The 56181-nt window shown below is 39.8% G+C and carries 61 protein-coding genes, 1 tRNA gene, 1 pseudogene and 1 other annotated feature (2 of these 64 only partly in view); of the genes and pseudogenes, 54 read left to right on the top strand and 9 right to left on the bottom strand.

The genetic code is table 11. The features are described from left to right. The 3 genes in view from AC1Z3S_RS14390 to AC1Z3S_RS14380 are tightly spaced (at most 56 nt apart) and all read left to right on the top strand, a layout consistent with a single transcriptional unit that may run on beyond the window. Positions 1 to 150 carry the 3' portion of an effector binding domain-containing protein gene (locus tag AC1Z3S_RS14390; protein WP_461740928.1) on the top strand. It extends 342 nt beyond the left edge of the window, so only the last 150 of its 492 coding nucleotides appear in the window; its start codon lies off the left edge, out of view; its stop codon occupies positions 148 to 150. Positions 151 to 206: 56 nt separating this feature from the next. Next, positions 207 to 821, top strand: a complete 615-nt coding sequence (locus tag AC1Z3S_RS14385; protein WP_461740927.1) for a DUF6273 domain-containing protein — start codon at positions 207 to 209, stop codon at positions 819 to 821. Between the two features lie 16 nt (positions 822 to 837). Then, positions 838 to 1329, top strand: a complete 492-nt coding sequence (locus AC1Z3S_RS14380) for a pyridoxamine 5'-phosphate oxidase family protein (RefSeq protein ID WP_461740926.1) — start codon at positions 838 to 840, stop codon at positions 1327 to 1329. A 213-nt stretch (positions 1330 to 1542) separates the two neighbouring features. Here the strand turns inward: AC1Z3S_RS14380 and AC1Z3S_RS14375 are convergent, their stop codons facing one another. Beyond that, positions 1543 to 1986 (bottom strand): NUDIX hydrolase, encoded by a 444-nt coding sequence (locus AC1Z3S_RS14375; protein ID WP_461740925.1) that lies wholly within the window; start codon positions 1984 to 1986, stop codon positions 1543 to 1545. A gap of 801 nt (positions 1987 to 2787) precedes the next feature. Between AC1Z3S_RS14375 and AC1Z3S_RS14370 the strand changes: the two genes are divergently transcribed. From AC1Z3S_RS14370 to AC1Z3S_RS14360, 3 genes are all read left to right on the top strand, one after another. Next, positions 2788 to 3567, top strand: a complete 780-nt coding sequence (locus AC1Z3S_RS14370; protein WP_461740924.1) for an HAD family hydrolase — start codon at positions 2788 to 2790, stop codon at positions 3565 to 3567. A 37-nt stretch (positions 3568 to 3604) separates the two neighbouring features. Continuing rightward, the gene (locus AC1Z3S_RS14365) at positions 3605 to 3997 is read left to right on the top strand and encodes a PTS sugar transporter subunit IIB (protein WP_461740923.1); all 393 of its coding nucleotides are present in this window, start codon (positions 3605 to 3607) and stop codon (positions 3995 to 3997) included. A 172-nt stretch (positions 3998 to 4169) separates the two neighbouring features. Next, positions 4170 to 4412 (top strand): hypothetical protein, encoded by a 243-nt coding sequence (locus AC1Z3S_RS14360; protein WP_461740922.1) that lies wholly within the window; start codon positions 4170 to 4172, stop codon positions 4410 to 4412. Between the two features lie 69 nt (positions 4413 to 4481). Here the strand turns inward: AC1Z3S_RS14360 and AC1Z3S_RS14355 are convergent, their stop codons facing one another. Beyond that, on the bottom strand, positions 4482 to 5051 hold the full coding sequence (locus AC1Z3S_RS14355) for a phosphoribosyltransferase family protein (protein ID WP_461735564.1): 570 nt from the start codon (positions 5049 to 5051) through the stop codon (positions 4482 to 4484). Positions 5052 to 5053: 2 nt separating this feature from the next. Further along, the gene (locus tag AC1Z3S_RS14350; protein ID WP_461740921.1) at positions 5054 to 6130 is read right to left on the bottom strand and encodes an NCS2 family permease; all 1077 of its coding nucleotides are present in this window, start codon (positions 6128 to 6130) and stop codon (positions 5054 to 5056) included. Positions 6131 to 6509: 379 nt separating this feature from the next. Here AC1Z3S_RS14350 and AC1Z3S_RS14345 point away from each other — a divergent pair, with 379 nt between their 5' ends. Beyond that, positions 6510 to 7238, top strand: a complete 729-nt coding sequence (locus AC1Z3S_RS14345) for an ABC transporter ATP-binding protein (protein ID WP_461740920.1) — start codon at positions 6510 to 6512, stop codon at positions 7236 to 7238. After that, complete coding sequence (locus tag AC1Z3S_RS14340; protein ID WP_461740919.1) at positions 7235 to 8329, top strand: ABC transporter permease; 1095 nt, start codon at positions 7235 to 7237, stop codon at positions 8327 to 8329. Before AC1Z3S_RS14345 ends, AC1Z3S_RS14340 begins: the two co-directional genes overlap by 4 nt. A 184-nt stretch (positions 8330 to 8513) precedes the next feature. Here AC1Z3S_RS14340 and AC1Z3S_RS14335 read toward each other — a convergent pair whose 3' ends face one another. Next, entirely contained in the window at positions 8514 to 9704 is a 1191-nt protein-coding gene (locus AC1Z3S_RS14335) for an amidohydrolase (RefSeq protein WP_461740918.1), read from the bottom strand. An 834-nt stretch (positions 9705 to 10538) separates the two neighbouring features. Between AC1Z3S_RS14335 and AC1Z3S_RS14330 the strand changes: the two genes are divergently transcribed. The 3 genes from AC1Z3S_RS14330 to AC1Z3S_RS14320 all read left to right on the top strand — a co-directional run bounded on the left by AC1Z3S_RS14330 (position 10539) and on the right by AC1Z3S_RS14320 (position 12511). Further along, positions 10539 to 10826: a hypothetical protein gene (locus AC1Z3S_RS14330; protein ID WP_461740917.1), complete on the top strand. Its 288-nt coding sequence runs from the start codon at positions 10539 to 10541 to the stop codon at positions 10824 to 10826. A 156-nt stretch (positions 10827 to 10982) separates the two neighbouring features. Continuing rightward, the gene (locus AC1Z3S_RS14325; protein ID WP_461740916.1) at positions 10983 to 11534 is read left to right on the top strand and encodes a DUF3267 domain-containing protein; all 552 of its coding nucleotides are present in this window, start codon (positions 10983 to 10985) and stop codon (positions 11532 to 11534) included. Positions 11535 to 11893: 359 nt separating this feature from the next. Then, the gene (locus AC1Z3S_RS14320; RefSeq protein ID WP_461740915.1) at positions 11894 to 12511 is read left to right on the top strand and encodes a hydrolase; all 618 of its coding nucleotides are present in this window, start codon (positions 11894 to 11896) and stop codon (positions 12509 to 12511) included. Positions 12512 to 12719: 208 nt separating this feature from the next. On the opposite strand, the gene AC1Z3S_RS14315 is transcribed toward AC1Z3S_RS14320, so the two are convergent. Then, positions 12720 to 13655, bottom strand: a complete 936-nt coding sequence (locus tag AC1Z3S_RS14315) for a GIY-YIG nuclease family protein (protein ID WP_461740914.1) — start codon at positions 13653 to 13655, stop codon at positions 12720 to 12722. 242 nt (positions 13656 to 13897) lie between these two features. Here AC1Z3S_RS14315 and AC1Z3S_RS14310 point away from each other — a divergent pair, with 242 nt between their 5' ends. From AC1Z3S_RS14310 to AC1Z3S_RS14290, 5 genes are all read left to right on the top strand, one after another. Further along, positions 13898 to 14269 (top strand): BlaI/MecI/CopY family transcriptional regulator, encoded by a 372-nt coding sequence (locus AC1Z3S_RS14310; RefSeq protein ID WP_461735573.1) that lies wholly within the window; start codon positions 13898 to 13900, stop codon positions 14267 to 14269. Between the two features lies 1 nt (position 14270). Next, on the top strand, positions 14271 to 15410 hold the full coding sequence (locus AC1Z3S_RS14305) for a M56 family metallopeptidase (protein WP_461740913.1): 1140 nt from the start codon (positions 14271 to 14273) through the stop codon (positions 15408 to 15410). Between the two features lie 5 nt (positions 15411 to 15415). Further along, positions 15416 to 15637, top strand: coding sequence for a hypothetical protein (locus AC1Z3S_RS14300; RefSeq protein WP_461735575.1), 222 nt, complete (start codon positions 15416 to 15418; stop codon positions 15635 to 15637). 233 nt (positions 15638 to 15870) lie between these two features. After that, a complete protein-coding gene (locus AC1Z3S_RS14295) occupies positions 15871 to 16476 on the top strand; it encodes a C40 family peptidase (RefSeq protein WP_461740912.1) in 606 nt (201 codons plus the stop codon). Positions 16477 to 17234: 758 nt separating this feature from the next. Further along, a complete protein-coding gene (locus AC1Z3S_RS14290) occupies positions 17235 to 18758 on the top strand; it encodes an AcpB/EbpR/MafR family transcriptional regulator (RefSeq protein WP_461740911.1) in 1524 nt (507 codons plus the stop codon). Positions 18759 to 18996: 238 nt separating this feature from the next. On the opposite strand, the gene AC1Z3S_RS14285 is transcribed toward AC1Z3S_RS14290, so the two are convergent. After that, a complete protein-coding gene (locus AC1Z3S_RS14285; protein WP_461735578.1) occupies positions 18997 to 19377 on the bottom strand; it encodes a PH domain-containing protein in 381 nt (126 codons plus the stop codon). A 367-nt stretch (positions 19378 to 19744) separates the two neighbouring features. Then, a tRNA-Arg gene (locus AC1Z3S_RS14280) sits at positions 19745 to 19818 on the bottom strand. 263 nt (positions 19819 to 20081) lie between these two features. On the opposite strand from AC1Z3S_RS14280, the gene AC1Z3S_RS14275 reads away from it, so the two are divergent. From AC1Z3S_RS14275 to AC1Z3S_RS14195, 17 genes and pseudogenes are all read left to right on the top strand, one after another. Then, positions 20082 to 20630: a GNAT family N-acetyltransferase gene (locus tag AC1Z3S_RS14275; protein WP_461740910.1), complete on the top strand. Its 549-nt coding sequence runs from the start codon at positions 20082 to 20084 to the stop codon at positions 20628 to 20630. Then, positions 20614 to 21627 (top strand): GNAT family N-acetyltransferase, encoded by a 1014-nt coding sequence (locus AC1Z3S_RS14270; RefSeq protein ID WP_461740909.1) that lies wholly within the window; start codon positions 20614 to 20616, stop codon positions 21625 to 21627. Before AC1Z3S_RS14275 ends, AC1Z3S_RS14270 begins: the two co-directional genes overlap by 17 nt. 46 nt (positions 21628 to 21673) lie before the next feature. After that, complete coding sequence (locus AC1Z3S_RS14265; protein WP_461740908.1) at positions 21674 to 21988, top strand: hypothetical protein; 315 nt, start codon at positions 21674 to 21676, stop codon at positions 21986 to 21988. Positions 21989 to 22083: 95 nt separating this feature from the next. Next, positions 22084 to 22158: a sequence feature (ribosomal protein L21 leader region), on the top strand. 19 nt (positions 22159 to 22177) lie between these two features. Next, positions 22178 to 22486 (top strand): 50S ribosomal protein L21, encoded by a 309-nt coding sequence (gene rplU / locus AC1Z3S_RS14260; protein ID WP_265455437.1) that lies wholly within the window; start codon positions 22178 to 22180, stop codon positions 22484 to 22486. 24 nt (positions 22487 to 22510) lie between these two features. Next, on the top strand, positions 22511 to 22852 hold the full coding sequence (locus tag AC1Z3S_RS14255) for a ribosomal-processing cysteine protease Prp (RefSeq protein WP_265455435.1): 342 nt from the start codon (positions 22511 to 22513) through the stop codon (positions 22850 to 22852). A gap of 12 nt (positions 22853 to 22864) precedes the next feature. Then, on the top strand, positions 22865 to 23152 hold the full coding sequence (gene rpmA / locus AC1Z3S_RS14250; protein ID WP_265456646.1) for a 50S ribosomal protein L27: 288 nt from the start codon (positions 22865 to 22867) through the stop codon (positions 23150 to 23152). A 429-nt stretch (positions 23153 to 23581) separates the two neighbouring features. Further along, the gene (locus tag AC1Z3S_RS14245) at positions 23582 to 23944 is read left to right on the top strand and encodes a DUF805 domain-containing protein (protein WP_461740907.1); all 363 of its coding nucleotides are present in this window, start codon (positions 23582 to 23584) and stop codon (positions 23942 to 23944) included. Positions 23945 to 24350: 406 nt separating this feature from the next. Continuing rightward, a pseudogene (locus tag AC1Z3S_RS14240) lies at positions 24351 to 25141 on the top strand (nucleotidyltransferase domain-containing protein). A 122-nt stretch (positions 25142 to 25263) separates the two neighbouring features. Further along, on the top strand, positions 25264 to 26829 hold the full coding sequence (locus AC1Z3S_RS14235) for a DUF1538 domain-containing protein (protein ID WP_461740906.1): 1566 nt from the start codon (positions 25264 to 25266) through the stop codon (positions 26827 to 26829). 21 nt (positions 26830 to 26850) lie between these two features. Further along, on the top strand, positions 26851 to 27162 hold the full coding sequence (locus AC1Z3S_RS14230; RefSeq protein WP_461735587.1) for a hypothetical protein: 312 nt from the start codon (positions 26851 to 26853) through the stop codon (positions 27160 to 27162). Positions 27163 to 27210: 48 nt separating this feature from the next. Further along, complete coding sequence (locus AC1Z3S_RS14225) at positions 27211 to 27531, top strand: P-II family nitrogen regulator (RefSeq protein ID WP_265455426.1); 321 nt, start codon at positions 27211 to 27213, stop codon at positions 27529 to 27531. A gap of 330 nt (positions 27532 to 27861) precedes the next feature. Next, complete coding sequence (locus AC1Z3S_RS14220; protein WP_461740905.1) at positions 27862 to 30690, top strand: sigma-54-dependent transcriptional regulator; 2829 nt, start codon at positions 27862 to 27864, stop codon at positions 30688 to 30690. Between the two features lie 200 nt (positions 30691 to 30890). Continuing rightward, positions 30891 to 31388, top strand: coding sequence for a PTS sugar transporter subunit IIB (locus AC1Z3S_RS14215; protein WP_461740904.1), 498 nt, complete (start codon positions 30891 to 30893; stop codon positions 31386 to 31388). Between the two features lie 75 nt (positions 31389 to 31463). Then, positions 31464 to 32450 carry a mannose/fructose/sorbose PTS transporter subunit IIA gene (locus AC1Z3S_RS14210; protein WP_461740903.1) on the top strand — a complete coding sequence of 329 codons (987 nt, stop codon included), beginning with the start codon at positions 31464 to 31466 and terminating at the stop codon, positions 32448 to 32450. 27 nt (positions 32451 to 32477) lie between these two features. Then, on the top strand, positions 32478 to 33290 hold the full coding sequence (locus tag AC1Z3S_RS14205) for a PTS mannose/fructose/sorbose transporter subunit IIC (protein WP_461740902.1): 813 nt from the start codon (positions 32478 to 32480) through the stop codon (positions 33288 to 33290). A gap of 18 nt (positions 33291 to 33308) precedes the next feature. Next, positions 33309 to 34220: a PTS system mannose/fructose/sorbose family transporter subunit IID gene (locus AC1Z3S_RS14200; RefSeq protein ID WP_461740901.1), complete on the top strand. Its 912-nt coding sequence runs from the start codon at positions 33309 to 33311 to the stop codon at positions 34218 to 34220. Positions 34221 to 34399: 179 nt separating this feature from the next. Further along, positions 34400 to 34783 carry a DUF956 family protein gene (locus tag AC1Z3S_RS14195; RefSeq protein ID WP_461740900.1) on the top strand — a complete coding sequence of 128 codons (384 nt, stop codon included), beginning with the start codon at positions 34400 to 34402 and terminating at the stop codon, positions 34781 to 34783. A 134-nt stretch (positions 34784 to 34917) separates the two neighbouring features. Here AC1Z3S_RS14195 and AC1Z3S_RS14190 read toward each other — a convergent pair whose 3' ends face one another. After that, positions 34918 to 35172: a hypothetical protein gene (locus AC1Z3S_RS14190; RefSeq protein WP_265455414.1), complete on the bottom strand. Its 255-nt coding sequence runs from the start codon at positions 35170 to 35172 to the stop codon at positions 34918 to 34920. A gap of 197 nt (positions 35173 to 35369) precedes the next feature. On the opposite strand from AC1Z3S_RS14190, the gene AC1Z3S_RS14185 reads away from it, so the two are divergent. The 10 genes from AC1Z3S_RS14185 to recN all read left to right on the top strand — a co-directional run bounded on the left by AC1Z3S_RS14185 (position 35370) and on the right by recN (position 44468). After that, positions 35370 to 36434, top strand: coding sequence for a M24 family metallopeptidase (locus AC1Z3S_RS14185; protein ID WP_461740899.1), 1065 nt, complete (start codon positions 35370 to 35372; stop codon positions 36432 to 36434). Between the two features lie 161 nt (positions 36435 to 36595). Beyond that, positions 36596 to 37027: an Asp23/Gls24 family envelope stress response protein gene (locus AC1Z3S_RS14180; RefSeq protein WP_461735596.1), complete on the top strand. Its 432-nt coding sequence runs from the start codon at positions 36596 to 36598 to the stop codon at positions 37025 to 37027. Continuing rightward, a complete protein-coding gene (nusB, locus tag AC1Z3S_RS14175) occupies positions 37020 to 37457 on the top strand; it encodes a transcription antitermination factor NusB (RefSeq protein ID WP_461740898.1) in 438 nt (145 codons plus the stop codon). The genes AC1Z3S_RS14180 and nusB overlap by 8 nt, the downstream gene beginning before the upstream one ends. 332 nt (positions 37458 to 37789) lie before the next feature. Then, a complete protein-coding gene (locus tag AC1Z3S_RS14170) occupies positions 37790 to 38638 on the top strand; it encodes a bifunctional methylenetetrahydrofolate dehydrogenase/methenyltetrahydrofolate cyclohydrolase (RefSeq protein WP_461740897.1) in 849 nt (282 codons plus the stop codon). A gap of 8 nt (positions 38639 to 38646) precedes the next feature. Continuing rightward, positions 38647 to 40002, top strand: coding sequence for an exodeoxyribonuclease VII large subunit (xseA, locus tag AC1Z3S_RS14165; protein WP_461740896.1), 1356 nt, complete (start codon positions 38647 to 38649; stop codon positions 40000 to 40002). Then, positions 39983 to 40207 carry an exodeoxyribonuclease VII small subunit gene (locus AC1Z3S_RS14160; protein ID WP_461735600.1) on the top strand — a complete coding sequence of 75 codons (225 nt, stop codon included), beginning with the start codon at positions 39983 to 39985 and terminating at the stop codon, positions 40205 to 40207. Before xseA ends, AC1Z3S_RS14160 begins: the two co-directional genes overlap by 20 nt. Then, the gene (locus tag AC1Z3S_RS14155; protein WP_461740895.1) at positions 40200 to 41087 is read left to right on the top strand and encodes a polyprenyl synthetase family protein; all 888 of its coding nucleotides are present in this window, start codon (positions 40200 to 40202) and stop codon (positions 41085 to 41087) included. The genes AC1Z3S_RS14160 and AC1Z3S_RS14155 overlap by 8 nt, the downstream gene beginning before the upstream one ends. 12 nt (positions 41088 to 41099) lie before the next feature. Beyond that, positions 41100 to 41915 (top strand): TlyA family RNA methyltransferase, encoded by an 816-nt coding sequence (locus AC1Z3S_RS14150; protein WP_461740894.1) that lies wholly within the window; start codon positions 41100 to 41102, stop codon positions 41913 to 41915. Between the two features lie 396 nt (positions 41916 to 42311). After that, positions 42312 to 42761 carry an arginine repressor gene (locus AC1Z3S_RS14145; protein ID WP_461735603.1) on the top strand — a complete coding sequence of 150 codons (450 nt, stop codon included), beginning with the start codon at positions 42312 to 42314 and terminating at the stop codon, positions 42759 to 42761. A 27-nt stretch (positions 42762 to 42788) separates the two neighbouring features. Next, on the top strand, positions 42789 to 44468 hold the full coding sequence (gene recN, locus AC1Z3S_RS14140; protein ID WP_461740893.1) for a DNA repair protein RecN: 1680 nt from the start codon (positions 42789 to 42791) through the stop codon (positions 44466 to 44468). Positions 44469 to 44536: 68 nt separating this feature from the next. On the opposite strand, the gene AC1Z3S_RS14135 is transcribed toward recN, so the two are convergent. Then, positions 44537 to 44653, bottom strand: coding sequence for a DUF4044 domain-containing protein (locus AC1Z3S_RS14135; RefSeq protein WP_265455392.1), 117 nt, complete (start codon positions 44651 to 44653; stop codon positions 44537 to 44539). Between the two features lie 350 nt (positions 44654 to 45003). Between AC1Z3S_RS14135 and AC1Z3S_RS14130 the strand changes: the two genes are divergently transcribed. The 11 genes from AC1Z3S_RS14130 to ftsZ all read left to right on the top strand — a co-directional run. Beyond that, positions 45004 to 45372 (top strand): DUF3397 domain-containing protein, encoded by a 369-nt coding sequence (locus AC1Z3S_RS14130; RefSeq protein WP_461735605.1) that lies wholly within the window; start codon positions 45004 to 45006, stop codon positions 45370 to 45372. 145 nt (positions 45373 to 45517) lie between these two features. Further along, positions 45518 to 45949, top strand: coding sequence for a division/cell wall cluster transcriptional repressor MraZ (mraZ, locus tag AC1Z3S_RS14125; RefSeq protein ID WP_461740892.1), 432 nt, complete (start codon positions 45518 to 45520; stop codon positions 45947 to 45949). Positions 45950 to 45966: 17 nt separating this feature from the next. Beyond that, the gene (gene rsmH, locus AC1Z3S_RS14120) at positions 45967 to 46929 is read left to right on the top strand and encodes a 16S rRNA (cytosine(1402)-N(4))-methyltransferase RsmH (protein ID WP_461740891.1); all 963 of its coding nucleotides are present in this window, start codon (positions 45967 to 45969) and stop codon (positions 46927 to 46929) included. Position 46930: 1 nt separating this feature from the next. Further along, the gene (gene ftsL, locus AC1Z3S_RS14115; RefSeq protein ID WP_461735608.1) at positions 46931 to 47359 is read left to right on the top strand and encodes a cell division protein FtsL; all 429 of its coding nucleotides are present in this window, start codon (positions 46931 to 46933) and stop codon (positions 47357 to 47359) included. Between the two features lie 5 nt (positions 47360 to 47364). Then, entirely contained in the window at positions 47365 to 49542 is a 2178-nt protein-coding gene (locus tag AC1Z3S_RS14110) for a penicillin-binding protein (RefSeq protein WP_461740890.1), read from the top strand. A 28-nt stretch (positions 49543 to 49570) separates the two neighbouring features. Further along, the gene (gene mraY / locus AC1Z3S_RS14105; RefSeq protein WP_461740889.1) at positions 49571 to 50533 is read left to right on the top strand and encodes a phospho-N-acetylmuramoyl-pentapeptide-transferase; all 963 of its coding nucleotides are present in this window, start codon (positions 49571 to 49573) and stop codon (positions 50531 to 50533) included. A gap of 40 nt (positions 50534 to 50573) precedes the next feature. Next, positions 50574 to 51935: a UDP-N-acetylmuramoyl-L-alanine--D-glutamate ligase gene (murD, locus tag AC1Z3S_RS14100; protein ID WP_461740888.1), complete on the top strand. Its 1362-nt coding sequence runs from the start codon at positions 50574 to 50576 to the stop codon at positions 51933 to 51935. Between the two features lie 12 nt (positions 51936 to 51947). Then, on the top strand, positions 51948 to 53033 hold the full coding sequence (gene murG, locus AC1Z3S_RS14095; protein WP_461740887.1) for an undecaprenyldiphospho-muramoylpentapeptide beta-N-acetylglucosaminyltransferase: 1086 nt from the start codon (positions 51948 to 51950) through the stop codon (positions 53031 to 53033). A gap of 17 nt (positions 53034 to 53050) precedes the next feature. Continuing rightward, on the top strand, positions 53051 to 54115 hold the full coding sequence (locus AC1Z3S_RS14090; RefSeq protein ID WP_461740886.1) for a cell division protein FtsQ/DivIB: 1065 nt from the start codon (positions 53051 to 53053) through the stop codon (positions 54113 to 54115). Positions 54116 to 54283: 168 nt separating this feature from the next. Further along, positions 54284 to 55633: a cell division protein FtsA gene (ftsA, locus tag AC1Z3S_RS14085; protein WP_265455374.1), complete on the top strand. Its 1350-nt coding sequence runs from the start codon at positions 54284 to 54286 to the stop codon at positions 55631 to 55633. A gap of 21 nt (positions 55634 to 55654) precedes the next feature. Then, positions 55655 to 56181, top strand: the beginning of a protein-coding gene (gene ftsZ / locus AC1Z3S_RS14080) for a cell division protein FtsZ (protein ID WP_461735614.1). 721 nt of this gene lie beyond the right edge of the window; 527 of the gene's 1248 nt are visible here — the first part of the coding sequence; it begins with the start codon at positions 55655 to 55657; the stop codon falls past the right edge of the window.

The following is a 56181-nucleotide window of genomic DNA, read 5'->3' as shown; positions in this document are numbered from 1 at the left end:
TGGATTGCGGAGAGTGACAATTTTGAACTGAACGAATACGAGGGGCATTATGATTTATCCCACAGCTTAACTTCTTCTGAGCTGCAGGATCAACTCGGCTATGCACAATTGGAAATTTATGTTCCCATCAAATTGAAAAATAAAATTTAATGAAATTCTTTTGCTAATAACTGGTTTCAAGAAAGCGAAGGAAAGAGAGGGAACAAATGGAAATAGGTGCAATCATCCCTTTTGGTCCGTATCAATGGCAGGTTTTAGCTGTTGAGCCAAAGCGGGCCTTGTTAATTACCAAAGATATACTTAGTCAGCGCCCTTATCATCATCAAGCCGGTGAGGTTAGCTGGGCAACCAGTGACATTCGCCAGTATCTAAATAATGAGTTTTTCACGACATTCACAGCAGACGAACGTCAAAAAATTCTGCCAGTAGTCAATGAAAATCCGGCGAATGAATGGTATAAAACGGATGCGGGTGAGGCTACAGTAGATAAAATTTTCCTATTAAGTATTGAAGAGGTAGCCGTAAAATATTTTGGCGACAGCAGCCGGCTGTTATATCAGCCAGCGAAAAAGCAGCGGTACTGGTTTCAAAGGAAGGATATTAATAATCCTTTGCGCTCTGCGGTGTATCAAGGCGATATCTGGTGGTGGTGGCTGCGCTCGCCGGGGAAAAATCAACGAACAGCCGTCTATATTTGGGGCAATGGAGTCATTGGGATTCAAGGCAATGGCACCTTTAACTATTCCAGCAACACAATTCATCCCCAGACTCATGACAATAGCGGCGGTTTACGACCAGCTCTGTGGCTGAAATTAACTTAAAGAAGGGGTAAGAAAAATGAATCAATTTGAAGAAGGCTTACAATTACTAGAGGAAAAATTTGGCGGAGGCAAGGACAATCTGATTTCTTTGGCGACGATTGCCATAGAGCCGGCTGAAAATCAACAGCCGCGACCTGTTGTCCGTACAGTGGACGCCTATTATGAAAATGGCGTATTTTATATTATCACCCATGCCCAGTCCAATAAAATGAAACAAATTGCCCACAACCCAGAAGTCTCTGTGGCCGGCAATTTGGAAATGTTCACCGCCAATGCCTTGGCGGAAAATCTCGGCTGGGTCCTCGATCCAAAAAATGCCGAAATTCGAACAAAACTGCGCACTGCCTTTGCTGAGTGGTATGATATGGCAAATAATGAAGCTGATGAGAATTGCTGCTTCTTAGCAATCAACTTAACCAAAGGCACTTTGAATATCAATCATTGGGAAAAATTGTATCATCTGGATTTTGTCAATCAGCAGGAAATGCCGGATGGCGGTGTTTATTAAGATCAAGTTTCATTGCTAGGAAAGAGTGGGGTGCATAAAAGCTGTGTCCAGTCTGATTTAAAAAGAATTTGCTATGAAGCTGCAAAAAGTTTTTTTGAGAGGATTAGATTGTAAAGTTTATTTGGTAGTTTTTTGGAGTCCTGCTAATCGCTTTGCTAGTAGGAGTTGACTAATCTATTTTGAATTGCGAACCACCTTTAAAAAAACCACAGACTAGCTGTTGGCAAGTCTGTGGTTTTTAGCATGTTCAGTGAGGTATTGGTTAAAGAGAATGGGTTGGATTTGTGGGTAAGTCCACTTTTTCGGTGCTGAATCAAGGTAGCAGACTTTAGATATTTCAAAATGAAGCTGAGATTCAAGCTCCAAAATTTCGGCAAAAAAGACCAAGCCGAAATCTTCTTCCTGAGTATCTTTTTGCACACCATAAACAAAAAGAGGCTCTAATGAATAATCCAAAGCACCAGTTTCCTCGTAAAGCTCACGCTGGGCGCAGTTCAAAATACTTTCATGCGCCTCTCGATGTCCACCAGGTATTTCCAGTGTGCTGCGATTTTTGTGTTGAACAAAGACATATTTATCGCCAAATTTTGCGATAATCACTGCAAAAGCAAGTTGATTATCGGATTTTTCATTTATATCATAAATTGTTACTTTCAATTTAAGTCCTCCTTTCTAGATTCTAGCTTAACAAACTTTTTTACAATTGAAGATAATTTTTTTAATTACTTGTCACAAAAAGTTGAACAATATAACAAGTTAATTCATCTGATAGTACCTATCAAAATATAGATTTTAAAATTTGTCTTGTGTAAGTGTGAAGGTAAATCAAGTATCACAGATACGACTTTCAAAATTTTAATGGTGAAGGTCGCTTTATTTTTTTTTCTATAGTTTTTAAATAAAAAAAAATCGATTAGATAAGCTTGCTAATTTATCATCACTTGATTTTCCTACTTTACAAACAGGCAACTAACACCGTTATCTGTGGCTTGATATATCCAACTGACGATTTAAAAACCATCAAAGTTTTATGATTTTTGTAAAATTGAAAACGGCCCGATAAGTAGTCGAACTTCGTTGGCAATATAATTTGTGGAATCAGAAATATTTAGCCAACCCTTTTCGTAGCTGTCAGGTGGTGAAATAACAGCTTGATTATAATTTTGTCCACAATCTGACGTGTAGGAGAGCTCGACTCGTGTGCTGACGAAACAAATTTGGCTCAAAAGAAAGCTGACGGTTTACACCGTTGATTGAAATTGACTGCAAAACCAGAGTGCCAAGGTTCTCCATAATTTCCCGTAAAATAGAAAAATAATTGTTCAAGTGAAACAGATGAGTTCTCAAATGAATAAGCCATATATTCATTTCAAGTGGTTCAAGTTATATAGTTTTGATAAAATAAAAACTATAAAAGATTTTAGTATCGGATATTATTATCTATAAAAGGAGCAAACCATGGAAAACATAAAAATTATTTTTTTTGATATTGACGGCACGCTGATTGATATGGAGAAAAAGCAGATTTCTGAGAAGATGCTGCAGACGTTGATTGAGCTGAAAAAAAGAGGCATCATAATTTGTATTGCGACAGGGCGTAGTCCGATTGCTTTGCCGCAGTTTGAGCAGGTGGAGTTTGATGCCTTTTTGACTTTTAACGGTTCTTATTGTTTTAATCAAAGGGAAACGATTTTAAGCAATCCGATTCCGACTGCAGATGTGCAGCAGATTATTCAAAATGCTCAAAAGTTGCAGCGTCCGGTGGCGGTTGCTACCAAGAATCGGACAATTGCGAATGGCACAGATACAGATTTAGCGGAATATTTTGCCTTTGCCCATCAACCGGTGATTGTGGCGGAGGATTTTGCTGAGGTGGCTGAAAATGAAGCGATTTTTCAGGTGATGCTGGGGGCAGAAAAAGCTGATTATGCTCAGGTGATGGCGAACACGCATCAGGCTAAAATCGTTGCCTGGTGGCATCTCGCAGTCGACATTATTCCTTTGAGCAGCGGAAAAGGGTCAGGGATTAACAAGATTTTGGATTATTATCATTTTGACAAGTCTGAGGCGTTAGCTTTTGGCGATGGCAATAATGATATTGAAATGCTGGAGGCTGTTGGCTGGGGTGTGGCGATGGATAATGCCTCCGAGGATTTAAAGGCAGTCGCTGATGAGGTGATTGGTCATGTAGCTGATGATGGTATTTACAATTATTGTGTGAAGCATGGCCTGATATAAACACTTCCAATCATGAATTTTTTAAGGAGTTTACATCATGTTGATTTTTATTTGCTGCGCTGGTGGGATGACTTCTAGCATGTTCTGTCAGAAAATTTCAAAGGCGGCTGACGCTAAAGTCGTTCATTTTGGTCATTTGCACGAGGTAATCAAAAATTTTGAGCAATTGTCGGCTGCATTTCCAACACTGATTGCATATGGTGGAGAAGGGGAAATTACTAAATATAATCTGGAGTCGGTGTTTAAACCATATGTAGATCAAGTGTTGGTGTGTCCGCAAGTTCGCTATAAGACGCCTAGTTTAAAAAAATTACTGGAAACGATTGATGTCCCCTGTGCAGATATTGATATGAAAACTTTTGGCAATATGAATGGCGAGAAGGCTTTAGCTGATATTTTCAATCTACAAAAAAAGTTGCAGATTAAATAATAGCAACTGTTCACACAAAGTTAGCTTTTAGTCTGACTTTTGGTGTTCATTTCAAAATAAATAACTTTCTGCCAGTCTTTTTGCGAGAGTTGTGAGGATTACTAATCCAAGCTAGTCATAGTTTACGGAAAAATCTTTTTCTCTTTGTTTCGAAATGTTTGAGGAGGTAGCGATGGTTATCTTAATAGAAATTTTACTATTGGCCATTGCTAGTGCATTGGCAGCAATCGGCTATCATTTTCGGCGAGGGCAATGGCTGCGGCTCATAGCCGGCAATACCTTCAACGACCAGCCAAAGGCAGCCCAAAAAGTTGCCCCTGTCCTTGGAATTGTCGTTTATTTGGCAAGTGGGCTAATGTTTTTATTCGCATTTTGGGTGCTGTATATGTTTTTTGCGCAACCTATAAATAATTGATGTAGATGTCATTTTAATAAAACCCGCTTGAAAATCTGTAAAGAATTTTCTAGCGGGTTTTTGTGGGGATTAGATTTCTTTTAATGATGGGTATTCGAATAGCGGTAGCTTGGTGATGTAAGTCAAATCTGTGCGGTCGGCTGCTTCGCCTTCAGCTAAAATTGCAAATTTTCCGATAATTTCAAGCTTAATCGCAGCTAAAAGGTCTACGGCTGCCTGCATGGATGCACCAGTGCTGATAACATCATCCAATAAAATAACTTTTTTGCCTTGGAGCTCTGCGGCATCCGCTCCATCTAAAACTAACAGCTGTTCTTCTTTAGTGGTGATTGAATTGACGCTTTGCGTGACCGGATTTTCCATATATGACTTGATGCTCTTTCTGAGGACAAAATATTTTTTCTGGCCGGCTAAATAAGTCAACTCCTGAGCTAGCGGGATGCCTTTACTTTCAAAGGTCACAATGTAATCAAAATCTTGTGGTAGTTTTTCAAGCAATAATTTTGCTGCATAATGAGTCAGCTCTGCATCTCCTAGTAACACAAAGGAAGCAATCGCCATGTCGTTTGTGATTGGAACGATAGGTAATTGGCGTGTCAGTTGGCCGACTGTTAAGTTGTAAAAGTTTTTCTCCGTCATATTTACACTCCTAATCCTAAAATTGGTAAGATAATTTTGAAAAATGCACCAGCTACTAATCCGAAAAATGGATCGACAACAGCGGTGATTAATAAGGTGATGGCGCCGATTGTTGAATCGGTGCCGGCTACAGCCAGACTAGCATTGTCAGGGAAGACAATGAAGGTCCCTAAAACAAATAAAAAACCTGAGATGGAAGAGCTGGGTACAAATTTACCAATTTTTGGTAGCAGGCCACTAAATAAAATCACAGCCATAATCAACATCATCAAAATCCCAGAAAGCACGGGATTCGGTGCACTACCGGTGGCTGAGATAACTGCTTCAACGGGAGCACCGCCGAGTAAGCTGGTGCCAAGGTCGGCAATCGATTGCGTGATTGTCAGTAGGTTTAAGTTGACTGGATTTGGCTCAATGCCAGTCATTTGCCCGGTTAATAAGCCATAGGAAATATTGGCGCTAATATTCAAACACGCCAAACTAAGAGCGCCACGAGCCACTGCCGTATTCATTATCGGTTTCGTAAAAACAAATTTTCTTTGGGTGACATGCTCCGGTAAATCAACGCTGTATTTGGTTTTAATTCGAGCATAAAAAGTGGCTAAAATAACTGAAAGCGTAATGGTCCAAACTAAATCCTTCGTCAATAAATAAATGAAAACTGCGGTTATCAATGACACAAGGCCAATTTCTCGGTCTGATTTGACCATGTTGAGGGAAATTTTAGCCAACATAATCCCGACGCCGGCCATCATCCCAGAAATGATATTCTCCCCGAGAAAGTCGACAATTTGTGTTAACAATCCAGAAATTCCGATAAAAAACATAATCAATGAACCGAAAAAAATAATCGAAATCCGTTCCTTATGAGTTTTGCCGATGTCCCCGGTAATGGCTAAAGATTCCGCTTGAAAGGAAAGCGGCGCAACTGAATGGAAAATTCCATTCACAGCGGAAGCAAAAATAAAGGAAAATGTGGTGGGAAAGACCGCAAAGCCCAAGGTCATTGCTAAAATCCCCTGGGGAATCCCATTTAGGACAACCCCAATGGCAGCAATTAAATCTTCAATAAACGTCACTTAAACACCTCTTTATCCGAATGAAAATATAAACTCAATAATAATTGTTCGATATTATCATACTGGTTTATCAAAAATCTGTCTATTTATTATCGGAAATAGGTTTTTAGAAAATGGAGAATGTTCGCTTTTTTCGAAATTTGCTATTGATGAATCAAAGTCTTGAAAAAGAATACTAAACTCACTGCTTATTCAAATCGAATACTTGCTGACTAAAAACAACAAGACACCTTTTTAATGAGTAGTAACACCCATTACTAATCAATTTTCGATTTCTGTCCATTATCTATTTCAAATAATTGAAATAAATTAGTTTAAGTCTATACTCCAAATAGAACAAGATAATTTACAGCTTGACCATTAAAAGGAGGACTGGCAAATGGCAGAGATGATGATTGCTGAAATGCAGCATGCCTATAAAAGTTTTGATAAACGCCGTGTGTTGGAGGATGTCACAATCGAAATTGAAAAGGGGAAAATTTTAGGTCTGATTGGGCCTAGTGGTGCAGGCAAGTCCACGACGATTAAATGCCTGATGGGGATGGAAAAATTGGATCGAGGAACCACCAAAATATTTGACGTGACAATGCCAAATCGAAAAATTTTGGCGAAAATTGGTTATATGGGACAAAGTGATGCCTTGTATGAGAGCTTAAGTGGAGAAGAAAATTTACAATTTTTTGGAAATCTAATGGGATTAAAGAAAAAGGCATTGGCAGCGGCGATTCAAGAAAATTTAGCTTTAGTTAATTTAAGCGATGCAGCTAAAATCCAAGTGCAAAATTATTCTGGCGGTATGAAGCGTCGGCTATCTTTAGCAATTTCACTATTGGCCAAACCGGAGCTTTTAGTTTTAGACGAGCCGACTGTCGGAATCGACCCTAGTTTGCGGGTGGAAATTTGGAAACAGCTACGGACAATAGCTACTCAAGGAAATTCGATTATTATCACTACCCATGTTATGGACGAGGCTGAAAAATGTGACCTAGTCGGTTTAATCATTGAAGGCAAAGTCTTTGCTTGGGGAAGTCCTGCAGCATTGAAGAAACAATTTAAGGTTGATACAATCGAAGAGGTTTTTTTGAAAGCAGAGGTGCCTAGCAAATGATTCGATTTAAAGCGATTTTCTTTAGAGTTTTGCGGGAAATGTTCAGGGATAAACGAACCCTAGCATTGATGTTTATTGCGCCGCTGGTGATTTTATCGTTGATGAATGTGCTATTTACCTCTGGTGATGATCCAACTCTGACAATTGGAGTGGATGCTAGTGTACCGACAGCCATCACAGATGCTCTTGAAGAATCTGACCATGTAACTGTAAAAGATTATTCTGCAGCAACCAATATTTCTCAGACGGTTGCAACGGATAATCTTGCTGCTTTTATCAGTGTTAGCAATTCCACGATTAAAGTTGTCTATGAGAATAGTGATCCAAGCCAGACGAGTGCCCTCAAAGCGCTGCTGGCAAATGTTCTGACCGCAGACACGATTAAAGAAATGGCCGAGGAATTGCAGCAAGCTGCTGCTACAACGGGAACAGAATACTCAGTGACAAATTACAGCATCGACAATTCCTATGTTTACGGCGATAGTAGCACCACTTTCTTTGATAAAATTTTTCCAATTTTGATTGGTTTTTTTGTTTTTTTCTTTGTCTTTTTGATATCGGGGATTGCTTTATTAAAGGAGAGAACTTCTGGAACTTTGGAAAGAATTTTGGCGACACCCGTCAAACGCAGTGAAATTGTTTTAGGCTATCTAGCAGGTTATGGCGTATTTGCCATCATCCAGACTGTGCTAATTGTCTTTTTTGCAATCTATGTTTTGCAGGTGGATGTGGCAGGTAATATTGGCTGGGTGCTGGTGTCCAATATTTTATTGGCGTTAGTGGCACTGGTCTTAGGAATATTTGTTTCCACCTTCGCCAGCTCAGAATTTCAAATGATGCAGTTTCTACCAATAGTGGTCATTCCGCAGATTTTCTTTTCTGGGATTATTTCCTTAGATTCAATGGCAAACTGGTTGAAAAGTCTCAGTTATATCTTTCCGCTGACTTATGAAGGGGATGCACTGACTTCTGTTATGCTAAAAGGACAGGGCTGGAGTGATATCTGGCAAGATTTAATTATTTTGACGGGTTTTATCATACTCTTTACACTAATCAATATTTTAGGAATGAAACGGTACCGAAAAGTTTAATTACTTGGTTATTAATTGAGTAAACTAGCAAAGGTTAAAAAAACGATAACCACTCTTTTGACAGAATCCCATGCATAAAATGCCTTTCTGTTAAAAAAGTGGTTATCATTTTTATTTTAGTAATGCTGTTGCTGTTTTAAAAAGCAATAGGTTCAAAATATTGAGACTAAAAATGAAAATTTATTTACAATTTTTCTCCTAAATAATCAACCACCACTGCCGCAACGGCTTTAGCGGCAACAATTAAGCAGGCTTCATCCATCAGAAATTCTGGACTGTGGTGAGGGTGCTTTTTACCGTCATTGACATCGCAGCCGGCATAGATAAAACTAGCCGGAACCTGTTGAGCATAATAGGCAAAGTCTTCAGAAGGGTCTTGTTTACCAGAGTCCAACACGTCAGTTATTTCTGGAATATTTGCTTTCGATATTGTAGTTGCAACGTATTCAGTGAAATCGGGGTCATTATAAAGAACCGGATAATTATCGTTATAGTCTAATTCTGTTTTGACTTCAAAGGCGACTTCCAAGCCTTTTGCGATTTCAGTGATATTTTTTTGAATCAGCTCTTTGGTGCCATTGTCAAAATAGCGCACATCGCCTTTTAAGGTGACGCTGCCGTTAATCACATTGGCGGAACCTTTGCCATCAAAGGAGCCGATCGTGATGACGCCCATTGAAAATGGGTCGAGGCGTCTGGAAACAATACTTTGAATCATATTTACAAAATAGGCGCCGGCTAAAATAGCATCATTGGAAAGCTGTGGCTGAGAAGCGTGACCACCTGAGCCGTTAATTGTCAGAGTAAAATTTGAACGGCCAGTTTGCGTTTCCCCTTGATGGTATTGGATCGTCCCGGTTTTCATGGTAGACATCACATGTAACCCTAAAATATTATCGACACCAGCCAGACAATTATCTTGAATCATAGCTAATGCACCGCCGGGGGCTAATTCCTCAGCTGGTTGATGAATAATTCGGATTTTTCCGGTCAGCTGGTCTTTATTTTCATTTAAGACTTTTGCGACATGCATCAAATAAGCGGTATGCCCATCGTGACCGCAGGCATGCATCACTCCGGGAATTTTTGATTCAAAACTCAGTCCATTGGCTTCCGTAACTGGCAAAGCATCAAAGTCTGCCCGTAGAGCCAAACATTTTCCCGGTTTGCCGGTGTCAATATCAACGATTAAGCCAAAACCCGTGCCACAGCTTTGGGCTGTCATCCCTAAGCCCTCATAAAAAGCCTTAATTTTTTCCGACGTCCTTTTTTCTTGAAAGGACAGCTCCGGATATTCGTGAAAGTCTCGACGAGTTTCGATGATATTTGCTTCTTCTTTTTCTAATTGCTGCATAATAGTTTCTGATAAAGTCATTTTAAACGCCCCTTTTCATTAAACTCATTCTTATTTTATCCTGATAGGGAATTTCTGACAAATTATAACCAGCTAGCTGGATAAAAGGATAGCAGCTTTAGATGGAGGTAGAGCTGCAGTCAAAGGGCAGTGAATGATAATTAGAAGGAGTTGAACAGGAGAGGCTGAGCATAAAGGAATTGAAAAATTCCTTAAAATGTCCAAATAACAATGGGGAAATCTCGGAAATCAATTTTTTCGATGCGTTATAATTAAGCCCTTTAATTAGAGCCAATCTTAAAAAAGCGCAAAAAAAGAGACCTAACAGGATTTTGTGTTTTTTCTTCTCATACAAATCTCGATGGAGTGTCCATTGTTGCTCCAACTGTTTTTTTAAACACCTGTTAGGTCATATTCAGTTAGTAAGGAAACGATCAAATCCCCACGCCTTTCATAATGTTTTAAACCTAAATTCTCTTACACGCAACCTACTTCGTGCGTGTCAATCAGCCTCTTTTCTTCCAGAATTTGCATTCACAATACTACTTTACAAAAACTAAATTACTTAAAAACTAATTGTGGGAATCTTGGTTCCTTACACTCTTTATTATACCCATTTCTCGAAATTTTGCAAGCGATTGCATTTTTAAAATGATTTATTTTTCAGATATAGCATTTTAAGCGACTACCGATGATTTTTTCCATTTGCGGCAACTTTTCCTATTGTTTAAAATAGCCCTGATTGTTAGAGATTTACCTGCTATGAAAAAAATTATCAAAAAATAATGAGAGTTTGCTAGTTTTTTTGATATAATAGGGAAAACAATCACACTATGAAAAAAGGAAGTGGCTATTTTGGCAACAAGATTAAACGAATTTGATGAAAAAATTAAAGCTTTAGAAACAGAAAAACAAGCATACTTAGACGGCGAGGCGCAACGTGTCGGACATTATATGATGGAAAAATTGGCAGTAACTTCTTTTGATGACTTCTTAGAAGCTTATTTGAAAACAACGAGCGCACCTGCTGCATCAGTTGAACCAACTGCAACATCTACTACAACTGACGAAGTTAGCGGTGTTGATTCAGAAAGCAGCGGTTTTCGCATGGGGGATATTTTAGGCGATTACAACAATAACTAATAAATTAGTTCAATTGTTTGATGAACTCAAAAATTTGTTGCTCAGCTTCCTATAAAGGAGCCTGTTTAGCAAATTAAAGCAAAAATCAAGAAGACTCACCAGTTAAGTTTGCAACGACTGGTGAGTTTTTATTTTTTTAAAAAAGGGGATTAAAAAATGAAGTTGGTTAAAAGTATCAATATTATGGAAAATAAGCGGGCGATTGTCTGGTTGAATGTAGCGGCAATCGTCTTGGGAATCGTCTTTTTTGGCGTTTTTGCTGTATTAGCAGAATTTATACAGCCTCTTGCAGGCAGTGAAGAAACCAGTCTAGTCGGGCTTGTTCTGTTTGTTGTCGTAAGTTTTGTGGTAATTTTTATTCATGAATTGATTCATGGATTCTTTTTCAAAATATTCAATTTAGAGGGAAAAGTCAAATTCGGCTTTAAAAATGGCATGGCTTACGCGACAAGCCCCAATTCTTATTATACAAAGATACAATTTCTAATTATAATTTTGGCGCCTTTTGTAATTATCAGCTGTTGTCTAGTCCTACTTTATTTCTTAAACATTTTATCTGCCACCTTTTTCGTTTTAGTAGCCGCTGTTCATGCAGGCGGCTGTTCCGGGGATTTTTATTTTGCGCTGCTTTTGCTTAAGAGGCCGCAAAATACTCTTGTGGAGGATACCGAAGTGGGGATTAACTTCTATCAAAAAGAAGATGTCTAAGGGGAAAACTAGGAATTAACCGGTTAACCATTCAAAAATTTCCAAAAACAAACAGTAGTTGAAGGGTATTTCTTGATAAATTATTTTTAAAATAATTAATAGTGAAGAGGTTTTTGATTTAGCCAATCTACTAAAAAAATTATGGCGCTATGCTAGAATGCGCAATGGCATCAAGATAAAGTTGATAATTTGCCATAAACTGATTAGTTTACTTTAAGCTGAATGTAACTTTTAGTTCTGTTAAATAAAATTTCGTCAATTATCTTGTTTGCGTCAAATAACAGAAAGGGTTTTTATTTTCTAATCACGCTGAGAGCTTCTATAATAGAAGAATACCAGACTTTTAGGAGGAAAAAACTATGACAAGCTTTACAAGAAGAAATCCCGAGGAAGACCATTTATTGACACCGGAAAATTCAGTTGTACTGATTATTGATTATCAACCGGTCCAAGTGAATGCAGTCAATTCTATCAATCACCATGACTTATTGAAAAATGCCGGCCTCTTGGCAAAATTTGCTAAAGCCTACGATGTGCCGATTATTTTGTCGACTGTCAACGTGGCGACCGGCCGTGATGCTGACACTGTGGCACCCCTCAATGAAATCTTAAAAGATGAGATTTCTTATGATCGGACCTCGATTAATGCGTGGGAGGACAAGGAATTTTATGAAGCTGTCAAAAACAGTGGCCGCAAAAAAATAATTATTGCCGCATTGTGGACCGAAGCTTGCTTGACCTTCCCAACTTTGGATGCCTTAAAAGAAGGCTATGAAGTCTATCCAGTTGTCGATGCCATCGGTGGCACGTCAACATTAGCCCACGAAGCAGCTTTACGCCGCGTCGAACAAGCGGGGGCTCAACTTACTAGCCTATCTCAATTAGCTTGTGAATGGCAACGGGATTGGAACAGAGATGCAACAGTTCCTGATTTTATGAAATTAATGTTCGAAGGCGATTTTTTCTTTAGAATGTAAAGATCCAAGCTTTTCACAAGGAGAATGGATTGGAAGAGATTTGGTAAATTCTTTTGAACAGGTGTTATAAGATGCCTCCTTGCTTGAAAAGAAAGGCAAATTTGTGAGCGGTGAATTGAAGATAAAAGAAACATATTATGATTAGAAAAGGAAAGCTGTAATTGAAGCTTAAACCCTCTAAACATAATATGTTTTTTGTTGAATTTGCTTACTTTTCTTTATCAATTAGCCCCTGAACTTTATCAAAATAGCTGGCAACAATTAAACGATTGTCCAGCTCGTTAAAAGGGATGAAGTGCTCCACTGGTGGTAGTGGGAAATTTTCAAATTCAGTGATACTTGTAGTGAATTGCTTAGTTGGCAGCTTTTTTTCAGCTAGCAGTTTTCCTTGAAAAACTAAAAAGGCTTTAATGGTATCCGCGTCTATCCCATCGGTAATGATTATAGGCTTAGGAGCTAAAATTTTGTGGAGAGTCAAAGCTTGTTTTTGAAATCTCTGCAAAATTTCTTTATCCTCTTCAAGACTTTTTGCCCATTCAAATGCTAATATTTCCAATGCTTTACTTTGCTGATAATTGATTTTCTCTAAAGCAGCACCGCCACCAAGCAAAGTCTGTTTTAATTCATGATTTTTTAATTTATGAGAAAGTTGTGGTAAGAGAGATTGCCTTTTTTGGTGTAATTCTCTGGCTGCTGGTAGCCCCCAGCGGGAACTCGGTAAATCATATAGTTCAATCAGCACACGAATAACCTCCGGTAGCCGTTTATATTGGCTAAAGGGACCATAAGCATCTGCTGTCGGTTCCTTTGAAATAGTGAATTGCTGGTCAGCAAAAATCAAATAGCGGTAACGCTCGGCATAATTCATTAGACGATTATATGGCGGATGCAGCTTAGCAATCAGTTGCTGCTCCAATAATAGCGCCTCTAATTCAGTATCGACAGTTTGGTAGCTAAAATCAGCGATGTGAAAAATCATCCGCTGATTTTTCTTCGACTGAGGAGTCGAGGGAATAAAGTAGCTGATTACTCGTTTATTCAGCCGTTTTGCTTTGCCGATGTATAAAAGCTGATCATGGCTATCCTTCATAAAATAAACACCGGGTCTAGCTGGTAATTGCCGCGCTTTTTCTTTTAGATTCATGTGTGCACCTGATTTATAATTTAATAATAAATTGAGTTTAATGCATTCGGCATAAAATTTCTAGTGCTTAAGAAATGGAAAATATGGGATGCAAAAGCGTTAATTTTTTTAGTTTAGCAGATAAAGATGAGGAGTTTTATGAAGTTTCCCCTTAAAAATTTACTCAATTTAAAGAAATAACAAGACAGAGTAAAATAATATTGCTATAATAATAGTATTACGGTAATAAGGAGTTGATAGTTATGGATAGGCTGACGAAGCGGGAGCGCCAAATTCTAGAAGTTTTCTGGCGAACCGATCAACCGCTTTCAATTGCTGACGTCATTGAGCAGGATCCGGATTTGAACAAAAATACGGTGGCGGCAGTTGTCAAAAAGCTTTTTGTCAATAACCTATTGGAGATTGGTGGCATCGGCTATAACAAAACTGCGTTAACCCGCCAATATCTGCCAACGATTAGTGAAGAGCAATTTATCGCACAAGAGATGTCCCAAGATTCACTGTCAAAATTGGTGACCAATTTTATTGACACCACTAAGGACATGGAGTCACTGAATGAGTTAGAAAAACAAATTTTGGAAAGGAAAAAATTGATCAAGAAGGACCGAAAATAATATGGTGTTATCAGTTGCCTCCATTTTAACCTCATTAGGGTTTGTGCTGATTTTAACTCTGCTATTGTTCTATCTTTTATGGTCAAAGAAAAGCTTAAAGAAGATTCGTGTGGATTTTATTTTTACTCTCTTCTTAATGATTTTTCTGCGCCTGATGATTCCGATTGAATTTCCAACTGCGATAACAATCAAATCAACCTGGCTGTTTCCAACCATTTACAAATGGCTTTTGTATGAAATAACTATCTGTAGTTTAACAGTGTCAATATTAACCATTTTTTGCAGTATTTGGGTGATTGGGGTTGTCATTCAATTGGGACGTTTACTGAAGGAGCATTTGCTGCTGACAAAAAACGTCAGTCGATTAGAAACTGATAGTATTCCCCTCAACGATATTGCCGAGGAGATAAAAGCCAATTTGAAGCGGCAACGGATTAACGTTTCGGTATCCAATGCCACCAGTTCAGCTGTGACGATTGGCATTCTTCATCCACAAGTGATTTTGGCCGACATTCCCAATCTGACCAGACAAGAAAAGAATTTTATTTTAACCCATGAGCTGCAGCACATTAAAAATAAAGATATTTTGCTGAAGTATCTTCTAGAAGTGCTAGTGGCAATTTATTGGTGGTTTCCGCCGATGTACCTGCTGCGTAAGGGATTGAGTCTAGTCATCGAAATGCGAGTAGACTCGCAGGTGACTAAAAATCTTTGCGAGGATGATTATTTTTCCTACGTGGAGTCATTAGTCTCCGTCAATAAAAAAAGCTTAACCAAGTCTCAAAACAGCACCATCAAAAAACGCAATGTAGTCCATTTCAGCTCCGAATCCGGTGCAATTTTGCGAAAGCGTGTCAGCTTTCTTATGGATGGTTTTGAAGTCCGCAAGACCAACCGAGCCATTTTGTTACTCCTGTTTATCTTGCCGATATTTTTTGTTAGTACGGTTTTTGAGCCTTATAACCAGGATTCAGAATATCTCGACGGAACTTTTACAGGGGAAGATTTTTCTGAAGGGTATATTTTACGTACTGATGAGAATAAGTACTACTTAATTCTCAATGGTGAGAATTTAGGTGAGGCTACCGATTTGGAACAACCATTAGTTAAAGATTTACCCATTATAGATGAAACGAGGTGACACCAATGAAAAAAATGAAAGTTTTACTAGTTGCTTCCATTCTTTTTAGTACCTTAATTGTTGGACCAAGTGTTGGCGTAGCATCAGAATCTGTCATAGATAATTCTCAAATATCCACCTTCAAACCAATTATTGAATGGAGATATAAACTTATTAACGGCATTTTGCATAAACGTCAATTTAATCATTCTACTTTAAAGTGGTTAGGCGAGTGGGTAAGAGTGTAAATTTTTGATTTCAATTTATTCGACATTATAATGTTCAGACATCCACATCAAAACTAGTGGATGTCTTTTTCTATATCTTCTTTTCTACCCGCAAGCAAGAAAATTCCCACCTTCATAAAAATTGACTTTGCCGAAAAACTAATTCAATGATAAAATATTTAATAATATCTAAAATAAAAAAATATCGAACGAGTTAGTTAACGATGACAATTTAACAAAAGGTGGGGATTGAAATGAAAAGGCGAAGGAATTTAGCTAAAAGCATGAGCGTTTTTTTAGCTGATTCAGTTTCAGGACATCCAAAATTAATCATGCTTTCTCAAGACTACACTAAACGAGTTGTGAATAAAAAGCTGACACAAGAAGTATCAGAGAGGTTTAGATACAACTTGGAACAACCACAAGTCAGTTCAGTGAAGTCAGCCAGCATAAATGACTGCATTTTGTCAGCAGCGACAGCTGAACAAAAGCTGCTAATTGCAACAGCCGGCCAACAACTGGGCAAGCCGTATAATAGAGGTACAAGTGGTCCCAAAGAGTTTGATAGCAGCGGGCTGATGAAATATCTTTTCGCCACGTCTTTAGGAATACAATTGCCGCAAGAAATGAAGCAGCTAAAAAAATGCGGATGGATTATCCCGTTAACCGCTATACAACCCGGTGATTTGCTTTTTTGCGATACCAAAGAAAAGGATTTGCGGGTAGGCATTTATATTGGCAAGGAGTTAGTGATTTATGCTCAACTAAAAAAACAAGTTGTCACTGTGGAGTCTTTAGAAGAGTTTCAACCGAAATTTTCCAAAAGACTGTTTAATAATCATGGAGAGAATTTCGAGTAGAATTTGTGAAAAAAATTATCCCAAGGCTTTAAAATTATTTTGCCGCGAAGAGATTAGCTCAATACCATGTTTTTTATGGTCAAATCCAAAAAATTATAAAAACCGCTAAGAAGTTTTTTCCTAAAAAAGGGAAGAAAATCTTCTTAGCGTTTTTTTTAATCAAAATCTTTTTAGTGTATAAAACCGATGGGAATCATTCTAAAAGCTAATCTTCAATTTTAAATAACAATTTTTGTGGAAATAGTCCAATTGAGGAAATAAAAGATGGCCGGGTCAATCAATAATGTTAACGGAAAAGAGAAAATTGACCGATGTTGTCTTTTTTTATTTCTGAGATAAAAAAATATTAAAAAGTAGGCTTTCTAAATACTACCTATAAATAATATAAATTGTTATAAAGTTTCTAGAGCAATAAAAAGGCTCCCATATCTGAATTTTTTTAAAAATAGTGAGTGCTTATACGAGTTCAAAAAAAGAAAAAATTCACATAATGATAGTTTTTTCAAGAATTTTGATTGCTGTTTTAGTCAAGATTGACAGAAGATTTCTTCTATTTTATTCTCCATAAAAAGAATAAAAGTGAAGTCATTCGTAAATAAAATAGCGGGTTTTTATAAGTGCTTAAATTATACTTATAATTACCTGAATGTCGATTTTAAATGGATAAATATTTAGAAATTTGCTAAAAGAATTATTTGTTTCCTTTTAAGTATTTGAAATTTTTTTACGAATGCAGGAATCAGAAAGGAAGCCTAGCTATGAAAGCAGTTTTGAACACCACCATGAACCGTCGCATCTCCTTATTAAATTTATTATTCACCACCTATCAGCGGGTCAGCTTGGATGCTTTATCTCGCCAGCTCAATACTTCCAACAAGACGATTATCAGCGATTTGGATTATTTTCAAGAAAACTGGCCAGATGTGCTGGTGATTGATCTAAATAGCAAAACGGGTTTGCGAGTGGTGGAAAATGGAAATCAGACAGTTCAAACTATTTACGGGGATATTTTAAAAAAATCTCTGGAGTTTCAGTTGCTACAAGGGATTTTTTTTGAACCAGGGGAAAATTCTAAATATTGGGAGGATCGTCTTTTCATCAGCAATTCTAGTTTATATCGAATGGGAGTTCGACTAAGCCGAAAATTGCGGGATTTTGGAATCATTTTAGAAAAAAATCCTTTTAAATTAAAGGGAAGTAATGAAGCGCAGCTACGTTTATTCTTCCAAAATTATTTCTTAGAGGCCTATGGTTTTCGGGAATGGCCGTTTCCCTTTGACCAGCAAAAAATTTCTAAAGTCTTGAAGCTGTTTAACAAAGAATTCAAGTTAAATCTTAACAATGTTGAGCTGTATGAAGGCTGCTTTACTGCTTGTGTTGCCTTAATTCGTATTCAGCAGGGCAAGCTGATTGACTCTAAAAAAAATTTGAAACAGTTGCAAAATTTTCAAGCTAATCAGCTATTGGAATATTGTTTGAAGCAACTTGAGCAGAAATCGGAAAAAATTTCTGCAGCTGAATTGCCTGCAATTAAGAAGGACATCCTGCTGACTGTTTTTTGGCAGGAAATTAGCTGGGATAATCCAGCTGAAAAAGAACGCGTCCAGTTTGCGGCAGATGATTTTATTTCAGAGTTAGTGCAAAGGGGACAATTGAGTATCGATGATGGTAGTTATCAACGCCTTAAAGAGTTGTTTATCACGACTTATTTAAAACATAAAACTTATCCTTATCCCCGTTACATATTTTATCAGCGAAATAATTTTTCTCGACCAACAGTTGAAATAAATTTTCAGGAATTTTCAGAACTATTGGCAGCGCTTGTTTTAGCGATTGGGAAAAAATATCACATACCAGATTTGTCTTTTTACTACGACGATTTTTTATGCAAAATAATGATTCTTTGGGAGGGGTTGCCAGAAATGCTACAGCGCAATCGTCAAGCAATCAAAGTGGGGATTTGCAGCAACTTGGGTCCCGCCCATATTCACGCTTTAACAGAATATTTTTGGCAAATTTTTAATACTAAGATTACAATCATTCCTTTAAATAACGAATTTTATACTTCGAAGGAAAATGATTCAGCAAAAAATGAGCTGCCGGATTGCGATTTATTTGTGGCAAATTATCTTATGCCGAATGTTCCGAAGGATAGGTTAATTGTGGTGCGGGACATTCCGACTATGCAAAATATTTCAACCCTCAGTTTTGAAGTGGAGAAGCGGCGGCATATACCTAAAACCGGTAAACATGATTGGTATAATATTCAGCCGACTGCTTGAAAAGAAGCATTGCGAGGCTTGTTTTTTAGAGTAGAGCGTGTCGTAAAATTAAGCGACAACGCAAATCAACCATTGTGTGTGATTTCTTAATGAGGAGAGACTTTGACATAACAATTGTGAAGGTTAGATTTTTTGAAGGGTAACATAAGAGGCTTAATAAAAAAATTAGCCGTGCAACTCGTCGCTAATCAGCGAACTTGCACGGCTTTGAATTTTTACAGATGACTTTGTAGATTGTTTAAGCCAACACGGCAGCTGCAAGGGCCTGTTGAATTTCGACAATATTTTTATCTTTACGGAATTGGACACTTTCAGAAGGGGCTTCAGCACTAGAAATCCAAATCTTCAGCTCTGCGTCCAAGTCAAAATGGCCACTAGTTTCAACTGAAAAACGTGAAATTGATTTATAGGGAATCGATTTATACTCAACTTTTTTACCCGTCATCCCTTGTTTATCCACGATAATCAAACGTTTATCAGTGAAAACTATTAAATCCCGCACTAACTTGAAGGCCAAATCAACTTTTTCTTGAGGAATCAAGACATCCTGCAGCTCCTTTTGAACTGCTTCATTGCCATGTTGGGTGGCATTGCCCATTAAACCATCAAATAATCCCATAAAGCACCCGCTTTCTGATTTTCTTTTCTCTTTCATTATAAGGTGGCGGTGTGGGGATGGCAATTGTATTTTGTGAGTTTGGTTATCTCAGGCAAACACAGCTACAGCTCTTAAAGGTCAACCAAGTTTAGGTAAGGGGATTTTCTATGATTTATTTCTTCTCGTAGCTGATCTAACTTTAAATACGTTTCTTATAAAAATTTTTTTATTTTTATAAATAGTAAAGTATGAGTTAATGCAAAATCAATGCAAAATGTTTTGCATTCGAGGATATTTCCAGTAATTAAAAACAAACAAAAAAGTCTCTAAAACCCTTAACAAAAAAGGTTTTAGAGACTTTTATGATGTTTCTTGTGTTTTCTAATTACGTCACAGGAGGGATTCGAACCCCCGACCGTCCGCTTAGAAGGCGGATGCTCTATCCGGCTGAGCTACTATGACATCAGCAGAAGTAAAGGCGTTTCAATTGTGAGCTGCTTTTACTTTAGCAACATCAATGATTTTACCAGAACTGCAGCAGTGTTTCAACATTTATTTTCAACAAAATAACATTGTCGTCAATGAATGATTTTATCGGAAAATATTTAGCATTAAGCTAACTAAATTTTTTCATTTTCAATAAAAGGAAAATGTTTTCTGAAAAAAGCCACTATTTTTATAAAAATTTAGTACACTAGATGTAGAATGGTATGAGGTGAAGGAGTATGGAGACACAACAAGTTTTGTTGCGGCGGTTTCAAGAAACGGATTTAGAAGATTTCTATCAGTATGCGAGAATACCAGGCTTGGGAGAGGCTGCGGGTTGGCGCCATTTAGAAAATTTGGCTGAGGCGGCAGAAGATTTGCCAAGCTTGATCAATAATCCTTTTGCCTATGCCCTTGAGGATAAAAAAACGGGTAGGGTTATTGGACATTTAACAATCCATGATGAGTCGGCGGTCAATGATTCTAAGGAAAAAGAATTGGGTTTTGTATTGCATCCGGATTATCGGCGGCGGGGAATTATTTTTGAAGCTGTGACGGTTGTTTTGGCGGATTTATTCACTCAAGGAATTGAGAAAATTTATGCTGGCTATTTTGAAGATAATGAGGCTTCCAAGGCTTTAATTAATAAACTAGGCTTTACTTTTTCTGGAACCAGTAGCTACACTTCACCAACTTTACAGCAGACATTTAAGATGTTTGATTATGTGATGACACGAGAAAAATATTTGCAAACTATTCAGGAGGCAACTTATGAAAATGGAAACTAGTCAAGTTAAATTACGACCTTTTCAAGAAACAGATTTAGCTGATTTTTATGCTTATACAAAAATTCCGGGTTTAGGAGAGGCGGCTGGCTGGCGACATGCTGGCTCTTTGGCTGAAGCAGAAGCGATGCTGCAAAATTTGTTGAACAATCAGCAAACTTATGCGATTGAAGAAAAGCAAACCTTGCAGGTGATTGGCCATATTACAGTGCATGATGACTCTGAAGATCATGATCCACAAATAAAAGAACTAGGTTTTGTTTTACACCCGGATTTTCAACGGCGGGGGATTATGAAGTCTGTGGTAGCCCTAGTTTTAACAGAAGTTTTTTCACAACAGGTAACAAAAGTTTATGCCTGTTGTTTTACAGAAAATCAGGCCTCGCAAAACTTAATAGAGGGTCTCGGCTTTCAATTTGAACAAGCCGGCAGTTATAGTTCCCCTAGCTTGCAAAAAACTTTCAGCTCCAATGAGTATTTTATGACAAAATCCCATTGGGAGGATCTGCATATACTATATGAAAGGGCTGATTTTAAAATTAGCTCGCTGACGCAAGCCAATGCAGAAATGATTGCCAATCAATGGCACTATCCAGCAGATTATGCTTTTTATGATTTAAGCGCTGATCCTGAAGATTATGAGGAGATGATGGATGCTAAACAGCGGGGAGACAGCTATTATCAAGTAATCAAGGCAGGAGAATTGTTTGGTTATTTTGTTTTGGAACCAGCAGAAAATTCTGATGAAATTATTTTCGGTTTGGGCATGAGGCCTGCTTTAACTGGTCAAGGCTTCGGAAAAGAATTTTTTCAGTTGATTTTGGCTTTTATTCAGGAAAATTATGCAGTGAAGCGGATCAACTTAGCTGTTGCTGAATTTAATACACGGGCCCAGAAGTTGTATCAAAATGTCGGTTTTGTCAAAACCGGCGAGTATTTACAAGCAACCAATGGTGATCACTATCCATTTGTTACGATGCAGCTAGACCTTACCCTTTAGTTTTTCAAACAATCGTGGGATAATACAGCGATTAGGGGGATTTAAAATGTACGAAACAGAAATTCAGCAATGGCAAACTTGGAACACAGAACATTTAGGGGATGCCAGTCGCCGGAGTGCCATTTTAAAATTTTTATTAGAGGAAGTTCAAACGATGTTTGATGGTGACTTAGAAGGCCACTACTGGTCTGTTGACTGGGGCCAGCTAGATGAGAGTATCATTATCAAAGATGTTTTAGGGCAGCCTCTTGACCAGCTGACGTTGCCAGAGGGTTCCTTTGTAAGGGCCTTTGAAAAAAATTCCGCTTTTTTTATGCGGGACTTAGCAGATGTTGTCAAAAGAATTGTTGCTAAACATTAAAAAAGAGCCGTCGCTTCTTTTAGAAAAGTTTTCATATATTTTCATTGACGCTGAATTCTTTTTTTGATACTATTGTACTGTTGTAATTGTGGTCTCCACAGCTACAACCGCTCAGAACAAGTCTTAAGCACAAGCAATTGTCACTTGGGATGGCGAGTCTAAGTCTAATTTAAGGAGGTGCTGTTAAGCATGTACGCAATTATTAAAACTGGTGGCAAACAATTGAAAGTTGAAGTTGGTCAAGCCATCTACGTAGAAAAGTTAGCTGTTGAAGCTGGCGAAAAAGTTGTTTTTGATGAAGTGATTTTGGTCGGTGGTGACACTACTAAAGTTGGTGCGCCAACTGTAGCTGGTGCAACTGTTGAAGGAACTGTTGAAAAACACGGCAAACAAAAGAAAGTCGTAACTTTCAAATACAAACCTAAAAAACATTCTCACCGCAAACAAGGTCATCGTCAACCTTACACAAAAGTTGTTATCAACGCAATCAACGCTTAATAGCGATGAAGGAAGGCCCAGTAAATGATCAAGGGTACTTTTATGCGGAGTGATTCTGGTCGGATTCAAGCTTTTACTTTAACTGGTCATGCAGAGGCGGGTCCTTACGGTAGTGATATCGTTTGTTCTGCAGTATCTGCACTGGCAATCAGTGGAGTCAATGGTATTGATGCTTTGGCTGGATTTGCGCCGAAAATCGAAACCAACGATACAGAAGGTGGTTACCTTCATGTCGAAATGGTGGAGAATATTACGGCTGAACAAAGAAATATTGCTCAGATTTTATTGGAAAATCTGCTCTTAGGTCTTCAGGCAACTGAAGCTGAGTATCCAGATTTTGTCGAAATTATTACAACCAATCAATAGGAGGTGCAGACCATGTTATTAACAATGAACTTACAATTATTCGCCCACAAAAAAGGTGGCGGTTCTACATCTAACGGACGTGATTCAGAATCTAAACGTTTAGGTGCGAAACGTGCTGATGGCCAAACTGTTTCTGGTGGTTCAATCCTTTACCGTCAACGCGGTACAAGAATTTACCCTGGTGCTAACGTTGGTATCGGTGGCGACGACACATTATTTGCTAAAGTTGACGGCGTTGTGCGTTTCGAGCGCAAGGGCCGCGACAAAAAACAAGTGAGTGTTTATCCAGTTGCTCAATAATGTTTAAAATAGAGTTCTATCTCTTGCATGACAAGAGATAGGGCTTTTTTATTTGTCATTTTTTTTTGAATTCACTGGATTGAAAACTCCTAAACATTTTAGCTTTTTCATGAACTAACTAATCTTTTAGCATTCACCTGTAAATGCGGAATTTATATTTCAAATTAGTAAAAGTTAGCTATTTGAATGTGTTGTTTAAATTTTTCCATCAGCTTTCTAGATTGAATCTAGTTAAACCTGCAAATTTGTGGTATCAATCTGATTCAATGCCGAGCAATTGAAATTATTAAAAGCCAACTCTTTCCTTACGCCTAAAGTAAAAAATTCCGATAAGACAATTCAAATTTTTCAAAAAATATTTTTTTAATTGTTTTTATTGACTGAATAATATTTATATGGAATAGTTAAATTAAAAAGGGGAGTGAGGAAATGGCAAATGCTTACAAGGAGTATTGGAGAAATATGTTTAATATGGAGGGAAGAGCGACAAGAAGTCAGTTTTGGTGGCCGCAACTCGTAAATATTATGTTAGTTGTTGTTTATCTATTTGCTAGTGATTTTTTTTCATTTAGGTATTCAAGATTTTTTGATATGGGGTTGATGATTTTAGTGTTCGCTATTTGGATTGCGAATTTTTCGCTAAGAGCCAGAAGATTGCATGATCGAGACCATAGCAATTGGTGGCTGCTTCTGTATTTATTGCCGAGGATTGGGTCGTTGATTATTTTTATCCAGATGCTTTTGCCAAGTGTTGAGGAAACAAGATGGCCGGTTAATCAATCATTTTTTTAGCTAAATAGTTGTTTACGCAAGTTTTCTTGGTTGCTGTGGGCTGTTATGATTATCATCTTGATGACTTTTTTAATTGTGTATTTTTAATTGCATCAAAAAGCGACACACTTCGTCAGACTTTTCGCTGATTCAGTCGAAGTAGTTGGAAAATTGTTAGCAAAGGCTCGCAATTACTTTGGAAAAAACTTCAGAACTCTCGACGTTAGCCCAATTCTGTAAGAACAATCAAAGTGAGGCTAAAAAATCTAAATTCAAAAAAATTCCCGTATTAACTTGCCAGTCTTCATCTTAAAATGAAGGCTGGCTTTTTACTAATTCTAACTTTTTAAATCTTTGGTACAATCATTATATGAATCCAATCAGAAGTGGTGAATGTTAAATTTTTTTCAGTCTTTCAAGTCGGAGTATGAAAATAAAAAAATGTGACCAGTTAAGGGGTGGAGAAATGGACAAAATTATTCTAGAAAAATTAAAAACGATTGAAGAGCGGGAACAAGTGGAAATTATTTTAGCTGTGGAGTCGGGTAGTCGGGCTTGGGGCTTTGCCTCGCCGGACAGTGATTATGATGTGCGCTTTTTGTATGTGCGCAAGCCACAAGACTATCTGCGCTTGGACGACATGCGGATGTAATTGAGTGGCAGCTAGATGAGACGCTGGATATCAATGGTTGGGACATTAAAAAAGCTTTGAAGCTCTTGCAACGCTCGAATCCGACCTTATTTGAGTGGTGTGCCTCACCGATTGTCTATTATCAAAATGAAAAATTTAGCCAGTTAAAAGAATTGTTACCCGCTTATTTTTCGCAAAAGAAATCCTTGTATCATTACTGGCACATGGCGAGTACCAATTATCGTGATTATTTGAAGGGGGATTTGGTGAAGGCTAAGAAATATTTTTATGTTTTGCGGCCGATTATAGCAGGCCAATGGGTTCTTGATAAAAATACCAATCCACCAATGGCTTTTAGTGAACTACTAGCGGCTGAATTACCGCAAAATTTACGCTTGGCGGTGGATGAGCTCTTAGAAATAAAAATGGCCGTCAATGAGCTGGAGCTGGTTCCAAAAGTCACCATCTTAAATGAATACATTGAAGAACAAATCAGTGCTATGGAAAAGCGGGCTAAAGAACTACCGCAGGAGCCCGCAACTGACTGGCAGCAACTGAATGCAGCTTTTTTGAAATTTATTCAGTGATTTAATCGTTTTTCTTCAAACGATTAAACTTGAATGCGTTTTTAAATTAATGTTATACTTTAAATAAGAAGGAGAGTGTTGTGAAAAATTGAGAAAGTAGGTGATGAGTCATTAAACAGTTAGTGACTACTCTAAAGGAGACCATCCTGTCATCCCTGCCACTAGCCATCATTGTCATGATTGTCTGTGTGATTATTGCCCCCTTTGATGATGCGGGAGATTATTTGCGGCTATTAGTAGGCTATGCCAGTGTAGTTATTGGTCAAACGTTATTTTTAGTGGGCTTGGAGGCGAGCATTTTACCGATTGGCAAAATTGTCGGGCAGTCTTTAATCAAACTGAAAAATTTATGGATTATTGTGTTGTTTGGGGTTGTGTTTGGTTTTGTGGTGACAGTGGCTGAGCCGGCGCTCGAAGTATTGGCGCGGCAGACACACTTGGTCATTGATGATGTCGGGATTCGGCCATTTGTTTGGCTGGCGAGTACAGGAACGGGGGTATCCGTTGGCTTTGCCTTGATGCGCTTGATGAAAAACTGGGATATTAAAAAAGTTTTTCTACTGCTTTACGCGATTGTTTTTGCAATGGTTTTATTTGTGCCAGAGGAATTTATTGGCTTGGCTTTTGATGCCAGTGGCGCGACCACCGGTGATGTGTCGGTGCCATTTATTTTGGCGCTAGGTATCGGGGTTTCTCAAACGATGAGCCGCCATAAATCAAACGATGAAACCTTTGGGATTATCGGCATTACTTCGGTGGGACCGATTATTGCAATTTTTCTGTATGGCTTGTATATTTATTTGAAAAATAATGGCGTACTGCAATTAGATCAGACTTATGATCCGGTTGTCTCAGGTAGATTTTTAGCTATTTTACAAGGGAATATTGTGGATGTTGCCTTAGCACTTTTTCCGGTGATTTTAGCTTTTATTCCGTTTCAACTATTTATTGTTAAACTGCCTAAAAAACGCTTTGTCCGCATTTTATTTGGTAGTATTCCCGTTTATTTTGGTTTATTAATCTTTTTAACAGGAATTGATTATGGTTTTGCTTTTGCCGGCAAATACATAGGGGAAGTTTTTTTAGACCCTGCAAAGCCCCAGTATTATCAAGGGCTGCTTTTACTTATCAGTTTCTTTTTAGGGATGGCGATTACTTTGTCAGAACCAGCCGTGACCGTATTAGGCGATCAGCTGGAGGAATTGACAAATGGTCATATCAAAAAAATGACCATTCGCATCACCTTAGCTCTAGGAATTGGTTGTGCCGTTGTCTTGTCGGTTGTTAAAATTTTGACAGGCATCAGAATTATGTATTTCTTGTTGCCATTGTATGTCATTGCTTTAATTTTAATGAAATTCACGTCGAAATTATTTACCAGTTTGGCCTTTGATTCTGGCGGGGTAACTGGCGGGGCGTTGACCTCAGCCTTTTTAACGCCGTTGACTTTGGGAATAGCGCAAGCGGTGGCTATGCGTAATCCTGAGACGGCGCAGTCGATTTTGACCAATGGCTTTGGAATTATTGCGTTTATTTCGGTAACGCCGTTGATTGCTGTGCAGGTTTTGGGTATTATTTACAGTAGCCGCAGTCAAAAAATTGAGAAAGCCGATGCCGCTGATGAATTAGCTCGGATTCAAGAATATTTAGAGGGCGAAGACGACAGTGACGAATTTGCTGAAGATTAAAGTGCAGGGGGGTTAGCTGGGATGAAGAATCCAAAAAAGATTTCGCTGATGACCATCATCACCGGCCGTCGTAAAAAGGACCGGGTGTTGACATTATTGACGGATAACCGTTGTCCAATTATCACCACCAGTTATGGTCAAGGGACGGTCAGTCAAAATTATTTAGAGATGCTGTTGGGCTTGACGCCGGAGGAAGAAAAGACTGTCATCAACTGTATCATTCGCAACGATCAAAAGGAAAAGATTTATCAGCTGTTAATTTCCGAATGCCATTTCGATCAGCCGAATACCGGAATTGCTTTTTCTTCACCGGTGGACAATATTGTCTTTTAAGGTCTCTTTTTAAACAAAATTGAAAATCTTGATAATAGGAGAATAACTATGATTGATGAAACGAAAATTCAAAAGGCCTTGCACGTCATTTGTACAGCGGGTTACGCTGATGATGTAGTGGAAGTGGCTCGTAAGGTTGGGGCTGGCGGAGCAACCATTTTGAATGCTCGCGGAGAAGGGGCTCGCCATCAAGTCTTTATGGGAATCACAATTGATTCTGAGCGGGAAATCATTTTGTTTTTAACGGATGATGAAACCTGCGAGAAAATCATGCAGGCAGTCAAAGAAAAAGTCGGTTTCAATACAGAAGCCAATTGCATTTGTTTTTCAATCCCGGTTACAGACGCCATTGGAATTAGCCAGCATTAAACTAACACACTAAGGCTGTGACATTAGTCAAAACAGAACTGAACTTTACGAACAGTCTCTTGTAAAATACTAGAGATTGACAATTTGTGACGAGGAACACTGGACCGTTGAAGCGCAGGAACTTTCCCTTCGAGGACCTTGGACCACTCAGACAAAGGCAAGAAAGTTCAAGATTTTCTCTGTTAAAATGACTAATGGCACAGCCTTTTTTTCTGCTTTGTCTGCTGATAAAAAGTGAAATATTTGAAAGGGCTTGGGAGATGTGATATAAAAAGCTAGACGAAATCAGGAATTTCAGCTACGATACAAGGGTTTTTAGGAGGTGGGAAAATGGCACGAGTGGATAAAGTGTTGGCTTTTGTTAAAAAGCAAACGGTAAAAGATCCTCAAACAAACCAATATCTCGGCGTCACAACAAATGAAGTGGCAGAGGCCTTAGAAATTCAACGGACTAATAGTAGTAAGGATTTAAATCAATTGGTGCGGGATGGTTATATTGAAAAGACCAATCAGCGTCCTGTTCGCTATTATTTTAACGGCAATCAACAGACAGTTGCCGGCCCAGCACCCGCCAAGGTCGAAAAATATGTGCCTAGCTATAAAGAAAATAATTTAACCAAGCTTCAGCCGAAATTTGTCGGCAGCCAAGAGACTCCGATGAAAGATATTTTTTCCCGACTGGTGGGTTCCAAAGGCTCGATGAAAAATCCCATTGATCAGGCGAAGGCGGCAATTTTATATCCCCCTAAAGGCTTGAATTGTTTAATTACCGGTCCGACGGGTTCCGGAAAAACGCATTTTGCCCATGCGATGTTTGAATTTGCGAAAGCCAATGAAGTGATTGCTCAAAGGGATGAATTGATTGTCTTTAACTGTGCGGATTATGCCAATAATCCCGAATTGTTGATGAGTCATTTGTTTGGTTATGTCAAAGGGGCCTTTACCGGCGCCAATGAAGACAAGCAGGGCATTATTGAACAGGCTGACGGCGGGATGCTCTTTTTAGATGAAATCCATCGCTTGCCGCCAGAAGGTCAGGAAATGATTTTTTATTTTATGGATAATGGCACCTATAATCGTTTGGGGGAAAATTCCAAAAATCGCCGTGCGGATGTGCGAATTTTGGGCGCCACTACCGAAGATCCTTCTTCTTCTTTATTAGAAACTTTTGTGAGACGGATTCCCATCAATATCCAACTGCCGCCATTTTATGAACGGCCGGCCGAGGAGCAAATTGATTTGGTGCGGATTATGATGGCGATTGAAGCTGGCCGCATCCAACGCCGCATCAGTGTAATGGAGGATGTTGTCAAGGCATTGATTGGCAGCGTTACCTATGGCAATATCGGCCAATTGAAATCCAATATCCAGCTAGTCTGTGCCCGGGCTTTTATGAATCAAATGAGCAACGAAGAAATCACAATCACTGTCGAGGATTTATCAGAAAATATCCGCAGTGGTCTCATCGAATTAGCTGGTGATCGCAATCGTTTGGCGGAAATGGCTAAATATTTAGAGCCGAAGATGACGGTCGATCCTAACGAGCCGGCGTTACGTTTTCAAAGCGACTCCTATGAGCTACCTTATAATTTATATGATATTATCGGCGACAAAGCCGCTTTATTAAAAGCGGACGGGCTGAGCCAAGACGTGATCAATCAATTTATTTCGACAGATATTAATATTCATTTGAAATCATTTTATAAAAATCACGGCTTCACCTTTGAATCCGATAATAAGCTGGGGGATTTTGTCGAGCCTCAAGTGATTGATCTGACGGAAGAGATTTTAGCCTATGCCACAAAGACATTTGGTCCAGTCTTTCAACAAAACTTTATTTATGCCTTTAGTCTGCACATCAGCTCTCTTTTAAGAAAGATGAGCTTGGGTGAACAGCGGGTGACCAATGATAATATTAAGGAAATGGCTGCTGGCTTTCCAAATGAAATGAAGGCAGCTACCTATATCCATCATTTAATAGAAGAAAAATTTTCGGTGACAGTCGCCGAAAATGAAATATATTATTTAACCGTACTGCTGATTTCCTTAAAACATCGTAAGAGTGCCGGTCGTGTTGGCGTGGTCATTGCCGCCCACGGTATCAGCACCGCCAGCAGTATGGCTCAAGTGGTCAATAAATTGCTAGGCACCGACCGCTTGCAAGCAGTCGATATGCCCCTTGATATGAGTCCGACGGTCGCCTATGAAAAATTAAAACAAAAAGTCGTCGACGCCAATGAAGGCAATGGCGTTTTATTATTGGTGGACATGGGCTCATTGACTTCCTTTGCTGATAATATCAGAAAAGAAACGGGCGTCATGGTTCGTTCCTTAGACATGGTGACCACACCGCTTGTCTTGGAAGCTGAACGAAAAGCTTCAGTTTTAGGGACGGATTTAGCTGAATTATTTGAATCCCTTAAAGAATTTCAAGGCTATGGTCAGCTGACAACGGCCAATGAAGAAAAAAATGTCATCGCTGAGGATAAAGTAATTTTGGCGATTTGTACGACTGGCGAGGGAACGGCTCAGCGCATTAAGGAAATTATTGAAAAGGCGTTGCAGACCTCAGCGGTTAAAAATATTCAAGTGGCAACCACCTCTGTGATGGCTGCGGAAGAAAAAATCCAAGAGCTGCAAAAAAACAGTGAGATTGTTGCGGTCACAGGAATTCTTGACCCTAAAATCAATGCTCCATTTCTGCCTTTAGAGAATTTTATCAATCAAGATGTCGAGCTACTGTTGGAAAATCTTTTACTGGAAAATGATTTAAATCAAATTCAAGAAATTGAGCTGACGGAAAGTTCGGCGAAGCAAATTGCCGTTGACTATATACTAGAAAGTTTTACTTTTATTAACGGTAAGAAAATTATTGAGCCTTTATGGCAGTTTACCGATGAGCTCTTTAAAGCCTTCTTCGGCCGTCCAATGGATTATTCGACCTATATCAATTTAGTCATCCACTTAGCCGGTGCGATTGAACGAATTATTCTAAAGGAAACGTTGACAGTGAATCAAGATGATTTACAGGAAATGAAAAAGAATCCAGCCTATGACAAGCTGCATCAGTTAACACAAAAAATTAATACCAGTCTTCATCTGGAATTTCCTGAGGTGGAAGAATTTTTCGTTCTGCAGTTTATCAATAATCAAGCTTGATAATACAGAAAAACAATACACAAAAAGGATACACTGTTACAGTGTATCCTTTTTGTGTATTGTCAGAAATGCTGGTTTGGTTATTTTTACGCTAGTGTATTTTGGCACGGAACTTGCTTTATATATTTATGGAAAGAGGGCGAGGTTGAAAATCCAGAATTTTTTTAGATTTTTAATAGTAACCTGAAGAGGATTTCAAGATGAGCATGGATATTCGTCTTGCGAGGATTGATGACCGCTTAATTCACGGTCAAGTTGCAACCGTTTGGTCCCGTACTACTGGGGTCGAAAGAATTTTAGTGGTTAGCGATGAAGTTGCCAAAGATGATTTGCGAAAGTTTTTATTAAGCCAAGCAGTACCACCCGGTGTCAAAGCCAATGTGATCACTGTCGACAAAATGGTTGAGGTTTACCATAACTTGTTGTTTCGCAATCATAAAGTCATGCTGCTTTTCACCAATCCGCAAGATGTCGCTGCTATCGTCAGAAGAGGCGTCGAGTTGCCGTCATTAAATATCGGTGGCATGCGTTTTACCACGGGCAAAAAAATGATTACCAATTTTGTCTCAATTGATGACGAGGATTTAAAAGCATTCGACTTTCTTTTAGCTCAAGGTATTGATATTGAAATCCGCAAAGTTCCCGCAGATCGGAAGGTCAGCTTGGCCGATTTGTTAAAGAAAGAAAAGCTGAGCTAATTGCTGATGCCGGCATTTGAATTAATTTTTATTATTTATTAGCATCAGTAAAAAATAATTGTAGGAGGAAAGAAAATGGTAGGAATCATCCTTGCCAGTCATGGCGAATTCGCTAACGGCATTTTACAATCCGGCTCAATGATTTTCGGCGAGCAGGAAAAAGTGCAGGCTGTTACTTTACAACCAAGCGAAGGACCTGATGACTTAAAGGCAAAACTACAAGCTGCAATTGCTACCTTCGATGAAGAAGACGAAGTATTGTTCTTAGTCGATCTTTGGGGAGGCACACCGTTTAACCAGGCCAATACGTTGTTTGAAGAGCATAAAGACAAATGGGCTATCGTAGCCGGTTTGAATTTGCCAATGTTGATTGAAGCTTATGCTTCACGCTTTAGCATGACTTCTGCTCAAGAAATTGCTGCCCATGTCTTAACTGTAGCAAAAGAAGGAGTTAGAATTCGCCCTGAAGAGTTGGAACCAAAAGAAGCAATGGCACCAGCTGAAGCTAAAGGAAGCGGTCCAATTCCAGAAGGAACAGTTCTAGGCGATGGCAAATTAAAAATTGTTTTAGCGCGGGTCGACTCCCGGTTACTACATGGTCAAGTGGCAACTGCTTGGACCAAATCAGTTAACCCAAGTCGGATTATTGTTGTCTCTGATGCGGTATCAAAAGATGATTTACGGAAGAAATTGATTGAACAAGCTGCTCCTCCAGGGGTGAAAGCTAATGTTATCCCAATCGAAAAACTGATTGAAATCTCTAAAGATCCTCGTTTTGGCAATACCAAAGCTCTACTGTTGTTTGAAAACCCAGAAGATGTTGTTCGGGCAGTCGACGGCGGAGTTGACATCAAAGAAGTCAACGTCGGTTCGATGGCTCACTCAGTCGGTAAAGTAGTTGTAAGTAAAGTTTTATCAATGGGTGACGAAGATGTTCAAGCCTTTGAAACCTTAGAAAGCAAAGGCATCAAATTTGATGTCCGCAAAGTGCCGAATGATTCCAAAGACAATATGGACGACATTTTGAAAAAAGCTAAAAATGAATTAGCAAACGCTAAATAAAAGTTTAACTAGGAGGTAAGAAATTCCATGGGTGATTTAAATATTATTCAAATGATTCTGGTCATTCTTGTTGCGTTTCTAGCTGGTATGGAAGGTATCTTGGATGAATTCCAATTCCATCAACCATTAGTTGCGTGTACATTAATTGGCTTAGTTACTGGTAATTTGACAGCTTGTATTATCCTTGGGGGATCATTGCAAATGATCGCTTTAGGTTGGGCTAACATTGGTGCGGCAGTTGCACCGGATGCGGCTTTAGCTTCAGTTGCTTCAGCAATTATTTTAGTTTTAGGTGGACAAGGCGAAAATGGTGTTGATACTGCCATTGCCGTTGCGATTCCATTGGCTGTCGCTGGTTTGTTCTTAACCATGATCGTACGAACTTTGGCTGTGCCAATCGTTCACTTTATGGATGCGGCTGCTGAAAAAGGTGATTACAAAGCAATTGAAAGATGGCATATTATTGCCGTTATCATGCAAGGTATCCGGATTGCTTTACCGGCTGGCGCTTTATTATTAATCCCAGCTGCAACAGTTAGCGGATTTTTAAATTCAATGCCAGCTTGGTTAACCGATGGTATGGCAATCGGTGGTGGTATGGTGGTAGCCGTTGGGTATGCAATGGTTATCAACATGATGGCAACTAGTGAAGTATGGCCATTCTTCGTTATCGGTTTTGTCATTGCAGCTATCAGTGAATTAACACTAATCGCCATTGGTGCGTTAGCTGTAGCGATTGCTTTAATCTACTTAAACATTACAGAAAACCAAGGTTCTGCTACAGGCGGCGGTGGTTCAAACACTGGCGATCCTTTAGGCGACATCTTGAATGACTATTAGGAAACGGAGGAGAAAAAAATGGCAGAAAGAATCGAATTAACTAAAAAAGATCGTACTTCCGTTTTCCTACGTTCAACCTTCATTCAAGGTTCTTGGAACTATGAACGGATGCAAAACGGTGGCTGGGCCTTTTCAATGATTCCAGCAATCAAAAAATTATACAAGAGTACAGAAGACCGTAGTGCCGCTTTGAAACGTCACTTGGAATTCTTTAATACCCACCCATACATTGCCTCACCAATTCTTGGGGTAACTTTGGCTTTGGAGGAAGAACGGGCCAATGGTGCACCAGTTGATGATGTGGCAATTCAAGGGGTTAAAGTCGGTATGATGGGTCCTTTGGCCGGTGTTGGTGACCCAGTTTTCTGGTTTACTGTGCGCCCAATGTTAGGTGCCCTAGGCGCTTCTCTAGCATTATCTGGCAGTATTTTAGGCCCAATTATTTTCTTTGTGGCTTGGAATATTATTCGGATGGCCTTCATGTGGTATACACAAGAATTTGGCTACCGTGCAGGTTCAAAAATTACAGAAGATTTATCCGGTGGATTATTACAAAAAGTAACTAAAGGTGCTTCTATTTTAGGGATGTTTGTCCTAGGTTCACTCGTTGAACGCTGGGTAAATGTTTCCTTCACACCAGTTGTTTCACAAGTTCAATTATCTGACGGTGCCTTCATCGATTGGAGTTCTTTACCAAGCGGTACAGCAGGAATTAGATCAGCCATTGAACAATATTCTTCAGGTCTATCTCTATCTGATATTCAAACAACAACTTTACAAGACAACTTAGATAGTTTGATTCCTGGATTAGCTGCATTACTGTTAACTTTATTGTGTATGTGGTTATTGAAGAAGAAAATTTCTCCAATCATCATCATCATCGGTCTATTTGTAGTCGGTGTTGGCTTACACGTTTTAAACATTATGTAAGAATTTTACTGCGGGGGTTTTTGTTTAAGAATAGTTCGTTTTTTGCGGCTATTCTTAAACTGGCTCCTGTCAGTTTTTCTAAATTAAGGAGTGTTACTTACAGGTAAGTGATAGTCCCTTTTGTTAGAAATTTATGGCAGGCTCATTTATACTGAATGAAAAGAAATGGAGCGATGAAGATGGTACAATCATTGAATACCAAGGTTGATTTAACAATTGATGGACAATCCTTTATGGGCATGAATAACTACGGCAAGATTATGGTGGGGGATAACGCGTTTGAGTATTATGATACAAGGGATTCCCGCAAGTTCATCCAAATTCCTTGGGAGGAAGTCGATGTGGTCATCGCTTCAGTCATTTTCAAGGGAAAATGGATTCCCCGTTATGCCATTCGTACCAAGCAAAATGGGTTATTCACCTTTGCTTCGAAAGATCCGAAGAAGGTCTTACGGGCAATTAGAGAGTATGTACCCGCTGAACATATGGTCCGCTCATTAGGTTTTTTCCAAGTCTTAAACCGTAGCTTAAAAAATCGCTTTGGTAAAAAACAGCAATCATAATAAAAAGCACAAGCTAGTTGAACCTGTAAAACAGGGTCGATTATCCAGCTTGTGCTTTTTTATTTAAACAACTTATCTAGTAAGCCTCCAGTTCAGCGTTAGCTTTGCCGATAAGTTGGTGGTACCTTAATGGATTAGAAATCTTTCCAGTGCTTGTCTTCTGGATTGGTATTGGCCCATTTTTTAAATAGGGCCGGCAGTGACAGAGCGAAACCAATTAAAATAATCCCTAAAATTGCCGGTAAAAATAATTCCAAACGGTCCTCCATATCAATGAAAAAACCATAACGATAATATTCTAAGTAGCTAAACAAGGTGGCTAATAATAAGCCAGCCCCCACCAAAGTGCCGGCACCAGCGGCTAATTTCAACAACAATTTACGATCCATTTTGAACTCCTCCTCTAAATGTACTTGATATATTTAGTTTACCGGAGGCGAGCAGGAAAAAAACTTTTTCTCCATGAAATAAAAATGAAAAAATCTTCATAATTTTTCTAAAAGAGTCAGGGAAAAAAGCGCTGGAAGATTTTACTTGGGTCTTTTTCTGCTATAATAGATTAGAAAAACTAAGAGGAGGCCATCACATGAGTTTAAGAGTTGAAAAATTACGGCAGATGATGAAAACGGAGGGCTTAGATAGCTTTTTAATTACTAGTCCTTATAATTTGCGCTACTTTACAAATTTTACCGGTACCACCGGTCTAGCAGTGATAACTTTAGAAAATGCTTATTTTGTCACAGATTTTCGTTACACGGAGCAAGCTGGCAAGCAAGCATCGGGCTTTGATATTGTCAAAAACAGCGGCCCGATTTTTGATGAGGTAGCTAATCTGAGCAACAAAGATAATTTAAATAGCATGGGCTTTGAAGAAAACTTTGTCAGCTTTGCTGAGTATTCAGTCTTGGAAGAAATTATTTCAGCTGAACTTGTACCAGTCACAGGTTTAATGGAAGATTTGCGGGAAGTCAAAGACGATGATGAAGTGGCTTTAATTCAAAAGGCCTGTGATATTGCAGATCAAGGCTTTAAACATATTTTGGACTTCATTAAACCCGGCATGACAGAAATCCAAGTTGCCAATGAATTGGATTTTTACATGCGTTCTTTAGGAGCTACTAGTGTTTCCTTTGACACGATTGTTGCTAGTGGACTGCGCTCAGCAATGCCCCACGGGGTGGCCAGTGAAAAAATCATTGAGAAAAATGATTTGATTACGCTGGATTTCGGTTGCTACTATCAAGGATATGTATCGGATATGACGCGGACTTTTGCAATTGGCAATCCCGGTGACAAGCTAAAAGAAATTTATCAAATTGTCCTAGAAGCACAATTAAAAGTGATTGAAGTGGCGCAACCGGGCATCACTGGGATTCAATTGGATGCTGTTGCCAGAGAACATATCGCTTCATTTGGTTATGGCGAAGCCTTTGGTCATTCGACAGGCCATGGAATTGGTCTTGAAATTCATGAAGGCCCAAATGTTTCCTTTAGAGCAGATAAGGCCTTTGTCCCAGGCAATGTGATTACTGATGAACCAGGAATTTATCTGCCAGGTATCGGCGGCGTGCGGATTGAAGATGATTTGTTGATCACAAAAGACGGCAATCAAGTCTTGACCCATTCACCAAAGGAATTGATTATTTTATAGGGTAAAACAATTTCTTGCTATTGATTTAAAGATAGCGTCAGACTGCAATTTCTGATACACTATCAATGAAGTTTTACTTTAGTAAAGCTAGGAGAACTGTTTTATTAACTAGCGACCCATGAAGTATTTCAAGGGAAGATTAGATTAAAGGAGATTTGATTATGGCTGACGAAAAAAGTTTAGTGTTAGACGTAAACCATGAATTAGGAGAAATCGTGATTGCTCCAGAAGTAATAGAAGTCATCATCGGCATCGCCGCTTCAAAAGTAGACGGGGTCTACGGCATGCGGGGCACGCTAGCCAGCAATGTCAATGAGCTATTAGGCCGGGCCGCTCACGGTAAGGGTGTTTACTTAACCTTCACCGAAGAAGGTGCGATTAACGTGGACATCTACTGCTATTTAAACTACGGGACTTCCGTGCCAAAAATTGCGATGGACATGCAAGAGCGGGTGAAACAACAAGTGCTCTTTATGACCGATGTGGAATTAGCTGAGGTTAATATTCACGTTGTTGCAGTCATCCCTGAAAAAACGGAACAGCCCAATTTAGCTGATTTATTCCCAGATGAAGATGAGGAAACCCATGAGTAAAGAATTAACCCGTCACGAGATTCGTGAAAAAGCTTTACAGGCATTATTCCCCTTGGATTTTAATGCCGATTTATCCAAGCAAGATGCCATTTACAATGCGATTGAATTAGATCATCAGGATTTATTAAATGATGAAGAGGATGCCTTTGTCCCCGCCTATCTGGATTTATTAGTCGAAGGCGTTGTTGCTAAGCAGGCGGAAATTGATGGGATTATCGCCAAGCACTTAAAGGCGAAATGGACGGTTTCGCGGATTGCGAAAATGGATTTAATCATTTTACGTATTGCAATTTTTGAAATTCTTTATGTGGAGGATGTACCAGCGACAGTTGCTTTGAATGAAGCGCTAGAATTGGCGAAAACCTTTAGTGACGACCAATCCCGTAAGTTTATAAATGGTGTTTTGTCCAATGTGATTAAAGATCAATAAACATTTTTTGAAAGGCTGTGACACTAGTCTTTTTAACAGAAGAAATTTTGAACGATATTTTTGTCGTTGCAGTCCAGTGAGGTTGCAAGGCAAAAAAGGCCATGCCCCTACTGTGCAACAGGTCTTCGTTCTAATTCAATAATAGCTAGTGGACCTTACTAGCTATTGTTGATAAAGTTCAATTCTGTTTAACTAATGTCACAGGCTTTTTTCTATTCCAAAAATTTTCAGAAACACTAGTCAAGCCAGTCGCTTAAAAAGCAAGCTCAACCTTTGCCGAGGACTGGTTCTATGCTAAAATAGACCATTGAAGAGATGAAGGAGGCATACACATGGCAACAATTATCGATGGAAAAGAACTCGCACAAAAAATGCAGTCAGAAATAGCGACTGAGGTAGAAAATTTAAAAGAAGCAGGTTTACAGCCGGGTCTCGTTGTGTTATTAGTCGGGGAGGATTCTGCCAGCCAAGTCTATGTCCGCAATAAGGAAAGAGCGGCAGAAAAAATTGGTATTTTTTCAAAGGTCGAACGCTTACCGGAAACAATTAGCGAAGCTGAATTATTAGCAAAAATTGCGTCCTATAACCAAGATCCTCTTTTCCACGGCATCTTAGTGCAATTGCCACTACCAAAACACATTGATGAAGAAAAAGTGCTTTTAGCAATTGATCCAAAAAAAGATGTGGATGGCTTTCACCCGATGAACTTAGGCAAACTGTTAGCCGGTGATGCGGAGATGATTCCCTGCACTCCTTACGGCATCATGAAAATGTTTGCGGCTTATGATATTGATTTAGAAGGAAAAACTGCCGTCGTGATTGGCCGCAGCAATATTGTCGGCAAACCGATGTCGATTTTATTATTAGAAAAAAATGCGACTGTGACAATCACCCATTCCCGCACCAAAGATTTGCCAGCAGTTGCTAGAACGGCTGATATTTTGGTTGTAGCTATCGGCCGTGGCGAATTTGTCACTGAAGAATTTATAAAACCCGGAGCGGTAGTCATTGATGTCGGCATGAATCGCAATGCCGCAGGAAAGCTAGTCGGCGATGTGGATTTCACAGCTGTCGAACCCCTCGTTGATTTTATTACACCAGTTCCCGGCGGTGTTGGCCCGATGACAATCACCATGTTGATGCAGCAAACCGTTGAGGCTGCCAAAAGAAGCCAAGGGTAGTAAAATATATGGAAAATCAATATTTAACGATTACCGCCTTAACAAAATACTTAAAACGCAAATTTGAAGCCGATCCTTATTTGGAGCGGGTTTATCTGACGGGGGAAATTTCTAATTTTCGAATGCGGCCCAATGCCCATCAATACTTTAGCTTGAAGGACGACGGCGCAAAAATTTCGGCTATTATGTTTAAAGGCGCCTTTCAAAAGTTGAAATTTCAGCCAAAGGAAGGCATGAAGGTTCTAGTTGTTGGTCGCATTTCTCTGTATGAGGCTAGCGGCAATTACCAAATTTATATTGAGCATATGGAACCGGATGGCGTCGGGGCTTTGTATCAAGCCTTGGCTGAGCTGCAGGAAAAATTAAATCAAGAGGGTTTATTTTCTGCTCCTAAAAAACTACTCCCTCGGTTTCCCAAAAGAATCGCTGTCTTAACTAGTCCTAGTGGGGCTGTTATCCGCGATATTATCACGACAGTTCAGCGGCGCTACCCGATTGCTCAGCTGGTTTTATTTCCAACGCTAGTTCAGGGGAATCAAGCCGCCGATGATTTGGTCCGCAATATTCAGCGGGTCGAAGCTCTCGGAAATTTTGACACGATGATTATCGGTCGTGGCGGCGGTTCAATTGAAGATTTGTGGCCCTTTAATGAAGAGAGAGTTGCTCGGGCGATTTTTGCAGCCGCAACACCGATTATTTCTTCTGTCGGCCATGAAACGGATACGACGATTGCCGATTTAGTCGCGGATGTACGAGCAGCGACGCCGACAGCCGCCGCAGAATTGGCCGTACCAGTACTCAATGAAGAATTGCTGAAAATTAAAGAAAAGCAAGTTCGCTTAGAGCAAGCCTTGTCAAAACAATTGCAGTTCAAAGGGGAACGCTACCGTCGTTTAGCCAATTCCTATGTGTTTCGTCAGCCCAACCGTCTGTATGAAGCCCAGTCTTTAAAACTGGATCAATTAAAACAGCAGCTACTGGTCAGCATGCAGACACTGACTAATGAAACCAATAACCAAGTGGTGAATTTAACTCATCGGCTTTTACAAAATTCGCCAGCGGTTAAAGTCGCTGCCGCCCAACAACAGGTGCGCTATCTAGATGAAAAATTACAAAACCGCATGAGCGCCCTCTTTGATAAAAAGCAACAAGCTTTCTCAAATGCTGTTCAGTCGCTGGATTTGCTGAGCCCTTTAAAAATTATGGGCCGCGGCTACAGCTATACAACAAAAGAGGATCAAGTTATCGGACGGGCTGCTGATTTAAAGAAAGCCGACGAAATTACAATACACTACGCAGATGGCGAAGCAACTGCCGCAATAAAAGACATTAGGAGGACAGATGATGGCCAATCCGACATTTGAAGAATCATTAACTGAATTAGAAAAAATCGTCAACCAGCTGGAACAAGGGGACGTGCCACTGGAAGAGGCTTTGAATGCCTTTAAAAAAGGTATGGAATTAAGCAAGCAATGCCAAGATACGTTAACCAAAGCCGAAAAAACCTTGACGAAAGTTATGGCTGACAATAATCAAGAAGAATTATTTGAAGGGGCAGACAATGAGTAGTCTAGCTGCATTTTCTAAAGAGCAGCTACCGGAAGTGGAAGCTGTGATGCAAAGCTTTTTAAAACAGCATACCAGTGATTTAAAGCTGCTAGAAGCGATGGAATATTCAATTGCGGCGGGCGGCAAACGGATTCGCCCCCTCTTTGTTTTGACGATTGCTGCCGGTTTTCAAGATGAGCTGGCACAAGGCGCTTATCAAGCGGCCGCTGCAGTTGAAATGATTCACACCTACTCATTAATCCATGATGATTTACCGGCGATGGATGACGATGACCTGCGACGGGGGCAAGCTACCAATCATAAAGTTTTTGGTGAAGCTTTAGCCATTTTGGCTGGTGATGGGTTGTTGACGGCTGCGTTTCAATTATTGGCGCAGGCAGATTTACCGGCTGCGATAAATCTAGCACTGGTGCAAGAACTTGCTGCTGCCGCCGGAACCGAAGGAATGGTTGCTGGTCAGTCCGCCGATATTCAAGGGGAAAATCAAGCTCTTTCATTGTCTGAATTGATGGCGGTTCATGAACGGAAAACGGGAGCACTGATTACCTATAGTATTGTGGCTGGAGGATTGCTGACGCAACAGCCAGCAATGATTGTATCTTTACTGAGAAAAATTGCCGGTCATTTAGGTTTGGCTTTTCAAATCAGAGATGATCTCTTGGATGTTGTTAGTACAACCGAAGCTTTAGGCAAAATGGTTGGTCGCGACCAAGCGCTAGCTAAAAGTACCTATCCAGCTCTCTTGGGTGTGGAGGGTGCAAAGGAAGCCTTGCAAAAGGAATTAACCGCAGCAAGAGAGACGGTCAGAGAAATTCAACATGCAACAACATTTAATGCTGACCTTTTACAGCAGTTGATTGACCGTTTTGAATTGGCTTAGAAAGAGGAAACCATGAAGAAAGAACGTGTAGATGTCCTCGCCTATGAGCAGGGCCTCTTTGAAACCCGAGAAAAAGCCAAGCGGGGTGTGATGGCTGGCTTGGTATACACTGAAAAAAATGAACGCCTTGATAAACCTGGCGAAAAAATTGCATTAGACACTTTGTTGAAAATTAAAGGAGAAAAACTACCTTATGTTTCCCGTGGCGGTCTGAAGTTGGCCAAAGCCCTTGAGGTTTTTGAGATTTCTTTAAAAGACAAAATCGTTTTGGATATTGGAGCTTCCACCGGTGGCTTTACAGATGTCGCCCTGCAAAATGGCGCCAAACTCAGTTATGCCCTGGATGTCGGTTATAATCAATTAGCTTGGAAAATTCGTCAAGATTCCCGCGTGGTTGTAATGGAGCGCACCAATTTTCGCTATGCGACACCGGCAGATTTTACGGAAGGGCAACCGGAATTTGCCAGTATTGATGTCTCTTTTATCTCCCTTAAATTGATTTTGCCGCCGCTGCATACGATTTTAAAGTCTGGCGGTTCAGTCGTCGCCTTAATTAAGCCACAATTTGAAGCTGGCCGAGAAGCCGTTGGCAAAAACGGCATCATCAAAGATCCAAAAGTTCATCAGCAGGTGTTGACGGATATTTTGGACTTTGCTCAGTCCGCTAATTATCAAGTCGCAGCCTTAAGCTATTCACCGATTACCGGTGGCGAAGGCAATATTGAATTTTTGGTCCATCTAAAATCAGCTGCAAGCGGCTCAATCTTACCGGAAGTTTCGATTGAAGATGTCGTGGTTGCTGCCCATCAGAAATTAGCAAAAAAATAAAATTTTTCAGCTTCAGAAAATTAACTTCGAGCTATCGAAAAAGGCTTGCTGTGTGAGGCTGTGACATCAGTTAGAACAAAGCCGAACTTTTACGAAGGATATCTAGTGAAAACCACTAGATATTGTTCATTTGCGCTTCGAACCTACTGGATTACAGGAGCAAATAATATGTAGTTCGGGATTTCGTTTGTTAAAAAGACTAATGTCACAGGCTCCAGCGCTGCTTTTTGATAGTTCGTTTTTTTCTGTAGTAAAACAAAAAAATCTGGCTTTAGTAGAAAATTTTAAAGTTCAACAAAATTTCTGCTTGGCTTTCAGGGCTGCCATTGCTTTTTTTTATGAAAAAAAGTAAGCTAAATAAAATGATTGGATTCCAATTTTTGGAGGGAAGAGTAGATGAGAAAAAAAGACCGCCAACAATTACTGAGTCAGCTCCTCAATGAGCGGGCGATTCGTAAACAGGAGGATTTTGTAGAAATTCTGGCTCAAGAGGACATTTTTGTTACTCAGGCGACCATTTCCCGAGACATTAAGGAAATGAAGCTGGTAAAGGTGCCCTCACCTCAAGGCGGCTATCAATACAGTCTGCCCCAAGAGAGTCAGGACAATACAGCAGAAAAACTTCATCGCTTATTAAATGATGGCTTGATTTCAGTTGATATTCAAGAGAAGCTCCTGTATTTACGGACACTTCCTGGTAGTGCCATCGCTCTAGGCAAGTTACTGCAGAGTCAGTTCTCTGAAGAACTTTTTGCCGCAATTAACGATGATGACGGGCTACTGTTAATCGCCCGCAGTGAGGCTCAAGCTCAAGAGCTTCAAGAGTTTCTAATTGGCTATCTATAAAAGAAGGCCAGCAAAGGAGTTTTAAAGATGCTGTTACAATTAAACATTAAAAATTTTGCGATAATCTCCCAACTTCAGCTACAGTTTTACAAAGGAATGACGGCATTGACCGGTGAAACCGGCGCCGGTAAATCAATTATAATCGATGCCATGAGTTTACTAGCCGGCAGCCGCAGTTCCTCTGATTTTATCCGTGAAGGTAGTGAAAGCTGTTTATTGGAAGGGCTCTTTGAAATTCCAGAGCAGCCAGCCTTTTTAGCAGTCGCTGAAGAGTTGGGCTTAGATTTGAATGATGACCAGCTCGTCGTGCAACGGGATATCTATCTGACAGGAAAAAGTATTTGCCGGATCAATGGCCGGATTGTAACTTTAGGAAATTTACGGCGGGTGGGAGAATACTTGGTGGATATTCAAGGCCAAAATGATCACCAAGAATTGATGCGGGCAGACCGCCATCTAAATTTATTGGATAGCTTCGGGGCCAAAGATTTTCAAGAGGCTAAAGAAACCTATCACAATAATTATAATGAAGTCAGCAAGCAAGCCCGTGAGTTAGAGCGGCTAAAAACCGATGAGCAATCCTATGTGCAGCGGGTGGATATGCTGACCTTCCAAAAAGAAGAAATTGAAGCTGCTGAGCTAGCTGTCGGTGAAGAAGAAAGTTTGCTAGAGGAGCGTGATAAGCTCAGTAATTTTCAGCGGATTGTCGATACTTTTTCGACAATTTATCAGCGCTTGACCGATGAACAGCAGGGGGCTTTGGACAATGTTGGCTCCGCCAGTCAAGAGATTTCAGAAATTGCTGATTTGGATTCAGAATACCAGCAAATCAGCGAAAATATTCACAGCGCTTATTATCTTTTACAGGATGCCAGCTCTGAGATTACGCGAATTATTGAAGGCCTTGAACTGGATGAAGGGCGTTTGGAAGTGGTGATGCAGCGCCTAGAGTTGATTCGCCAATTAAAACGAAAATATGGCAATTCTGTCGCTGAAATTTTAAGCTATTATCAAAAAATTTCTGATGAATTATCCGATTCAGTTTTCTCCGATGGACGCTTAGATCAACTGGAAAAAGAAGTGGCAGCGAAATGGCAAAAAGTGACAGAACAAGCGGTAAAATTACATGATCAGCGGAAAAAAATGGCCTTGCGTTTGGAAAAGGAAATTCTAGAGGAGCTCAAAGGCTTATACATGGAAAACAGCCAATTTGAGGTTCGTTTTACTAAGGCCAAAGAGTTGAATAGCGATGGCTTTGATATTGTCGAATTTTATATTTCGACTAATCCGGGGGAACCCTTGAAGCCTTTAGTTAGGGTGGCCTCTGGTGGGGAACTATCGCGGGTGATGCTGGCTTTGAAAACTATTTTTTCTAAGGTGCAGGGCATTACTAGTATTGTCTTCGATGAGGTGGACACTGGTGTCAGCGGTCGTGTTGCCCAGGCAATCGCCGAAAAAATTTATAAAATCGCGCAAAATTCTCAAGTTCTCTGCATCACGCATCTGCCACAAGTTGCAGCAGCCGCCGATAATGAATATTTCATTTATAAAGAAGTTATCGGGCAGCGGACGGAAACTCGGGTCAAACAATTAGATGAGGAACAGCGGGTGGCTGAGATTGCCCGAATGTTAGCTGGTTCTGAAGTGACAGAATTGGCTTTGGAACATGCCAAAGAATTATTGAGGCAAGCTCGGCACAGCAATTAAATATAAAGAAAAAAATATCCAACCATTCGTAACGGCAAAAGGTTACGAAATGGTTGGATATTTTAATTTTAGTTAAAAATAATCGCGGCCGCTTGGAAGACGATACCGCCGAGGGTTAGAATCAACATAGCCCAAACAACAACTTTGGTAATCACTTGGAAAGTAGATTTTTTCTTCTTATTCATGAATCTCCATCCTTTTTTAGTAGTCTTTGAAATTTTACTCTCTTTTTCCAAAGGTTTCAAGGAAAGTTTAGAAAAACTTAATCGCTAACAGAAGTTTTTTAGGTATAATAGGTAGGTTGGATAAAAACTTTTTGCGAAAAAATTAACTCTCAGTCAATTACTTAATAACTTTTAAATAAAATGAAACACTTATGTAACGAAAATACAGTATAGTTATTATAGCTAAAATGGCGAGAGTCTGGACAATTTTTGATGGCAAAGAAAACATCAAGTTAGCTAAGAACTCTCAAAAAGTAGCTGCCAATCAGAAAAATAGTCACAAGACTTTGATGTGAGAAAGGAATTTAGTGATGGAGTCATTTTCTCCAATGATAATGTTTTGGTTAATTTTCCCGGTAATTGCGCTTTTTGCCAGTAATTTTTTGACAGCAAGCGTGCGTTTTATAAAGAAAATGGGGTTAAAAACACCTGATTTGGCAATTCCTTTTTTATTCGTTGGGTTGCATGAGATTTCTAGAACTGTTTATGGGCATTCGATCTTACCGTATTTTATGATTGCTGTCTTGATTCTAGGTATTGGCGTGGCGTTATTTCACGCCCATTACTACCATGAAATCATGTATGGGCGTTTCTTTAAAATGTTTTGGCGCCTGGTCTTTTTACTCACGATGGTGTTGTACATCACACTGATTGTGTTGACAATTATCCGTTATATTTAAAATGATAAAATAATCAAAAATTACTTCTGTCTTTTAAAAGTAAGTAAACGTCAAAGTATTTCTCAACACTTTTTACTATGGGTGGTAGAAAGTGGGGGATTGTGGTAGACTGTTACTATCAAGTGGGACAGGAGGGATTTTTGCAATGCTTATGGGTGAATTTCAACATAATATTGATGCAAAAGGCCGCTTAATTGTTCCTGCCAAAATACGTGATGACCTCGGGGAAAACTTTGTGTTAACCAAGGGTCTGGACGGTTGTTTATTTGGTTATCCCGTTAATGAATGGGCCAAACTTGAAGTGAAATTAAATGAAATGCCCTTATCAAAAAAAGATGCCCGCACTTTTGTCCGTTATTTCTATGCCGGAGCCAGCGAGGTTGAAATTGATAAGCAGGGGCGGATTAATATTCCCCAAAGTTTACGGGAACACGCCGCTATCACGAAGGGCTGTATGATTATTGGTGTTTCTGACCGAATTGAAATTTGGGATGAGAGCCGTTGGCAGACATATGCCAAAGAAGCAGAAGAAAATTTTGATCAGATTGCTGAAACAATGAGTGATTTTGGTTTTTAGTTAGAAAGAGGCAAGTCATGGCACAGGATTTCCAACATTATACCGTGATGTTAAAGGAAACGGTGGATAATTTAAATATTAAGCCAGATGGCATCTATGTAGATTGCACATTAGGCGGCGCCGGGCACAGCCAATACCTGTTATCTCAATTAAGTGATCAGGGTCATCTTTATGCCTTTGATCAAGACCAAAAAGCCATTGATCATGGTCAAGAATTTTTAAAAGAATATGTAGACCGGCAGATGGTCACCTTTATCAAAAGTAATTTTCGCAGTCTAGCCGATAAACTTGCCGAACAAGGCGTTACAGGCGTGGATGGTTTCATCTACGACTTAGGCGTTTCTTCACCACAATTGGATGAAGCTGAACGTGGCTTTAGCTATCACCAAGATGCACCATTAGATATGCGGATGGATCAAAGCAATCCGTTGACCGCTTATGAAATTATTAATACCTATGATTACCACGAATTAGTTAAAATATTTTACCGTTATGGAGAAGAAAAATTCTCCAAACAAATTGCCCGTCAAATTGAACGGGCCAGACAAGAGCAACCGATTGAAACAACGAGTGAGCTGGTTGACATCATTAAATTAGGGATACCTGCTGCAGCGAGACGCACTGGTGGGCATCCAGCAAAACGGATTTTCCAAGCAGTTCGGATTGCCGTTAATGATGAACTAGGAGCTGTGGAAACCTCACTGGAACAAGCAATTGCGCTTTTACGTCCAGCTGGGCGGATTTCAGCGATTTCCTTTCACTCATTAGAAGACCGCATTGTCAAAACGATGTTTAAAGAATACAGCTCATTGCCGGATTTACCACCGGGGTTGCCCATGGTACCGGATGAGTTACAACCAGAGCTCAAGGTGATTACCCGTAAGCCGATTTTACCGAGCGCAGAGGAATTGGCTGAGAACAATCGCTCCCGCAGTGCTAAATTGCGAGTGGCCGAAAAAAAATCTAGAAAGGAACAGTAAGATGGCTGAACCGAAAAAAGTAGAAGATTTCCAATACCAAATGCTGCAAGAACCTGCCAGAGAACATGAAGTACCAGAAACGCCAGCTGTTCCTGAGATTACGGAAGTTCAACCAGTCGATATTTCCGAAAAATTGCCGGTATCGTCCCTTCGTCATCTTAAGAGGCTCTCAAAAATGGAGAAATTTATTTTAGGATTTATTCTTGTCGGCATCTTGGGCATGTCCATTTTGACGATTCGTCTACAGGGCCAAATGACCCAAGTTGAAAACCAAATCTCAACAATTGAAGCGACTATTACGGAAACGAATGGTCAAGCGACTGAATTAGAGCAGCAAAAAACAGAACTTTCTCGCTCGGACCGGCTTAAATCAATTGCAGAAGCTAATGGTCTGACAATCAATGAAAATAATTTAAGGACTGTGAAATAGGTTAAATGAAGTCAATGAAAAATAGATTGAAAAGATTTTTAGATAAACGCAATTTAAACCCGCGGAACAATCGCAAAAAAGTAGGGATTATTCTTTTTACTACGAGTATTGGATTGTTCTTTTTATTTGCGATACGGCTTTCGTATATTGTCGTCGGCGGTCATGTGGCTGGCGTTTCTTTAGCCAGCAAAACAGAAGAGCTTTATAAAGGCTCAGAAGTTTTGGAAGCTACCCGCGGAACAATTTACGATCGCTCCGGTAATACAATCGCTGAAACATCTTCTTCGTTTAAAGTTTATGCCATTTTGTCTGAAACTTATGTCAATGGCACTGACGAGCTGTATGCACATGAAGCTGATTTTAATACGATAGCAACTATTTTAAATCAGACTATCGGAATCGATACAAACGAGGCGCTAGAATTGCTGCAGGATGCAAAAGATGCCGACCGTTATCAAGTTGAGTTCGGTACGTTAGCCAATAACCTAAGTTTGGAAACCCGGCAAGCGATTGAAGCAGCGATGGAAAGTGCTGGAATTAACGGACTTTATTTTGATGCTTCCTCAGACCGAATCTATCCAAATGGAAATTTTGCTTCCTATTTAATCGGTTATGCTAATAGCGATGACGGTACTCAATTAACAGGACAAATGGGAATTGAGTCTGCCTACAATTCTTTATTGGCAGGACAAAATGGTTCTGTGGTCTATGAAAAAAATAATTACGGCAATCCGTTACCAGGAACCACAGCTGAAGAAACCGCAGCGATTGATGGCTCCGACATTTACACTACAATTGATTCTCGTCTGCAAAGTTACTTAGAAACTTTAATGGATCCTGTGTACAGTGCCACAAACCCAGAAAATTTGACAGCTATTTTAATGAAGGCTGATACCGGTGAAATTTTAGCGATGTCGCAACGGCCTAGTTTTGATCCGGAAAATATCGGTGATGTAGAAAATTGGCGGAACATCTTGGTGGAAGACGCATATGAACCTGGTTCGACCATCAAAGTAGCGACGGTTGCCTCTGCCATTGATGAAGGTGTCTTCAATGAAAATCAAACCTTCCAATCCGGTTCCATTCAAATTGAAGATACTAAAATTAATGACTGGTCTCAAGGTATGGGAACTTTAACCATGCGACAAGCCCTCTCTTGGTCAAGTAACGTCGGTATGGTGACGCTTGAACAAGCCATGGGCGGCGCTGCTTGGCGCAACCATTTGGAACAAATGGGAATTGGTGAGAGCACCTATTCTGGTTTAAATGGTGAGAGTGCTGGCTTGATGCCGACTGAAAATATTGTCGATACAGCAATGAGTGCTTATGGTCAAGCTTTGACTGTCACCAATCTGCAAATGATGAAAATCTTCTCGGGAATTGCCAATGACGGCCAGATGTTGGAACCACACTTTATTAGTAAAGTCGTTAATTCTGATACAGGCGACACGACAGTTATTGAACCAACTGTTGCCGGGCAAGCTTTTTCAGCCAATGCAGCCAACTCAGTTTTAAATTATATGCAAGATACGGTGACGAGCCAGAATTACGGAACAGCTTATGGTTTGTATTCACTGGATGGTTATAATATTTCTGCAAAAACGGGAACGGCTCAAATTGGTAGCACAGATGGTACCGGTTATCTGACTGGTTCTTCAAACTATATTTATTCGGTTGTCTTGATGTATCCTTCTGAAGATCCTGAATATGTTCTTTATTTGACACAGAAACAACCACAAAATTATGACCGTACAGCCTTTTCACAAATTGCCAATCCTTTGATGAAACGCTCAATGGATATTTTAAACACTGAGATGGCTTCGACAGACGCAAGTAATACCACTGTGACGATTGATGATTATCAAGATCAAGCTAAGGCAGATGCCGCTGTTTCTTTAAGCCGAGCATTTGTCACAGCAATTGTTTTAGGAACAGGGGATACCGTGACTGGGCAATCAGTGGCTGCCGGCGAAACAGTCGACCCTAACACGCGGGTGATGTTATTAACCGATGGCAATATTGCGATGCCAGATACGACGGATTGGACAGCAGCTGAACTAGAAGCTTTCGGCAATCTGATTGGCGTTGATGTAACCATCAATGGTGAGGGGCGCTGTGTTGAGCAAAGCGTAGCCTCAAATGAAATTATAAATACAGACAGCATTAGCTTCACACTTGGTTAGTTAATGTAATAGATTTAGGAGAATACAAATGGAATGGACAAAATTCTTAATCCCTTTAGCTGGTAGCTTTGCGATAACAGTGGCATTTATGCCACTGTTTATTGGTTATCTTCGGGCAAAACAATACGGTCAGGAAATCCGCGGAGATGGCCCCGGGTGGCACAGCGTCAAAGCTGGCACACCAACGATGGGGGGATTAGTTTTTTTAGTTGGCGTAATTATTATTGGAACCGTCAGTGCCATTTGGCTTCAACAGTTGACACCTTCGTTAGCGATTCTTTTATTTATCCTAGTGCTATATGGTGCCTTAGGATTTATTGACGATTTTATCAAGGTCTTTCGCAAGAGAAACCTCGGGTTAAAATCTGGTCAAAAATTAATTGGTCAGATTGCTGGTGGCTTAGTTTTTTACGGTGTCTACCGTCTGGACAACAATACAGATATTTTAAATATCTTTGGCTGGCAAGTTCACTTAGGCATTATTTACGGTCTATTTATTATCTTTTGGTTAGTCGGCTTTTCGAATGCCGTCAATCTTACGGATGGTATCGACGGTTTAGTTTCCGGTTTAGGGACGATTTCTTTTGGAACTTATGCAATCATTGCGTGGTTCCAACAACAATATGATGTTCTAATTATTTGCGTCTGTGTAGTCGGCGGACTGATTGGCTTTTTCCTCTATAATAAAAAACCGGCGAAAATTTTTATGGGGGACGTCGGCTCCTTAGCTTTAGGGGGACTTTTGGCTGCCGTTTCAATCTTACTGCATCAAGAATGGACCTTATTGTTAGTTGGCTTAATCTATGTGATTGAAACAGCGAGTGTCATGCTACAAGTAACATCCTTTAAATTAACTGGTAAACGAATCTTTAAAATGTCCCCCATCCATCATCATTTTGAAATGAGTGGTTGGTCGGAATGGAAAATTGATACTATTTTCTGGTTAGTTAGTTTAGTTCTTTCAGTTATTACTTTAGTGATTGTCTTATAAATAAGTTTTGTGAGTTCGTTTTCGGCAAAGGAGTTTTTTTATGAAGCAGATTACCAAATATCAAAATTTGAAGGTGCTGGTTTTAGGACTGGCCAAAAGCGGTTATAGTGCTGCGAAATTATTACATGAGCTGGGGGCCCTTGTCACAGTAAATGATGGTAAACCCTTTGAAGAAAATCCCGAAGCCCAAGACCTGCTAACTTTAGGCATTAAAGTAATTACCGGCAGTCATCCAATTGAACTGCTGGATGAAGATTTTTCATTGATGGTCAAAAATCCTGGGATTCCCTATGATAATCCATTAGTGGCTCGAGCTATCGAACTTGAGATTCCGGTGATTACCGAAGTTGAGCTAGCTTACGAGGTGGCCGAATGTCCGATGATTGGAATCACAGGGACCAATGGTAAAACGACAACCACTACTATGATTGCTCAATTATTAAATGCAGACCGCAATCAGGGTATCGCCCGTTTAGCAGGGAATATTGGTTTTCCTGCCAGTAGCGTCGCCCAAGAAGCGACAAAAGATGACGTGATGGTAACTGAGCTATCTAGCTTTCAACTGATGGGCATTGTTGATTTAAAACCGACAATTGCAGTCATTACAAATATTTATGAAGCTCATTTAGATTATCATGGCACTCGAGAAGACTATCTTCAAGCTAAATGGCGTATTCAAGAGAACATGACAGCTGCTGATGATTTAGTGATTAATTTTAATCAGCCGGAACTTGTTGAACTCGCTTTACACACAAAAGCCCAAGTTATTCCTTTTAGCACTGAAAAAATTGTGCCAACGGGAAGTTACTTAAAAGACGGGCATTTATATTTCCAAGATGAATTAATTATGCCGGCGGAAAAGCTTGGCGTTCCAGGTCAACATAATGTCGAAAATGCACTGGCGGCGCTGGCTGTTGCTAAATTAAGCCACGTTTCTAATGAAGCCATTAAAACGACCTTAATGAATTTTACCGGTGTACCCCATAGAACTCAGTTTGTTGGTGAAATTGCCGGGCGAAAATTTTTCAACGATTCAAAGGCAACCAATATTTTGGCTACTGAAATGGCTTTAGGCGGCTTTGATAATGCTCAGCTAATTCTTTTAGCCGGCGGTCTCGACCGGGGCAATGATTTTGATGAGCTGATCCCCTCTTTGGAAGGAATCAAAGCTTTGATTGTATTCGGTGAGACTGCCAGTAAGTTAGCCTTAGCCGGTCGAGAAGCCGGTATTGAAACCATCATCGAAACCGAAAACGTCGAAACGGCCGTGCCATTGGCCTTTCGTGAAAGTGCTAAAGGGGACACCATTCTCTTGTCTCCAGCGAATGCCAGCTGGGATCAGTACCCGAATTTTGAAGTGCGGGGCGACCGATTTATCCAAGCTGTAAAAAATTTGAATTAAACGAGGAATACCATGAAAATTTTAGTGACAGGCGGTGGCACCGGTGGACATATTTATCCGGCGCTAGCCTTTGTAAACTACATGAAAAAAGATCCTGAAAACGAATTTCTCTATGTTGGGGCTAAAAAAGGCTTAGAAACTGAAATCGTCCCAGTCGCTGGGGTTCCATTTGTGGCCCTAGAAATTCAAGGTTTTAAACGCAAACTATCATTAGATAATTTGAAAACAGTACAGCTCTTTTTGAAAAGTATCAATCAAGCGAAAAAAATTTTAAAGGAATTTCGCCCGGATATTGTTCTTGGGACAGGTGGCTATGTTTCTGGAGCCGTTGTCTATGCAGCTTCTCGCTTAAAAATTCCGACGATTATTCATGAACAAAATAGTGTGCCAGGGATTACTAATAAATTTTTGAGTCGCTATGTCACTAAAATTGCTATTGCATTTCCGGATGCAGCCGTTTTTTTCCCGACAGAAAAGGTTTCTTTAGTCGGCAATCCCCGAGGGCAAGAAGTCGAAGGCATGCAACCAAATGATGCACTTACTGCTTACGGCTTAAAAGAAGCGCAACCGACAGTTTTGATTTTTGGCGGCAGTCAAGGAGCCTTAAAGATTAATCAGGCCTTTAGTCAAGCTTTACCCGAACTTAAAAAGCGGGCTTATCAAGTGCTGTATGCTTCTGGCACCCGTTATTATGAACAATTATCAGCGGAAATTGCTGCATTGCCACAAGGCAGCAATGTCAGTATTCAACCTTATATTGAAAATATGACAGAAGTCATGGCAAATGCTTCTTTATTAGTTGGAAGAGCTGGGGCCACTTCGATTGCGGAATTTACCGCCTTAGGGATTCCGGCCGTACTGATTCCTAGTCCTTATGTAACTAACGACCATCAAACCAAAAATGCCCAAAGCTTAGCAAAAGCCGGGGCGGCAACCATTATTGCTGACAGCCAATTAGATGCTCAAACGCTCTTAGCAGCATTGGATGATATCATGGACCATCCTGAAAAACAAAAAGCGATGGCCACTGCAGCTAAAGAACAAGGCATTAGCGATGCCAGCACACGCTTAGAAAATTTGATTAAAGAAATGATTTAAAGAGAGGGGGGACGACCTTGGTCAAAAAGAAACAGCCGGAACAGCCACCAGAAACACCTCAAAATGAAGAACCAAAGATTGATGAGGAGAATTTATCACCTTGGCAACAGGCCAATTTGACTTATATGCAACAGCAAGGAGAGACCCCTCTGTGGCAAGATAAAAAAGAGGAAACAACTGAAGCTGAAGAATCTGAGAATTCGTCAGAAAATGCCGAAGAAGCGGATGAGAAACAACAGGAAAAACAGCAGCAAAAAGCTAAATTAAAAGTGTTAGACAGTTCTAAAAAGGAAAAACGCCGCAAGTCTTATGTAGAGACTCTGCCTAATCTTAAAGAACAGACTAATAGAGTATTACGCCGCAGAATTATTATTCTGCTCTTGGTCTTTGGTATTCCGTTGATTATACTCAGCTATCTGGTTTCGCCGCTTAGCAAATTGCAAAACTTGACTGTCAGCGGCAATTCTGCTGTCGCCAGTGAGACGATTATTGACTCTAGCAATTTTTCAATTGGCACGAATATTTTTGAAGAATTTTTTGCTAGAGAGCAATTAACAGCTACCGTTGAAACTGATAATCCAAGAATAAAATCCGTCAGTGTTACTTTAACCGGACCGACTAGTTTAAATATTGGTGTCAGCGAGTATCAAGAAGCCGCCGTATTATTACAAGACGGTGTGTATTACCCAATACTAGAAAATGGTGTGGTTCTAACAGATACCGCAACGGATGCAATTGAAGGCTTTCCAGTTATGCAGGACTTTAGTGACCAGACAATTATTACTGAAACCATTGCTGGATATCAAGACATTGCCGCTGATGTCCAAGCGTTGATTCAGGTCATCCAATATACACCGAGCAGTGATAATCCGCGGTTGTTAACCTTAACGATGACTGATGGCAATCAAGTGTTGGTGCCTTATACAACCTTTGCTTCACAGATGCAATATTATCCGCAAGTCGCCTCTCAGATGACGGAAAATGGCGTGATTGATATGGAGGTAGGGATTTTCTCATATCCCTATGGAACCGACCAAAGTACAACCAGTTCAACTGAAAGTAGCAGTGAGAGCTTAGAGTAAATTTTCTTAAAATGAAAAAAAACCAAGGGAAATCACACTTTCTTCTTTCTAAATTGGGTAGTTTTATGGTAAAATTGAAAGCAGTGAATATATATAAAATTACAAGTGATATGATGGATAGATTGTATCCGTTAGTAATGGAGAAGGATTTAGGAGGGAACCCCAATCATGGCAAAATCTGGAATGTACGTAGGCCTTGATATCGGAACGACATCGGTTAAAGTTGTTGTAGCTGAATATATCGACAATCAAATGAATATCATCGGCGTAGGCAACGCTAAGTCTGAAGGTATTAATCGTGGAATCATCGTTGATATTGAAAAAACTGTTCAAGGAATTCAAAGAGCAGTGAGACAGGCAGAAGAAAAGGCTGGCATTCAAATTAAAAGTGTTAGTGTCGGTTTACCGGCAAATCAGCTACAAGTTGAAAGCTGTCAAGGGATGATTGCTGTTAACAGCGAATCAAAAGAAATTAATGACGAAGATGTGAAGAACGTTGCCTCAGCAGCAATGGTTCGTTCAACACCACCGGAAAGACAAATTGTGGCAATCTTACCACAAGAGTTTACCGTAGATGGCTTTGAAGGCATCAAAGACCCTCGTGGAATGATTGGCGTTCGTTTAGAAATGTACGGTTTAGTCTTCACTGGACCTAAGACAATTGTTCACAACATCCGCAAGTGTGTCGAAAAAGCTGGCTTAACGATTAACGAAATGTTAATCACACCATTATCTTTAACTGAATCAGTTTTATCTGAAGGGGAAAAAGATTTTGGTACAATTGTTATCGACATGGGCGGCGGCCAAACAACGACTGCTGTCATGCATGACAACCAATTGAAATACACTTATGTGGATCAGGAAGGTGGCGAATTCGTCACAAAAGATGTTTCGACCGTCTTAAATACCTCCTTCAATAACGCAGAAGCTTTGAAAATCAATTACGGCGATGCATATCCAGCACGGACATCAGCTAGTGAAGAATTTCCAGTAGATGTGATTGGTCAATCTGAACCAGTTAAAATCGATGAAAGATATTTATCTGAAATCATTGAAGCTCGTTTAGAACAAATCTTCCGCAAATCAAAAACAGTCTTGACTGAAATTGATGCGTTGGATTTACCTGGCGGAATTATTTTAACCGGTGGAGCAGCTAGCCTACCAGGTGTTGTTGATTTAGCACAGGATATTTTTGAAACCAATGTAAAATTACATGTCCCTAATCACATGGGATTAAGAAATCCAGTTTTCACCAACGTAATCAGCATCATCGAATACAGTGCTGGATTAAATGAAGTCTATCGTTTAGCGAAAAGTGCTGTTTTAGGCGACAAGGAAAGAAGTGTCGCTCCACAACCAGCCCAACCGCAAGTTGTTGCTCAGCCGCAAGTGCCAGAAGCGACTTACGAAACGAACTATGAACCTGAAGCTTCTTATAATACTGAAGCTCCTAGTGATCAAAAAGGCGAAAAAGTAACAACTAAAATCAAAGACTTCTTCTCAAATATTTTTGAATAAGAAAACTGGAGGACTAGAATAATGGAATTTTCAATCGATAATACCGTAAACGATGGCGCAGTCATTAAAGTTATCGGCGTCGGCGGTGGCGGCGGCAATGCAGTTAACCGCATGATTGACGAAAACGTCAAAGGTGTTGAGTTTATCGTTGCCAATACAGATGTACAAGCTTTGAAAAATTCAAAAGCTGAAACTTTAATTCAATTAGGCCCTAAATTCACCCGCGGATTAGGTGCTGGTTCACAACCAGAAGTTGGTCAAAAGGCCGCTGAAGAAAGTGAACAAGCTATTCAAGATGCCCTTGAAGGCGCAGATATGATTTTTATCACTGCTGGTATGGGAGGCGGAACCGGAACCGGTGCTGCACCAATCGTTGCCCGCATTGCTAAAGAAGTTGGCGCTTTAACTGTAGCTATCGTAACTCGTCCTTTCAGCTTTGAAGGACCAAAACGAGGCCGTTATGCTTCAGAAGGTATTTCTCAATTAAAAGAAAACGTAGATACGTTACTAATCATCTCAAACAACCGCTTATTAGAAGTTGTTGATAA

This window comes from Enterococcus sp. LJL90, from assembly GCF_056924355.1.
This window is presented reverse-complemented; position numbering and strand designations above follow the sequence as displayed.

Excerpts from the sequence above, each read along its gene's own strand:
- AC1Z3S_RS14130 (WP_461735605.1), top strand. The coding sequence starts at position 45,004 with ATGGAGTCATTTTCTCCAATGATAATGTTTTGGTTAATTTTCCCGGTA.
- AC1Z3S_RS14110 (WP_461740890.1), top strand. The coding sequence starts at position 47,365 with ATGAAGTCAATGAAAAATAGATTGAAAAGATTTTTAGATAAACGCAAT.
- AC1Z3S_RS14275 (WP_461740910.1), top strand. The coding sequence starts at position 20,082 with ATGGAGACACAACAAGTTTTGTTGCGGCGGTTTCAAGAAACGGATTTA.
- murG (WP_461740887.1), top strand. The coding sequence starts at position 51,948 with ATGAAAATTTTAGTGACAGGCGGTGGCACCGGTGGACATATTTATCCG.
- AC1Z3S_RS14370 (WP_461740924.1), top strand. The coding sequence starts at position 2,788 with ATGGAAAACATAAAAATTATTTTTTTTGATATTGACGGCACGCTGATT.
- AC1Z3S_RS14295 (WP_461740912.1), top strand. The coding sequence starts at position 15,871 with ATGAAAAGGCGAAGGAATTTAGCTAAAAGCATGAGCGTTTTTTTAGCT.
- AC1Z3S_RS14210 (WP_461740903.1), top strand. The coding sequence starts at position 31,464 with ATGGTAGGAATCATCCTTGCCAGTCATGGCGAATTCGCTAACGGCATT.
- AC1Z3S_RS14290 (WP_461740911.1), top strand. The coding sequence starts at position 17,235 with ATGAAAGCAGTTTTGAACACCACCATGAACCGTCGCATCTCCTTATTA.
- AC1Z3S_RS14285 (WP_461735578.1), bottom strand. The coding sequence starts at position 19,377 with ATGGGATTATTTGATGGTTTAATGGGCAATGCCACCCAACATGGCAAT.
- AC1Z3S_RS14315 (WP_461740914.1), bottom strand. The coding sequence starts at position 13,655 with ATGAATCTAAAAGAAAAAGCGCGGCAATTACCAGCTAGACCCGGTGTT.
- AC1Z3S_RS14335 (WP_461740918.1), bottom strand. The coding sequence starts at position 9,704 with ATGACTTTATCAGAAACTATTATGCAGCAATTAGAAAAAGAAGAAGCA.
- AC1Z3S_RS14345 (WP_461740920.1), top strand. The coding sequence starts at position 6,510 with ATGGCAGAGATGATGATTGCTGAAATGCAGCATGCCTATAAAAGTTTT.
- AC1Z3S_RS14245 (WP_461740907.1), top strand. The coding sequence starts at position 23,582 with ATGGCAAATGCTTACAAGGAGTATTGGAGAAATATGTTTAATATGGAG.
- mraY (WP_461740889.1), top strand. The coding sequence starts at position 49,571 with ATGGAATGGACAAAATTCTTAATCCCTTTAGCTGGTAGCTTTGCGATA.
- AC1Z3S_RS14300 (WP_461735575.1), top strand. The coding sequence starts at position 15,416 with ATGAAAAAAATGAAAGTTTTACTAGTTGCTTCCATTCTTTTTAGTACC.
- AC1Z3S_RS14190 (WP_265455414.1), bottom strand. The coding sequence starts at position 35,172 with ATGGATCGTAAATTGTTGTTGAAATTAGCCGCTGGTGCCGGCACTTTG.
- AC1Z3S_RS14270 (WP_461740909.1), top strand. The coding sequence starts at position 20,614 with ATGAAAATGGAAACTAGTCAAGTTAAATTACGACCTTTTCAAGAAACA.
- AC1Z3S_RS14340 (WP_461740919.1), top strand. The coding sequence starts at position 7,235 with ATGATTCGATTTAAAGCGATTTTCTTTAGAGTTTTGCGGGAAATGTTC.
- AC1Z3S_RS14265 (WP_461740908.1), top strand. The coding sequence starts at position 21,674 with ATGTACGAAACAGAAATTCAGCAATGGCAAACTTGGAACACAGAACAT.
- AC1Z3S_RS14305 (WP_461740913.1), top strand. The coding sequence starts at position 14,271 with ATGGTGTTATCAGTTGCCTCCATTTTAACCTCATTAGGGTTTGTGCTG.
- AC1Z3S_RS14380 (WP_461740926.1), top strand. The coding sequence starts at position 838 with ATGAATCAATTTGAAGAAGGCTTACAATTACTAGAGGAAAAATTTGGC.
- AC1Z3S_RS14170 (WP_461740897.1), top strand. The coding sequence starts at position 37,790 with ATGGCAACAATTATCGATGGAAAAGAACTCGCACAAAAAATGCAGTCA.
- recN (WP_461740893.1), top strand. The coding sequence starts at position 42,789 with ATGCTGTTACAATTAAACATTAAAAATTTTGCGATAATCTCCCAACTT.
- AC1Z3S_RS14365 (WP_461740923.1), top strand. The coding sequence starts at position 3,605 with ATGTTGATTTTTATTTGCTGCGCTGGTGGGATGACTTCTAGCATGTTC.
- AC1Z3S_RS14195 (WP_461740900.1), top strand. The coding sequence starts at position 34,400 with ATGGTACAATCATTGAATACCAAGGTTGATTTAACAATTGATGGACAA.
- AC1Z3S_RS14220 (WP_461740905.1), top strand. The coding sequence starts at position 27,862 with ATGGCACGAGTGGATAAAGTGTTGGCTTTTGTTAAAAAGCAAACGGTA.
- AC1Z3S_RS14385 (WP_461740927.1), top strand. The coding sequence starts at position 207 with ATGGAAATAGGTGCAATCATCCCTTTTGGTCCGTATCAATGGCAGGTT.
- AC1Z3S_RS14135 (WP_265455392.1), bottom strand. The coding sequence starts at position 44,653 with ATGAATAAGAAGAAAAAATCTACTTTCCAAGTGATTACCAAAGTTGTT.
- AC1Z3S_RS14145 (WP_461735603.1), top strand. The coding sequence starts at position 42,312 with ATGAGAAAAAAAGACCGCCAACAATTACTGAGTCAGCTCCTCAATGAG.
- AC1Z3S_RS14215 (WP_461740904.1), top strand. The coding sequence starts at position 30,891 with ATGAGCATGGATATTCGTCTTGCGAGGATTGATGACCGCTTAATTCAC.
- AC1Z3S_RS14360 (WP_461740922.1), top strand. The coding sequence starts at position 4,170 with ATGGTTATCTTAATAGAAATTTTACTATTGGCCATTGCTAGTGCATTG.
- ftsA (WP_265455374.1), top strand. The coding sequence starts at position 54,284 with ATGGCAAAATCTGGAATGTACGTAGGCCTTGATATCGGAACGACATCG.
- AC1Z3S_RS14355 (WP_461735564.1), bottom strand. The coding sequence starts at position 5,051 with ATGACGGAGAAAAACTTTTACAACTTAACAGTCGGCCAACTGACACGC.
- AC1Z3S_RS14255 (WP_265455435.1), top strand. The coding sequence starts at position 22,511 with ATGATCAAGGGTACTTTTATGCGGAGTGATTCTGGTCGGATTCAAGCT.
- AC1Z3S_RS14160 (WP_461735600.1), top strand. The coding sequence starts at position 39,983 with ATGGCCAATCCGACATTTGAAGAATCATTAACTGAATTAGAAAAAATC.
- mraZ (WP_461740892.1), top strand. The coding sequence starts at position 45,518 with ATGCTTATGGGTGAATTTCAACATAATATTGATGCAAAAGGCCGCTTA.
- AC1Z3S_RS14320 (WP_461740915.1), top strand. The coding sequence starts at position 11,894 with ATGACAAGCTTTACAAGAAGAAATCCCGAGGAAGACCATTTATTGACA.
- AC1Z3S_RS14200 (WP_461740901.1), top strand. The coding sequence starts at position 33,309 with ATGGCAGAAAGAATCGAATTAACTAAAAAAGATCGTACTTCCGTTTTC.
- AC1Z3S_RS14150 (WP_461740894.1), top strand. The coding sequence starts at position 41,100 with ATGAAGAAAGAACGTGTAGATGTCCTCGCCTATGAGCAGGGCCTCTTT.
- rsmH (WP_461740891.1), top strand. The coding sequence starts at position 45,967 with ATGGCACAGGATTTCCAACATTATACCGTGATGTTAAAGGAAACGGTG.
- AC1Z3S_RS14155 (WP_461740895.1), top strand. The coding sequence starts at position 40,200 with ATGAGTAGTCTAGCTGCATTTTCTAAAGAGCAGCTACCGGAAGTGGAA.
- murD (WP_461740888.1), top strand. The coding sequence starts at position 50,574 with ATGAAGCAGATTACCAAATATCAAAATTTGAAGGTGCTGGTTTTAGGA.
- nusB (WP_461740898.1), top strand. The coding sequence starts at position 37,020 with ATGAGTAAAGAATTAACCCGTCACGAGATTCGTGAAAAAGCTTTACAG.
- AC1Z3S_RS14180 (WP_461735596.1), top strand. The coding sequence starts at position 36,596 with ATGGCTGACGAAAAAAGTTTAGTGTTAGACGTAAACCATGAATTAGGA.
- AC1Z3S_RS14325 (WP_461740916.1), top strand. The coding sequence starts at position 10,983 with ATGAAGTTGGTTAAAAGTATCAATATTATGGAAAATAAGCGGGCGATT.
- rplU (WP_265455437.1), top strand. The coding sequence starts at position 22,178 with ATGTACGCAATTATTAAAACTGGTGGCAAACAATTGAAAGTTGAAGTT.
- rpmA (WP_265456646.1), top strand. The coding sequence starts at position 22,865 with ATGTTATTAACAATGAACTTACAATTATTCGCCCACAAAAAAGGTGGC.
- AC1Z3S_RS14185 (WP_461740899.1), top strand. The coding sequence starts at position 35,370 with ATGAGTTTAAGAGTTGAAAAATTACGGCAGATGATGAAAACGGAGGGC.
- AC1Z3S_RS14310 (WP_461735573.1), top strand. The coding sequence starts at position 13,898 with ATGGATAGGCTGACGAAGCGGGAGCGCCAAATTCTAGAAGTTTTCTGG.
- xseA (WP_461740896.1), top strand. The coding sequence starts at position 38,647 with ATGGAAAATCAATATTTAACGATTACCGCCTTAACAAAATACTTAAAA.
- ftsL (WP_461735608.1), top strand. The coding sequence starts at position 46,931 with ATGGCTGAACCGAAAAAAGTAGAAGATTTCCAATACCAAATGCTGCAA.
- AC1Z3S_RS14230 (WP_461735587.1), top strand. The coding sequence starts at position 26,851 with ATGAAGAATCCAAAAAAGATTTCGCTGATGACCATCATCACCGGCCGT.
- AC1Z3S_RS14225 (WP_265455426.1), top strand. The coding sequence starts at position 27,211 with ATGATTGATGAAACGAAAATTCAAAAGGCCTTGCACGTCATTTGTACA.
- AC1Z3S_RS14205 (WP_461740902.1), top strand. The coding sequence starts at position 32,478 with ATGGGTGATTTAAATATTATTCAAATGATTCTGGTCATTCTTGTTGCG.